The organism is Pseudomonas alcaligenes (assembly GCF_014490745.1).
Lineage (GTDB): Bacteria > Pseudomonadota > Gammaproteobacteria > Pseudomonadales > Pseudomonadaceae > Aquipseudomonas > Aquipseudomonas alcaligenes_C.
On record NZ_LZEU01000001.1, the window covers coordinates 1,016,152 to 1,072,500 of the forward strand.

General features: G+C 64.9%; 50 protein-coding genes (2 of these 50 cut by a window edge). 26 read left to right on the forward strand and 24 right to left on the reverse strand.

Going from position 1 to position 56,349, the window contains the following annotated elements; genetic code table 11:
• On the reverse strand, nt 1-174 hold the 5' portion of the coding sequence (gene ada / locus A9179_RS04520; RefSeq protein ID WP_187804657.1) for a bifunctional DNA-binding transcriptional regulator/O6-methylguanine-DNA methyltransferase Ada. 861 nt of this gene lie to the left of the window's left edge; only the first 174 of its 1,035 coding nucleotides appear in the window; it begins with the start codon at nt 172-174; its stop codon lies beyond the left edge, outside the window.
• A 118-nt stretch (nt 175-292) separates the two neighbouring features.
• Between ada and A9179_RS04525 the strand changes: the two genes are divergently transcribed.
• A complete protein-coding gene (locus A9179_RS04525; RefSeq protein ID WP_187804658.1) occupies nt 293-3,793 on the forward strand; it encodes a response regulator in 3,501 nt (1,166 codons plus the stop codon).
• 12 nt (nt 3,794-3,805) lie between these two features.
• Entirely contained in the window at nt 3,806-4,990 is a 1,185-nt protein-coding gene (locus tag A9179_RS04530) for a response regulator (protein WP_187804659.1), read from the forward strand.
• A 16-nt stretch (nt 4,991-5,006) separates the two neighbouring features.
• On the opposite strand, the gene A9179_RS04535 is transcribed toward A9179_RS04530, so the two are convergent.
• Both A9179_RS04535 and A9179_RS04540 read right to left on the reverse strand, forming a co-directional pair.
• Complete coding sequence (locus tag A9179_RS04535; RefSeq protein ID WP_187804660.1) at nt 5,007-5,300, reverse strand: DUF2218 domain-containing protein; 294 nt, start codon at nt 5,298-5,300, stop codon at nt 5,007-5,009.
• A gap of 54 nt (nt 5,301-5,354) precedes the next feature.
• On the reverse strand, nt 5,355-5,996 hold the full coding sequence (locus A9179_RS04540; protein WP_187804661.1) for an NAD(P)-dependent oxidoreductase: 642 nt from the start codon (nt 5,994-5,996) through the stop codon (nt 5,355-5,357).
• A 101-nt stretch (nt 5,997-6,097) separates the two neighbouring features.
• Between A9179_RS04540 and A9179_RS04545 the strand changes: the two genes are divergently transcribed.
• The 5 genes from A9179_RS04545 (at nt 6,098) to A9179_RS04565 (ending at nt 11,982) form a co-directional block, all read left to right on the forward strand.
• Nucleotides 6,098-6,985 carry a LysR family transcriptional regulator gene (locus A9179_RS04545; RefSeq protein WP_187804662.1) on the forward strand — a complete coding sequence of 296 codons (888 nt, stop codon included), beginning with the start codon at nt 6,098-6,100 and terminating at the stop codon, nt 6,983-6,985.
• Between the two features lie 79 nt (nt 6,986-7,064).
• Nucleotides 7,065-7,955, forward strand: coding sequence for a PA4780 family RIO1-like protein kinase (locus tag A9179_RS04550; protein WP_187804663.1), 891 nt, complete (start codon nt 7,065-7,067; stop codon nt 7,953-7,955).
• Between the two features lie 80 nt (nt 7,956-8,035).
• Nucleotides 8,036-8,923, forward strand: coding sequence for an EamA family transporter (locus A9179_RS04555; protein WP_187804664.1), 888 nt, complete (start codon nt 8,036-8,038; stop codon nt 8,921-8,923).
• 119 nt (nt 8,924-9,042) lie between these two features.
• Complete coding sequence (gene bfr, locus A9179_RS04560) at nt 9,043-9,510, forward strand: bacterioferritin (protein ID WP_187804665.1); 468 nt, start codon at nt 9,043-9,045, stop codon at nt 9,508-9,510.
• Between the two features lie 234 nt (nt 9,511-9,744).
• Complete coding sequence (locus A9179_RS04565) at nt 9,745-11,982, forward strand: TonB-dependent siderophore receptor (protein ID WP_187804666.1); 2,238 nt, start codon at nt 9,745-9,747, stop codon at nt 11,980-11,982.
• Nucleotides 11,983-12,085: 103 nt separating this feature from the next.
• Here A9179_RS04565 and cueR read toward each other — a convergent pair whose 3' ends face one another.
• The 3 genes from cueR to A9179_RS04580 form a co-directional block, all read right to left on the reverse strand.
• Nucleotides 12,086-12,535: a Cu(I)-responsive transcriptional regulator gene (cueR, locus tag A9179_RS04570; RefSeq protein ID WP_187804667.1), complete on the reverse strand. Its 450-nt coding sequence runs from the start codon at nt 12,533-12,535 to the stop codon at nt 12,086-12,088.
• On the reverse strand, nt 12,532-14,928 hold the full coding sequence (locus A9179_RS04575; RefSeq protein WP_394354700.1) for a heavy metal translocating P-type ATPase: 2,397 nt from the start codon (nt 14,926-14,928) through the stop codon (nt 12,532-12,534). Before A9179_RS04575 ends, cueR begins: the two co-directional genes overlap by 4 nt.
• An 85-nt stretch (nt 14,929-15,013) precedes the next feature.
• Complete coding sequence (locus tag A9179_RS04580; protein WP_262410525.1) at nt 15,014-15,484, reverse strand: hypothetical protein; 471 nt, start codon at nt 15,482-15,484, stop codon at nt 15,014-15,016.
• A 129-nt stretch (nt 15,485-15,613) separates the two neighbouring features.
• On the opposite strand from A9179_RS04580, the gene A9179_RS04585 reads away from it, so the two are divergent.
• A complete protein-coding gene (locus tag A9179_RS04585) occupies nt 15,614-15,811 on the forward strand; it encodes a heavy-metal-associated domain-containing protein (protein ID WP_187804669.1) in 198 nt (65 codons plus the stop codon).
• A 28-nt stretch (nt 15,812-15,839) separates the two neighbouring features.
• On the opposite strand, the gene A9179_RS04590 is transcribed toward A9179_RS04585, so the two are convergent.
• Nucleotides 15,840-16,469, reverse strand: coding sequence for a TetR family transcriptional regulator (locus A9179_RS04590; protein WP_187804670.1), 630 nt, complete (start codon nt 16,467-16,469; stop codon nt 15,840-15,842).
• Between the two features lie 153 nt (nt 16,470-16,622).
• Here A9179_RS04590 and A9179_RS04595 point away from each other — a divergent pair, with 153 nt between their 5' ends.
• From A9179_RS04595 to A9179_RS04605, 3 genes are all read left to right on the forward strand, one after another.
• Complete coding sequence (locus A9179_RS04595; RefSeq protein WP_394354701.1) at nt 16,623-17,771, forward strand: efflux RND transporter periplasmic adaptor subunit; 1,149 nt, start codon at nt 16,623-16,625, stop codon at nt 17,769-17,771.
• 12 nt (nt 17,772-17,783) lie between these two features.
• Complete coding sequence (locus A9179_RS04600) at nt 17,784-20,918, forward strand: efflux RND transporter permease subunit (protein ID WP_316851815.1); 3,135 nt, start codon at nt 17,784-17,786, stop codon at nt 20,916-20,918.
• Nucleotides 20,919-21,002: 84 nt separating this feature from the next.
• A complete protein-coding gene (locus tag A9179_RS04605) occupies nt 21,003-22,190 on the forward strand; it encodes a multidrug effflux MFS transporter (RefSeq protein WP_187804671.1) in 1,188 nt (395 codons plus the stop codon).
• Between the two features lie 3 nt (nt 22,191-22,193).
• Here A9179_RS04605 and A9179_RS04610 read toward each other — a convergent pair whose 3' ends face one another.
• The 3 genes from A9179_RS04610 to A9179_RS04620 form a co-directional block, all read right to left on the reverse strand.
• On the reverse strand, nt 22,194-22,373 hold the full coding sequence (locus tag A9179_RS04610) for a hypothetical protein (protein WP_187804672.1): 180 nt from the start codon (nt 22,371-22,373) through the stop codon (nt 22,194-22,196).
• Between the two features lie 64 nt (nt 22,374-22,437).
• Nucleotides 22,438-26,331 (reverse strand): bifunctional diguanylate cyclase/phosphodiesterase, encoded by a 3,894-nt coding sequence (locus A9179_RS04615; protein ID WP_187804673.1) that lies wholly within the window; start codon nt 26,329-26,331, stop codon nt 22,438-22,440.
• A 142-nt stretch (nt 26,332-26,473) separates the two neighbouring features.
• Nucleotides 26,474-27,487 carry a zinc-binding alcohol dehydrogenase family protein gene (locus A9179_RS04620; protein ID WP_187804674.1) on the reverse strand — a complete coding sequence of 338 codons (1,014 nt, stop codon included), beginning with the start codon at nt 27,485-27,487 and terminating at the stop codon, nt 26,474-26,476.
• A gap of 171 nt (nt 27,488-27,658) precedes the next feature.
• Between A9179_RS04620 and A9179_RS04625 the strand changes: the two genes are divergently transcribed.
• The gene (locus A9179_RS04625; RefSeq protein WP_187804675.1) at nt 27,659-28,561 is read left to right on the forward strand and encodes a LysR family transcriptional regulator; all 903 of its coding nucleotides are present in this window, start codon (nt 27,659-27,661) and stop codon (nt 28,559-28,561) included.
• 77 nt (nt 28,562-28,638) lie between these two features.
• Here A9179_RS04625 and A9179_RS04630 read toward each other — a convergent pair whose 3' ends face one another.
• Both A9179_RS04630 and A9179_RS04635 read right to left on the reverse strand, forming a co-directional pair.
• Nucleotides 28,639-29,301, reverse strand: coding sequence for a TetR/AcrR family transcriptional regulator (locus A9179_RS04630; protein ID WP_262410526.1), 663 nt, complete (start codon nt 29,299-29,301; stop codon nt 28,639-28,641).
• Nucleotides 29,302-29,549: 248 nt separating this feature from the next.
• A complete protein-coding gene (locus tag A9179_RS04635) occupies nt 29,550-30,473 on the reverse strand; it encodes a LysR family transcriptional regulator (protein ID WP_187804677.1) in 924 nt (307 codons plus the stop codon).
• 109 nt (nt 30,474-30,582) lie between these two features.
• Here A9179_RS04635 and aptA point away from each other — a divergent pair, with 109 nt between their 5' ends.
• The 5 genes from aptA to A9179_RS04660 all read left to right on the forward strand — a co-directional run bounded on the left by aptA (nt 30,583) and on the right by A9179_RS04660 (nt 36,152).
• Nucleotides 30,583-31,929 (forward strand): omega-aminotransferase AptA, encoded by a 1,347-nt coding sequence (gene aptA / locus A9179_RS04640; RefSeq protein WP_187804678.1) that lies wholly within the window; start codon nt 30,583-30,585, stop codon nt 31,927-31,929.
• The gene (locus tag A9179_RS04645; RefSeq protein WP_187804679.1) at nt 31,929-32,216 is read left to right on the forward strand and encodes a cupin domain-containing protein; all 288 of its coding nucleotides are present in this window, start codon (nt 31,929-31,931) and stop codon (nt 32,214-32,216) included. The genes aptA and A9179_RS04645 overlap by 1 nt, the downstream gene beginning before the upstream one ends.
• 57 nt (nt 32,217-32,273) lie before the next feature.
• Nucleotides 32,274-33,770 carry a CoA-acylating methylmalonate-semialdehyde dehydrogenase gene (locus tag A9179_RS04650; RefSeq protein ID WP_187804680.1) on the forward strand — a complete coding sequence of 499 codons (1,497 nt, stop codon included), beginning with the start codon at nt 32,274-32,276 and terminating at the stop codon, nt 33,768-33,770.
• A 215-nt stretch (nt 33,771-33,985) separates the two neighbouring features.
• Nucleotides 33,986-34,756, forward strand: coding sequence for a gamma-glutamyl-gamma-aminobutyrate hydrolase family protein (locus A9179_RS04655; RefSeq protein WP_187804681.1), 771 nt, complete (start codon nt 33,986-33,988; stop codon nt 34,754-34,756).
• A gap of 625 nt (nt 34,757-35,381) precedes the next feature.
• A complete protein-coding gene (locus A9179_RS04660; protein WP_187804682.1) occupies nt 35,382-36,152 on the forward strand; it encodes a gamma-glutamyl-gamma-aminobutyrate hydrolase family protein in 771 nt (256 codons plus the stop codon).
• Nucleotides 36,153-36,554: 402 nt separating this feature from the next.
• Here A9179_RS04660 and A9179_RS04665 read toward each other — a convergent pair whose 3' ends face one another.
• The gene (locus A9179_RS04665; protein ID WP_187804683.1) at nt 36,555-37,379 is read right to left on the reverse strand and encodes an NYN domain-containing protein; all 825 of its coding nucleotides are present in this window, start codon (nt 37,377-37,379) and stop codon (nt 36,555-36,557) included.
• 143 nt (nt 37,380-37,522) lie between these two features.
• On the opposite strand from A9179_RS04665, the gene A9179_RS04670 reads away from it, so the two are divergent.
• Nucleotides 37,523-37,981 carry a GNAT family N-acetyltransferase gene (locus tag A9179_RS04670; RefSeq protein ID WP_187804684.1) on the forward strand — a complete coding sequence of 153 codons (459 nt, stop codon included), beginning with the start codon at nt 37,523-37,525 and terminating at the stop codon, nt 37,979-37,981.
• Nucleotides 37,982-38,022: 41 nt separating this feature from the next.
• On the opposite strand, the gene A9179_RS04675 is transcribed toward A9179_RS04670, so the two are convergent.
• Nucleotides 38,023-38,406, reverse strand: coding sequence for a hypothetical protein (locus tag A9179_RS04675; RefSeq protein WP_223123170.1), 384 nt, complete (start codon nt 38,404-38,406; stop codon nt 38,023-38,025).
• Nucleotides 38,407-38,620: 214 nt separating this feature from the next.
• On the opposite strand from A9179_RS04675, the gene A9179_RS04680 reads away from it, so the two are divergent.
• Nucleotides 38,621-39,382 (forward strand): hypothetical protein, encoded by a 762-nt coding sequence (locus A9179_RS04680; protein WP_262410527.1) that lies wholly within the window; start codon nt 38,621-38,623, stop codon nt 39,380-39,382.
• A gap of 6 nt (nt 39,383-39,388) precedes the next feature.
• Here A9179_RS04680 and A9179_RS04685 read toward each other — a convergent pair whose 3' ends face one another.
• The 8 genes from A9179_RS04685 to A9179_RS04720 form a co-directional block, all read right to left on the reverse strand.
• The gene (locus A9179_RS04685; protein WP_187804685.1) at nt 39,389-40,147 is read right to left on the reverse strand and encodes a substrate-binding periplasmic protein; all 759 of its coding nucleotides are present in this window, start codon (nt 40,145-40,147) and stop codon (nt 39,389-39,391) included.
• A 144-nt stretch (nt 40,148-40,291) separates the two neighbouring features.
• Complete coding sequence (locus A9179_RS04690) at nt 40,292-40,633, reverse strand: zinc ribbon domain-containing protein YjdM (RefSeq protein WP_187804686.1); 342 nt, start codon at nt 40,631-40,633, stop codon at nt 40,292-40,294.
• A 266-nt stretch (nt 40,634-40,899) separates the two neighbouring features.
• Nucleotides 40,900-41,373, reverse strand: coding sequence for an LEA/WHy family protein (locus tag A9179_RS04695; RefSeq protein ID WP_187804687.1), 474 nt, complete (start codon nt 41,371-41,373; stop codon nt 40,900-40,902).
• Between the two features lie 99 nt (nt 41,374-41,472).
• A complete protein-coding gene (locus A9179_RS04700; protein ID WP_187804688.1) occupies nt 41,473-42,858 on the reverse strand; it encodes a hypothetical protein in 1,386 nt (461 codons plus the stop codon).
• A gap of 592 nt (nt 42,859-43,450) precedes the next feature.
• On the reverse strand, nt 43,451-44,251 hold the full coding sequence (locus tag A9179_RS04705) for a cyclic nucleotide-binding domain-containing protein (protein ID WP_187804689.1): 801 nt from the start codon (nt 44,249-44,251) through the stop codon (nt 43,451-43,453).
• Between the two features lie 106 nt (nt 44,252-44,357).
• Nucleotides 44,358-44,630, reverse strand: coding sequence for a TfoX/Sxy family protein (locus A9179_RS04710; RefSeq protein WP_187804690.1), 273 nt, complete (start codon nt 44,628-44,630; stop codon nt 44,358-44,360).
• 225 nt (nt 44,631-44,855) lie between these two features.
• Nucleotides 44,856-45,200, reverse strand: coding sequence for a pentapeptide repeat-containing protein (locus tag A9179_RS04715; RefSeq protein WP_187804691.1), 345 nt, complete (start codon nt 45,198-45,200; stop codon nt 44,856-44,858).
• A 64-nt stretch (nt 45,201-45,264) separates the two neighbouring features.
• On the reverse strand, nt 45,265-46,827 hold the full coding sequence (locus A9179_RS04720) for a bifunctional aminoglycoside phosphotransferase/ATP-binding protein (protein ID WP_187804692.1): 1,563 nt from the start codon (nt 46,825-46,827) through the stop codon (nt 45,265-45,267).
• Between the two features lie 116 nt (nt 46,828-46,943).
• Here A9179_RS04720 and mrcB point away from each other — a divergent pair, with 116 nt between their 5' ends.
• The 3 genes from mrcB to A9179_RS04735 are packed head-to-tail and all read left to right on the forward strand — an operon-like array spanning nt 46,944 to nt 50,337.
• A complete protein-coding gene (mrcB, locus tag A9179_RS04725) occupies nt 46,944-49,265 on the forward strand; it encodes a penicillin-binding protein 1B (protein WP_187804693.1) in 2,322 nt (773 codons plus the stop codon).
• 23 nt (nt 49,266-49,288) lie between these two features.
• A complete protein-coding gene (locus tag A9179_RS04730; protein ID WP_187804694.1) occupies nt 49,289-50,011 on the forward strand; it encodes a tetratricopeptide repeat protein in 723 nt (240 codons plus the stop codon).
• A complete protein-coding gene (locus A9179_RS04735) occupies nt 50,011-50,337 on the forward strand; it encodes a YqcC family protein (protein WP_187804695.1) in 327 nt (108 codons plus the stop codon). The genes A9179_RS04730 and A9179_RS04735 overlap by 1 nt, the downstream gene beginning before the upstream one ends.
• 22 nt (nt 50,338-50,359) lie before the next feature.
• On the opposite strand, the gene A9179_RS04740 is transcribed toward A9179_RS04735, so the two are convergent.
• Nucleotides 50,360-50,785 carry a DUF4124 domain-containing protein gene (locus A9179_RS04740; RefSeq protein WP_187808506.1) on the reverse strand — a complete coding sequence of 142 codons (426 nt, stop codon included), beginning with the start codon at nt 50,783-50,785 and terminating at the stop codon, nt 50,360-50,362.
• Nucleotides 50,786-51,191: 406 nt separating this feature from the next.
• Between A9179_RS04740 and A9179_RS04745 the strand changes: the two genes are divergently transcribed.
• Together A9179_RS04745 and ilvN are read left to right on the forward strand one after the other, a co-directional pair.
• Nucleotides 51,192-52,922 carry an acetolactate synthase 3 large subunit gene (locus A9179_RS04745; protein WP_187804696.1) on the forward strand — a complete coding sequence of 577 codons (1,731 nt, stop codon included), beginning with the start codon at nt 51,192-51,194 and terminating at the stop codon, nt 52,920-52,922.
• 2 nt (nt 52,923-52,924) lie between these two features.
• Entirely contained in the window at nt 52,925-53,416 is a 492-nt protein-coding gene (gene ilvN, locus A9179_RS04750) for an acetolactate synthase small subunit (protein WP_076428090.1), read from the forward strand.
• Between the two features lie 40 nt (nt 53,417-53,456).
• Here ilvN and ilvY read toward each other — a convergent pair whose 3' ends face one another.
• Nucleotides 53,457-54,338: an HTH-type transcriptional activator IlvY gene (gene ilvY, locus A9179_RS04755; RefSeq protein ID WP_187804697.1), complete on the reverse strand. Its 882-nt coding sequence runs from the start codon at nt 54,336-54,338 to the stop codon at nt 53,457-53,459.
• Nucleotides 54,339-54,464: 126 nt separating this feature from the next.
• On the opposite strand from ilvY, the gene ilvC reads away from it, so the two are divergent.
• Both ilvC and pssA read left to right on the forward strand, forming a co-directional pair.
• On the forward strand, nt 54,465-55,481 hold the full coding sequence (gene ilvC, locus A9179_RS04760; RefSeq protein ID WP_187804698.1) for a ketol-acid reductoisomerase: 1,017 nt from the start codon (nt 54,465-54,467) through the stop codon (nt 55,479-55,481).
• Between the two features lie 157 nt (nt 55,482-55,638).
• Nucleotides 55,639-56,349, forward strand: partial view of a CDP-diacylglycerol--serine O-phosphatidyltransferase gene (gene pssA / locus A9179_RS04765; protein ID WP_187804699.1) — the 5' portion only. It continues 105 nt past the right edge of the window; the window shows 711 of its 816 coding nt (coding positions 1-711); the start codon lies at nt 55,639-55,641; its stop codon lies off the right edge, out of view.

Here is a 56,349-nt window from a genome sequence, read left to right on the forward strand (position 1 = left end):
GGCCGCGGCGCTGGCCGCATCGCCATGGAAGCTGACGTTGGCGCGCTTCGGCCGCCGCGCCGGGCAGCTCGGCCGGCAGAAGATGCCGGTGCTGTGCACGGCGAAGACAAAGTGGCCGTCCTGCGTGGCGTCACGCGTGCAGACGGCTTGCCAGCAGCGGTCGAGGTCAAGCATGGCAGTCTCCGGATGGGCTATGGGGCGATTGTCGATCGCCGCGGCAGGCCTGCCAATGCGTATCTGACTTTCAAAGCCTGACTAAGCTGAAGCGCATCCGCCTGCCAGGAGGTCTCCCATGCTGCGTCTGTGTCTGCTGCTGTTGTGCCTGTGGCCCGTGCTGGCATCTGCCGGGTTGCCGTTGAGCGAGCAGGAGCAGGCCTGGATCGCGGCCCACCCGCGGGTGCGCGTGGGGCTCGAGCGCAGCGGCTGGCCACCGTTCGACGTGATCGACGCCCAGGGCCGCCATCGCGGTCTCAGCGGCGATTACCTGGCGCTGCTCGGTCAGCGCCTGGGCCTGCAGTTCGAGCCGGTGCTGCTGGATGACTGGGACGCGGCCATGCAGGCGTTGCGCGAGGGCAAGATCGACCTGCTGCCCTCGGTGGCCATGACTCCCGAGCGCCAGGCCTACATGGCCTTCACCCAGCCCTACCTGGTCAGCAGCAGCCTGATCTTCACCCGTTCCGACGTGGCGGTGCAGCGCCCCGGCGACCTGGCCGGCAAGCGGGTGGCCATCGAGCGTGGCTACGTGCTGCAGCAGGCGCTGCACGACAAGGTGCCGCAGGCGCAGCTGCTGGAGGTGGCGGACACCGAGGCGGCGCTGCGCGCGGTGTCGTCGGGGCGCGCCGACGCCTATGTCGGCGACATGATCGTGGCCAGCTACCTGATCCGCGAGCTGAACCTGACCAACCTGGAACTGCGCGGCGAGACCGGCCTGTCCACCAGCGAGTTCCGCTTCGCCACCACCATCGCCCAGACGCAACTGGTCGCCCTGCTGGACAAGGCCCTGGCCAGCCTGAGCGAAGAGGAACAGCAGGCGATCAAGGAGCGCTGGCTGCCGCCGCTGACCGCCTTCAACTGGCGCCGCCTGCTGCAGGTCGGCTGGCCCTACCTGCTGGGGCTGCTCGGGCTGATCGCCTTCGTGCTGTGGTGGAACCGTCGCCTGGCGGTGCAGATCGCCGAGCGCCAGCGCGCCGAGGCCGAGGCCCAGCGCCAGCGCAGCACCCTGGCGGCGCTGATCGATGCGATTCCCGATCCGATCTGGTTCAAGGATCCCGACGGCCGCTACATCGGCATCAACCAGGCCTGCGCCGAGCTGTTCGGCCAATCCCGCGAGGCGATCAAGGGGCGCCGCGACGAGGAGCTGCTGCACCCGGAGTGGGCGGCGAGCCGCACCGAGCACGACCTGACCGCGCTGAACTGGACAGGGCCCTACGAGAGCGAAGGCTGGGTGCTCTACCCGGATGGTCGGCGGGCGGTGTTCGACACCCTGCGCACCACCTTCCACGACGAGCGCGGCCAGTTGCTGGGGCTGGTCGGGGTCAGCCGCGACATCACCGTGCGCAAGCAGACCGAGGCCGAGCTGGCACGGGCCAAGGAGCTGGCCGAGGAGGCGGCGCGGCTGAAGTCGGACTTCCTGGCCAACATGAGCCACGAGATCCGCACGCCGATGAACGCCATCATCGGCATGTCGCACCTGGCCCTTAAGACCGAGCTCAACCCGCGCCAGCGCGACTACCTGGGCAAGATCCAGCAGGCCGGCCAGCACCTGCTGGGGATCATCAACGACATCCTCGACTTCTCCAAGATCGAGGCCGGCAAGCTGAGCATCGAACGCATCGACTTCGACCTGCAGCAGGTGCTGGAGAACCTCTCCAACCTGATCGGCGACAAGGTGGCGAGCAAGGGCCTGGAGCTGGTGTTCAACCTCGACCCCGAACTGCCGCTGCAGCTGGTGGGCGACCCGCTGCGCCTCGGGCAGATCCTGATCAACTACGCCAACAACGCGGTGAAGTTCACCGAGCAGGGCGAGGTCGAGGTGATCCTGCGCGCCGAGCAGCGCAGCGCCGAGCAGGTGCAGCTGTACCTGGCGGTGCGCGACACCGGCATCGGCATGAGCGCCGAGCAGATGAGCCGGATGTTCGAGTCGTTCCAGCAGGCCGACAGCTCGACCACCCGCAAGTACGGCGGTACCGGCCTCGGCCTGGCCATCTGCAAGAGCCTGGCCGAGGCCATGGGCGGCAGCGTCGGGGTGGACAGCGAACTGGGCCGCGGCAGCCTGTTCTGGTGCCGGCTGCCACTGGGCATCGCCGGCGAACAGGGCCAGCGCCTGCTGGCCCAGGCCGATCTGCGCGGGCGCCGGGTACTGGTGGCGGACGACAACGACAGCGCGCGCCAGGTGCTGCGCGAGATGCTCGGCAGCATGAGCTTTGAGGTCGAGGCGGTGGACTCCGGCAAGGCCGCCCTGCAGCAGCTGCAGGAGGCCGCGCAGCGCGGCGCCCCCTACGAGCTGCTGATCCTGGACTGGCAGATGCCCGGCATGGATGGCCTGGAAACGGCGCGGCGGGTGGCCGAGCTGGGCCTGCAGCCGGCGCCGCACCTGCTGATGGCCACTGCCTACGGGCGCGAGGAAGTGCTGGTCGGCGCGCCGCGGGTGGGCATCGAGGAGGTGCTGCTCAAGCCGCTCAACCCGTCGCTGCTGTTCGATGCGGTGATCCGCAGCCTGGGCGGCGAGGGCCAGCTGCAGCGCTACGGGCGTCTGCCGGCGGGCGATGCGCTGCCCAACTTCGGCGGCCAGCGCGTGCTGCTGGTGGAGGACAACGAGCTGAACCGCGAAGTGGCCTGCGGCCTGTTGCAGGAAAGCGGCCTGCTGATCGACCAGGCCGAGCATGGCGGCATTGCCCTCGAACTGTTGCGCAGCCAGGTCGTGGATCACTATGCCGCGGTGTTGATGGACATGCAGATGCCGGTGCTGGACGGCATCGCCGCGACCCTGGCGATCCGCGCCGAACCGCGCTTTGCCGAGCTGCCGATCATCGCCATGACTGCCAATGCCATGCCGGCCGACCGGGAGCGCTGCCTGGCGGCGGGGATGAACGATCACCTGAGCAAACCCATAGATCCGGCCGAACTGTGGCAGACCCTGGAGCGCTGGCTGGCGGCCAGCGCGCAGCCCCTGGCGCCGCTGCCGGCAGCGCAGCCGGCGCTGGCCTGGAACCTGCCGGGGGTGGATGTGGCCAGCGGCCTGCGCCGAGTGCTGGGCAAGCCGGAGCTGTACCAGCGGCTGCTCGGCAAGTTCGCCGCCAGCCAGGCCGATTTCCCCACCCAGCTGCGCGCAGCCCTGGCCGGCGGCAGCCTGGAGAGCGCCGAACGCCTGGCCCATAGCCTCAAGGGGCTGGCCGGCAACCTCGGTGCCAACGACCTGGCGACCCAGGCGGCGGCCCTGGAAAGCGCGATCAAGGACGCCCGGCATGACGAACTGGCGGCGTTGCTCGGCGAGCTGGAGGCCACTCTGGCGCGCCTGCTGGCAGCCATCGCCGCGCAGTTCCCGGCGCACGCCGAGGCGGCTGTCGGTGCGCTCGACGAGGCGCAGCTGCAGCCGCTGTGCCGGCAGCTTGCCCAGCTGTTCGAGGAGGACGATCCGCGCGCCGGAAAACTCTTCGACGAACAAGCCGAACTGCTGCGCAGCGCCTTTACTGATGACTATGCAAAGCTGGCCGCGGCAGTCCGCGGTTTCGATTTCGAGCGCGCTCTGGAACTGCTGCGGCAGGCGGCGACGCGCCGGCAACTGACATTCTGACGGGGGTAGGCAATGGACGGGATACTCGATCGGGCGGATCAGCCGCTGATCCTGGTGGTGGACGACACCCCGGAGAACCTCGAGCTGATGAGCGCGCTGCTGATGGATCACTACCGGGTCAAGGTCGCCAGCAGCGGGGTCAAGGCGCTGCGCATCGCCGCCGGCAGCCAGCCGCCGGATCTGATCCTGCTCGACATCATGATGCCGGAGATGGACGGCTACGAGGTTTGCCGCCTGCTCAAGGTCAACCCGGCCACGGCGGATATCCCGGTGGTGTTCCTTACGGCCAAGACCGAGGTGGCCGACGAGCAGCAGGGCTTCGACCTCGGCGCGGTCGACTACATCACCAAGCCGATCAGCCCGCCGATCGTCCTCGCCCGTGTGCATGCGCAACTGCAGCTCAAGGCCAGCGCGGACTTCCTGCGCGACAAGAGCGAATACCTGGAGCTGGAAGTGCGCCGTCGCACCCGCGATATCCAGCGCCTGCAGGAAGTGACCATCGAGGCCATGGCCAGCCTGGCGGCCATGCGCGACAACCCCTGCAGTCGCCACCTGGCGCGCGTCGAGCCGTACATGACCGCCCTGGCCAAGGCATTGGCCTACCAGCAGCCGGATCTCGCTGCCGAGCTGGGCGCCGAGCGCTGCGCCCAGCTCGGCAAGTCGGCGCTGCTGCACGGCATCGGCAAGCTGGTGCTGCCCGATCGCATCCTGCTCAGCCCGGTACCGCTGCAGGGGGCCGACCTGCAGCTGCTGCACCGGCATGCCGAGGCCGGGCGCGACGCGCTGCTGGCCGCCGAGGCCAAGCTGGGCAACAGCACCGACTTCCTGCGCGATGCCCGCGACATCGTCTACAGCCAGCACGAGCACTGGGATGGCAGCGGCTATCCCGAGGGCCTGCGCGGTGAGCAGATTCCCCTGGCGGCACGGCTGATGGCCCTGGTCGGCTGCTACGAGGAGCTGACCAGCCGCCATCCCTACCGCCAGCCGGTGAACCACCCCGAGGCGCTGGCGCAGATCAGCGCGGCCAGTGGCACGCGCTTCGATCCGTCGGTGGTGCTGGCCTTCATCGAGGTCGAGCAGGACTTTGCCGGCATCGCCATGCGCCTGGCCGACGATGCCGCCTCGATCAACTGCGAGCTGCAGCGCCTGGACGACTCGCTGGGCGAGAGCATCGAGCTGACCCTGCCGCCCAGTTGAGCAACGTGCCTGGCGCTCAGGCGCCAGGTTGCCAGTCCAGCGTCAGCGCTTCCTGCCAGGCGACGCGCTCGAAGTGGCTGGCCACCACACCCTGCAATCTTTCCAGGTCTTCGCGGGCGGCGCTTTCCACACGCAGGGTCAGGCCCTGGGCGTCGGCCTGCAGCAGGGCAACGCCGGCGGAGAACTCGATGCGGCCCTGCTGCTCGTCGAAGCTTACCGGCAGCTTGTGGGCGAAGTGTTTGCACAGGCGGCTGATGTAGCGCGCCGGGGTGTCGGTATTGACGTGGGCTGACGTGGTGAAGGTGGTCATGGAGGCTCCAGAAGTGGGGCGCCGCTGCCCGCCATGGGCACGCGGCGCTGGGGTTCAGTAGGCGGCGGTGAAGCGCTGGCGGATGTGTTGCGGCTGCTCGGTTTCGTCGAGCAGGGCGACGGCCAGGTCGGCCACCGAAATGTGCGCCGGGGCGGCGCCATCCATCAGCAGCTGCTCGCCGCCGAGGCGGAACTGGCCGGTGCGCGGGCCAGGCTGCAGCAGGGCGGCGGGGGAGAGGAAGGTCCACTCCAGCTCCTGCTCGTCACGCAGCTGGTTGAGCGCCTGGCGCGCGCCTTCGGCGCCTTCCTTGTAGGCGGCCGGGAAGTCCGGCGTGTCGATCAGCTGCAGGCCGGGGGCGACGAACAGGCTGCCGGCACCGCCGACCACCAGCAGGCGCTTGATCCCGGCGGCCTTGGTGGCGGCGACTATGGCCTGGCTGCCGGCGATGAACTGGGCGCGGATGTCGGCCTGATCCCAGCCGGGGTTGAAGGCGCTGAGCACGGCATCGTGGCCGCGCAGCTGGACGGCGAGGGCGGCTTCGTCGCGCACGTCGGCGGCGACGGCCGTGAGCCGCTCATGTTGCGGCAGTTTCTGCGGCTGGCGCACCAGGGCGGTGACCTGGTGGCCGCGGTTGAGGGCTTCTTCGAGCAGGGCGGCACCGACGTAACCGGTGGCGCCGATCAGGGCGATTTTCATGGGGCTGATCCTGGGTGAGTGAAAGTGGGTAAATAATCACCGCTGGATAAACCCGGGAAAAAGAGGCTTAAATGCCTTGAACAATTAAGCAAGGCTTAATAATGGAGCAGCTCAAGCGCATGGCGCTGTTCGCCACCGTGGTCGACAAGGGCAGCATGGTCGGCGCGGCCGAGGCCCTCGGCATGAGCCCTTCGGCGGTCAGCCAGCAGATCGGCAAGCTGGAGCAGGTCACCCAGGTCAGCCTGCTGCACCGCACCACTCGCAAGCTGACCCTGACCGAGGCCGGCGCCAGCTTCTACCAGAGCTGCAAGCAGATCGTCGAACTGGCCGAGCAGGCCGAACAGCGTCTGGCCGAGCTGCGCGATGCGCCGGTGGGTGAGCTGCGCATCGCCGCACCGGTGGGCTTCTCCGGGCCATTGCTCACCGATGCCCTGGCACCCTTGCTGCGCGCCCATCCGGGCCTCAGCCTGCGCCTGTTCTTCCACGACGAGCCGATCGACCTGATCGAGCAGCGCATCGACCTGGCCATTCGCGTTGGTGCGCAGGAAGATTCCAGCCTGGTGGCCCGACCGCTTGGCGACTGGCCGATGCTGCTGTGCGTGGCGCCGGCCTACCTGGCGCGCTGTGGCACGGTGCAGGGGCCGGCGCAGCTGAGCAGCCTGGACTGGCTGAGCCTCAGCCACGACCGCGCCCAGCAGCTCACCCTGCTCGGCCCGGGCGGCGTTCAGCAACGCCTGCGCATCGAGAGCCGGGTGGCCTGCAACAGCATTCTCTCGGTGCGACAGTTCACCCTGGCCGGCATGGGCGTATCGGTGCAGCCGGAGCCGGAGATCCGCGCCGAGCTGGCCAGCGGTGCCCTGCTGGTGCTGCTGCCGGAGTGGCAGCTGGCGCCGGTCGGCATCCATATCGTCACCCCGCGCCGCGATGCGCAACCGGCCAAGGTGCGCTACGCCATCGCCGCGCTACGGCGCAGCCTGCTTGCCGGATAGCGGAGGAGGCTGGCAGCGCGGCGGATTTGCCGTATAACGGCAACTTGTATCAGCTCAGACAGGAACCCTAGTCAGCGCAATGAAAACCCCGAAACGCCTGGAACCCTTGCTCGAAGACGGTCTGATCGACGAGGTGGTTCGTCCGCTGATGAGCGGCAAGGAAGCTGCGGTCTATGTGGTGCGCTGTGGCAGTGAGCTGCGCTGCGCCAAGGTCTACAAGGAGGCCAACAAGCGTGGCTTCCGCCAGGCCGCCGAGTATCAGGAAGGGCGCAAGACGCGTAACAGCCGCGATGCGCGGGCCATGGCCAAAGGCAGCAAATACGGGCGCAAGGAGCAGGAGGATGCCTGGCAGAACGCCGAAGTGGCGGCACTGTTCCGCCTCGCTGCGGCCGGTGTGCGAGTGCCCAAGCCCTACGACTTCCTCGATGGCGTGCTGCTCATGGAAATGGTCGACGACGGCAGTGGCGATGCCGCTCCGCGCCTCAACGATGTCGACCTGTTGCCCGAAGATGCCCGCGAATTCCACAGTTTCATGATCGGTGAGATCGTCAAGATGCTGTGTGCCGGCCTGGTGCATGGCGACCTGTCGGAGTTCAACGTACTGCTCGACCCCAACGGCCCGGTGATCATCGACCTGCCGCAGGCGGTGGATGCGGCGGCCAACAACCATGCCTTCAGCATGCTCGAGCGCGACGTGCGCAACATGGCCGAGTACTTCGGCCAGTTCGCCCCGGAGCTGCTCTACACCAAGTACGCCAAGGAAATGTGGGCGCTCTACGAGGAAGGCAAGCTGACCCCGGACAGCGTGCTCACTGGCCAGTTCGCCGAGCCGGAGGAGAGCGCCGACGTCGATGCGGTGATGCGCGAGATTCGCGCCGCCCTGGCCGAGCAGGCGCGCCTGGAAGCGCTGCGCGGGGCCGAGGATGCACCGCGCGACGAGCCACCGCCGCCGCCCTGGATGCAGCACTGAGCAACTGTTAGGCGGCAACTGTAACGGGCGCAACGCCCGGCCTGCTGCTAGTGTGCGGGGATTCGTTCCGGAGCCCCGCCATGTCCCTGCCGCATATCTTCCTGGCCCTGCTGGTGACCCTGATCTGGGGCATCAATTTCGTGGTGATCAAGGTCGGCCTGGAAGATTTCCCGCCGCTGTTGTTCTGCGCCCTGCGCTTCGCCCTGGCGGCGCTGCCGCTGTTGTTCCTGCGCGGGCCGCTACCAGCGCCCGGCTGGCGCATCGTGCAGATTGGCGTGCTGCTCGGGGTGATCAAGTTCGGCCTGTTGTTCGTCGGCATGCACCTGGGCATGCCGGCCGGGCTGTCGTCGCTGGTGCTGCAGAGCCAGGTGTTCTTCACCGTGCTGATCGCCGCCCTGGTGCTCGGCGAGCGGCCCGGCGCACGAGCCCTGGCCGGGCTGGCGCTGGCGGCTAGCGGGCTGCTGCTGATCGGCGTGCAGCGGCCGCTGGGCGACAGTCTGCTGGGTTTTGCCCTGGTGGTGCTGGCAGCCCTGGCCTGGGCCTGCTCGAACATCGCCACCAAGCGTTCCGGGGCCAGCGACATGCTGCGCCTGATCTGCTGGGTCAGCCTGGTGCCAGTGCTGCCGCTGCTGGGGCTGTCGTGGCTGTTCGAGGGGCCGCAGGCGATTGGTGCGGCTCTGGTGCACCTGAGCTGGCGTGGTGTCGGCGCGCTGCTGTACATCGCCTTCCTCGCCACCACGCTGGGCTTCGCCATCTGGAGTTTCCTGCTGCGTCGTTACCCGGCCAGCCAGGTCACGCCGTTCGCCCTGGCGGTGCCGGTATCCGGTCTGCTGGCCGGTTGGCTGCTGCTCGGCGAGGCGCTGGCGCCCCTGGGTTGGCTGGCCTGTGTGCTGGTGTTCGGTGGCTTGGCGATCACCGTCGTGCCGTGGCGTTTTACGCGGCTGCTGAAAGACCCTGCAGCCCAGTAAATACGAGGCTTCGCGCTAATAGGAATCGCTCCGCGAGCGGCTGTATTTTCCTGCTTGACCATTGTCCGAACACGGCCGAAGCTTGCCCTCTGATCTGCCGTTTCGTGAAGGAAATTCCCATGCAAGGCTCGACCGAAGTCGTCGAATATCTCAAGGATCTGCTGCGTGGCGAGCTGGCTGCCCGCGACCAGTATTTCCTCCATTCGCGGATGTACCAGGACTGGGGTTTCGAGAAGCTCTACGTACGCCTCAACCACGAGATGGAAGAGGAAACCGAGCACGCCGATGCCCTGCTCAAGCGCATCCTGTTCCTCGAAGCCACGCCGAACATGACGCCGAAGAAGATCCATCCCGGTGCCAACGTGCCGGACATGCTGCGCGCCGACCTCAAGCTCGAATACGAAGTGCGCGAGGCCCTGGCCAAGGGCATCGCCCTGTGCGAGAAGCACGGCGACTTCATCAGCCGGGAAATCCTCGAAGTGCAGCTGCACGACACCGAGGAAGATCACGCCTACTGGCTGGAGCAGCAGCTCGGCCTGATCGACCGCATCGGCCTGCAGAACTACCTGCAATCGCAAGCCTCCTGAGCCTGCGGCAGGCATGAAAAAAGGGAGCTTCGGCTCCCTTTTTCGTTTCTGCTCCCACCCTTCCTGCGTCTGCTTCGGCACCGCCTGCTGTGCGCGTTCCCATTTCGCCCGGCAGGGCCTCGGCGCATCTCGCGATTAGCAGAGACAGATCTTTTTGTTAATAATTCCGGAATGAGATTTTATAGTTTATGATAATGATTCTCGCCAACATTATAATTAATGGTAGTAGTCGTAATGTCCGATCTCGTAACCCTGCGCCAGCACGGCGCCGCTCTCCCGCGCTCGTCCATGGCCCTGCGTCCGCTGGCCCTGACCGTGCACATGCTGGCTGTCGGCATGGCTTTCGCCGCGCCGCTCGCACAGGCACAACAGGCTGCAGCCGAAGAAGCGGTGACCCTGGATGCGCTGTCCATCACCGGCGAGGCCGAGCGAGATGATCGCGCTGTCACCGAGGACTCCCAGTCCTACACCAGCGGTGCCGCCCGCACGGCCACGCCGCTGAGCATGTCCCTGCGCGAAACCCCGCAGTCGGTCACCGTGGTCACCCAGCAGCGCATCGAAGATCAGGATCTGCAGACCATCACCGACGTGGTCAACAACACCACCGGTATCTCGCTGAACCGTTACGAGACCAACCGCGGCCAGATCAACGCCCGTGGTTTCGAGCTCAACTCGCTGATGATCGACGGTGTGCCGACCATCTATGAGCAACCGTGGAGCTCCGGCGAAATCTTCGGCAGCCTGGCCATGTACGACCGCGTCGAAGTGGTGCGCGGTGCCAACGGCCTGATGACCGGTGCCGGCGACCCCTCTGCGTCCCTCAACATGGTGCGCAAGCGTGCCAGCAGCAAAGAGCTGAAGGGTTCGGTCGAAGTCAGTGCCGGCACCTGGGACACCTATGGCTCCCTGGGCGATCTGTCCTTCGCGCTGAACGAAGAGGGCACTATCCGGGCTCGTCTGGTTGGCGAGTACAACGAAGGCGACAGCTGGATGGACAAGAACTCCAACCAGCGCGAAACCTTCTACGGCACCATGGATGTCGACCTGACTCCCGACACCACCCTGTGGTTCGGTGTCAGCAACCAGGACAACAAGACCGACTCGCCAATGTGGGGCGGTCTGCCGGTGTGGTACACCGACGGTAGCCGCACCCACTGGAGCCGCTCCAAGACCACCTCGGCGGAGTGGAGCAAGTGGAACACCACCTACGAAACCTACTTCGTCAACCTGGATCACCACTTTGCCAATGACTGGCAGCTGAACCTCAGCTACAACCGTGGCGAGCGCAACTCCGACTCCTACCTGTTGTACGTGTACACCTATGCGGACAAGACGGGCACCGTACCCATGGCTACCTACCCGGCCATGTACCGCACCAAGACCGTACAGGACGACTACAGCGTGCGTGCCAGCGGCCCGTTCTCCCTGTTCGGCCGCGAGCATGAAGTCGCCTTCGGCTATATCCAGAGCGAGCAGGACTTCGATGCCGATACACGCATGGCGCTCACCGGCTGGAGCGGCATCCCCAGCCTCGACGATTACAACGGCAACTTCCCGGAGCCGATCTGGGGTGGCATGACCACCTACGGCTATGGCGACGTGACGCAGAAGGGCGCCTACGCGGCTACCCGCCTGAATCTGACCGACGATCTCAAAGTGATCATCGGTGCGCGTGACAGCAACTATGAAAAGGTCAGCGACGACGTCTACTCCGATCCGTCGCGTATCGATGTCGATCACGAGCTGACCCCTTATGCCGGCGTGGTCTACGACCTGACGGAGACCCTGTCTGCCTATGCCAGCTACACCGAGATCTTCCTGCCGCAGTCCGAGCGGGATATCAGCGGCAAGCAGCTCGAGTCCATCGTCGGCGAAAGCTACGAGACCGGTCTGAAGGCCGAGTTCCTCGACGGTCGCCTGAATGCGTCGGCCGCGATCTTCCAGATCAAGCAGGATAACCTGGCTGAAGCCACTGGCGAGTTCATTCCGGGTACCGTCGAGCAGGCCTACGAGGCGGGCAACGGTGCAACCAGCAAGGGCTTCGAGCTGGAAGTGTCGGGCGAGCTGGCGACCGGCTGGAACCTGACGGCGGGCTACACCCAGTTCGATCTGGAAAACGCCGACGGCGACGACGTGAATACCCTGTACCCGACCAAGCTGATCCGTACCTTCACCACCTACCGTCTGCCCGGCATCTTCAACGACAAGCTGACCGTCGGCGGTGGCGTGAACTGGCAGGACAGCATCTACACCTACGCGGCGAACCCGGCGGGGAATGCCGAGAAGATCGAGCAGGACGCCTACGCCCTGGTCAACCTGATGGCGCGTTACGACATCAGCGAAAACCTCTCGGCTCAGCTGAACGCCAACAACGTGACCGACGAGAAGTACTTCGACATCTTCGACGCCTACGGCGCCATGACCTACGGTGCACCGCGCAGCCTGACCGCTTCCGCGAAGTACCGCTTCTAAGCTGCCGGCCTGGCTGGCGACTGCCCGTCGCCAGCCAGATCCGAGCTGCTGCAAGGCACAACGCCGGCCTCGGGCCGGCGTTGTGCTTTCTGCCGTTTGCCGTTCAGGCTTGCTTGCCGGCGCAATGCGGCCGACCGGGCTCACCGCAGGCCGGGCCGGCGCCGTTGCCCGACTCCAGATCGCGCAGGATCGGGCAGTCCGGCCTGTGGTCGCCCTGGCAGTGCTGCACCAGCTCATCGAGGGTGTCGCGCAGGGCCGTCAGCTCGCCGATCTTGCGGTTCAGTTCGGTGATATGGGCCTGGGCCAGGGCCTTGACATCGGCGCTGGCGCGTTCGCGATCCTGCCACAGGGCCAGCAGCTTGCCGACTTCGTCCAGGGCGAAGCCGAGATCCCGCGCGCGCTTGATAAAGGCCAGCACGTGCAGATCCTGGCTGCCGTACAGGCGATAGCCGCTGTCGCTGCGCCCGGCCGGCTGCAGCAGGCCGATGGCTTCGTAGTAGCGGATCATCTTGGCGCTGAGTCCACTGCGTTTGGCGGCCTGACCGATGTTCATGCGGCGTGCTCCTGGTCGATCTCGGGTTGCCAGCGGTTGAGCAGCAGCGCGTTGCTGACCACGCTGACGCTCGACAGAGCCATGGCGGCGCCGGCCACCATCGGGTTGAGCAGGCCGGCGGCGGCCAGCGGAATGCCGACCGCGTTGTAGACGAAGGCCCAGAACAGGTTCTGCTGGATCTTGCGCCAGGTGCGCCGGCTGATGTCGAGGGCGGCCGGCACCAGGCGCGGGTCGCCGCGCATCAGGCTGATGCCGGCGGCGTGCATGGCCACGTCGGTGCCACCGCCCATGGCGATGCCGACATCGGCAGCGGCCAGGGCCGGCGCATCGTTGATGCCGTCGCCGACCATGGCCACTGTCGCCCCGGCGGCTTTCAGGGCGGCGACATGGGCCGCCTTGTCCGCCGGCAGCACCTGCGCATGCACTTCGTCGATGCCCAGGGCGCGGCCCACGGCCTGGGCGCTGCCTGCGTTGTCGCCGCTGATCAGGTGGCTCTCGAGGCCACGCTCGCGCAGCGCGGCAATGGCCGCGGCGGCACCGTCCTTGAGGCTGTCGCCGAAGGCCAGCAGGCCCAGCACGCGCGGTTGCGGCGCCAGCTCCAGCAGCCAGGACAGGGTGCGCCCCTCGGCTTCCCATTCCGTGGCCAGGTCGCTCAGCTCGGTTGCCTGCAGTTGCTGCTCGGCGCGCAGGCGCTCGCTGCCCAGGGCCAACTGGCGGCCTTCGACATCGCCCTGAATGCCGCGCCCGGGCAGGGCCTGGCTGCCACTCAGCGGCGCCAGAGACAGGTTCTGCTCGCGGCAAGCCAGCAATACGGCCTGGGCCAGCGGGTGTTCGCTGCCCTGTTGCAGGGTGCCGGCCAGGCGCAGCAGCTCCGGCTCGGCGATGCCCGCCGCGGCCAGATGGACGATCCGTGGCTGGCCGGAGGTGAGGGTGCCGGTCTTGTCGAAGGCCACCACGCCGACCTTGTGCGCCAGCTCCAGGGCCTGGGCGTCCTTGATCAGGATGCCGTGGCGCGCCGCCACCCCGGTGCCGGCCATGATCGCTGCCGGTGTGGCCAGGCCGAGGGCGCAGGGGCAGGCGATCACCAGCACTGCCACGGCGTTGATCAGGGCGGCTTCGATGCCGGCGCCGAGCAGCAGCCAGGTGGCCAGGGTGAGCAGGGCGATCAGCAGGACAACCGGCACGAACACCGCGCTGACCCGATCCACCAGTTTCTGGATCGGCGCCTTGGCTGCCTGGGCGTCTTCCACCAGGCGGATGATCCGTGCCAGCACACTTTCGCCGCCGAGGGCGGTGGTGCGCACCAGCAGGCACCCGGCACCGTTGATGGCGCCGCCGGTGACGCGATCACCCGGCGCCTTGCTGACCGGCAGGCTCTCGCCGCTGATCAGTGCCTCGTCGGCCTGGCTGTGCCCCTCCAGCACTTCACCATCGGCCGGAAAGCGCTCGCCGGGACGCACCAGCAGCACGTCGCCCAGCTGCAGAGCGGCGATGGCCACTTCTTCCTCGCGGCCATCCTGCAGGCGCGTGGCGCGCTCCGGGCGCAGTGCCTCGAGGGCGCGGATGGCGGCGCTGGTCTGGCGCTTGGCGCGGCTCTCCAGGTACTTGCCCAGCAGCACCAGGGCGATGACCACGGTCGAGGCTTCGAAATACAGGTGTGGCATGCCGTGGTGGCTGGCCGTTGCCCACAGGTACAGGCTCAGGCCGTAGCCGGCGCTGGTGCCCAGGGCGACCAGCAGATCCATGTTGCCGGTGCCGGCGCGCAGGGCTTTCCAGGCGGCCACGTAGAACCGCGCACCGAGGAGGAATTGCGCCGGGGTGGCCAGGGCGAACTGGGCCCAGGCCGGCAGCATCCAGTGCAGGCCGAGCCATTCGGCGAACATCGGCAGCACCAGCGGTGCGGCCAGCAGCAGGCCGAGCAGCACATGCAGGCGCTCGCGCCGCAGCTCGGCCTGCGGGTCGCGCTCGCTGGCGGCATGGCGCAGGCGCGCGTGGTAGCCGGCAGCGGCGACGGCGGCGAGCAGCTCGCTGCTGTCGAGCTCGGCAAGGCATTCCACCTGGGCCCGCTCGCTGGCCAGGTTGACGCTGGCCCGGCGCACGCCGGGCAGCTTGCCCAGGGCCCGTTCGATGCGCCCGGCGCAGCTGGCGCAGGTCATGCCGTCGATTTCCAGCTCGACCTGCTGCAGCGGCACGCTGTAGCCGGCCCGCTCGACGGCCGCCAGCAATTGCTCGAGGCTCTCGCCGGGCGCCAACACGCGGGCCTGCTCGCTGGCCAGGTTGACGCTGCTCTGTTGCACGCCGGGCACCTGGCGCAGGGCGCGCTCGACCCTGCCGGCACAGCCGGCGCAGGTCATGCCGTGGATGGGAAGGTCAAAGGTCTGCAGGCTGGACATGGGCAAGGCTCCTCAGGAACACCCCTAGGATCAACCTTGCCACCTGGGTAAGGTCAAGCGGCAGCTTGTCGCAGCCGCGCCGTGGCTAGTAGTTCTGTGGTGCTGGCAGCAGATACAGGCCGGTGGGGCTCATGGCGATGCGGTATTTGGTGACCTCGCCGGCAGTGATCTGCAGGGTCTGGCTGCGCAACTGCTCGAAGTGCGGCTGGCAGTGGCCGCCGCCGAGGACGCCGAGGCGCACCAGCACCTCGCCCGGTGGCAGGTTGAGGGTGACCGACTGGCCCTGGTACAGGCGGGTGGTCAGGTTGCCCTGCAGGTACAGGCCGATGTCGCAGGCGGTGGAGACTTCCAGGCGCTCGCGGGAGATCACCAGGATGCCGTAGTCGATGGGCGTCGGCAGCGTCATCGGCGCCGCCGGTACGGCCATGGGGGTTGGCTGCGGTGGCGCCGGGGCCAGCTCGACCGGGGCTTCACTGGGTGGCGGCTCGCCCAGCGGCGTCTCGTCGGCCAGAACCGACAGGCTGAGCAGGGCAAGCAGGTACAGGAGTGGGCGCATGGCATCACCTGGGCTGGGACTGCCTTGAGCTTGGTTCAGCACAGGGATGACGACAAGTCGCAGGCCTTGACCTTGTCACGGTGGCAAGCTGGAAGCTGCAGTTATCCATCACCCCATGAGGCTATTCCCATGCAGATCCTCAAAGTCTCCGGCATGTCCTGCGGTCACTGCGTACGTGCCATTACCCAGGCCATCCAGGCCGGCGATCCAGCAGCCGAGGTGCAGGTCGACCTGGCGGCCGGCGAAGTGCGGGTGGCCAGTCGGCTGAGCCTGGAGCAACTGCTGGCGGCGATCCGCGAAGAAGGTTATGTGGCCGAGCCGGCCTAGAGTCCGGGATGAATTGAGCCGCGCGGGTTCAGGCCGGCGGCTGCCAGTCACGCAGCAGGCCGCGCAGCAGCGCATCGATCAGCGCAGCGGTGTCGCGCAGCGGGTCGAACAGCGTGGGCGCGCGCGTCCAGTCGGTAAACAGGCCGATGATCTGCGCATGCAGGGCGCGTGACGCCAGGCGCGGCGTCATTCCCGGTTGCAGGCGGGCCAGGCAGGCGGGCTGGGCGAACAGCTTTTCGACCAGCTCGATGAAGTGCTCGATAAAGGCATTGTGGCGCTGCTCGGCCTCGCGCAGTTCATCGGTGAACTCGCAGCGGTGCAGGAGGATGGTGAAGATGCGCCGCTTCTGCTCGTCGCGGGCCAGGTTCTCGATGGCCTCGATGCACAGCTCGCGCAGTGACAGCAGCGGGTCGATGCCATCGCAGCCGGACAGGCGCAGGGTCATCTGCTCCATCGGCAGGCGGATCTGGTTGAGCATCTCGTGAAACAGATGGGCCTTGTTCTCGAAGTGCCAGTACAGCGCGCCGCGGGTCACCCCGGCGGCGCGCGAGATCTGTTCGAGCGTGCTGTGGGCCACGCCCTTTTCCAGGAATAACTGCTCGGCCGCCGCCAGGATGGCGACGCGAGTCTGTTCGGCTTGTTCTTTGGTTCGGCGCATGGCGGGTGGGCGGAATCCGTCTAGGCTCTTGTTCTGGGGAACTCAGTGTAATGATTTTTGTGCCGGCGTCTGGTTTGTCGGTACCGGTGGGCGCCATTGCGCAGCACCTTTTCTGGCTCCTTTTGCCTATCCAAGATGTCATGGAGACAACCAATGCTTTCTCGACCACTACCTTTCGCGCTCAACGTGCTGGCTCTGGGCATGCTGTTCAGTCCGTTTCTGCAGGCCGCCGATCCCGCCCAGCAGATGCCGCCGCCTGAGGTGGTGGTAGAGGCCGCCAAGGTCGAGTCGTTACCGCTGCAGTTCGAGTACCCGGCGCGCACCGCCGGTTTCCGCGAGGTACAGGTACGTGCCCAGGTCAGCGGCATCCTGCAGGAGCGCACTTACCAGGAAGGCAGCCAGGTCAAGCGCGGCGAGGTGCTGTTCCGCATCGACCCGCGTCCTTATCAGGCCGCGCTGGCCCGGGCCAAGGGCACCCTGGCGCAGGAACAGGCGCGCTACCGGCAGACCGACCGCGACCTCAAGCGCATCCGCGAGCTGCAGAAGAAGGGCTTCGCCAGCGAGAGCGAGCTGGACAACGCAGTGTCCAACTTCGAGCAGAGCAAGGCCAATATCGAGGCGGCCAAGGCCGAGGTGCAGGCCAAGCAGATCGACCTCGACTACACCACGGTGGAGGCGCCGATTTCCGGTATCACCAGCAAGGAGACGGTGTCCGAAGGCAGCCTGATGGTGGCCGGCGACCCGAATGCCAGCCTGCTGACCCAGATCACCCAGCTCGATCCCATCTACGTCAACTTCGCCGCCCCGGATCGCGAGGTCTCCAGTGTGCGTCAGGGCCTGCAGGACGGCAGCCTGGTGCGCGAGGGCGGCCAGCGCATGAGTGTGGAAATCAAGTTCAGCGACGGCTCCAGTTACCCGGTCGAGGGCAAGGTCGACTTCACCGACAGCCTGATCGATCGCAGCACCGGTACCGTCAGTGCCCGTGCCGTGGTGCCCAACCCGGATCAGGCGCTGATGCCGGGGCAGTTCGTGCGGGTGGTGGTCAAGGGCATCAACAAGCCTAATGCGATCACCGTGCCGGAGCGTGCACTGTCCCAGGGGCCGAATGGCACCTTCGTCTATGTGGTGGACGAGCAGGGCCTGGCGCGTATCCGTCCGGTCGGCACGGCACATACCGCCGGCGGCCGCTGGGTGGTGGAAAGCGGTATCGAGGCCGGTGACAAGGTGATAGTCGAGGGCCTGCCCAAGGTTCGCCCCAATGCGCCGGTCAAGGTGGTCGAAGCCGCCGCTGCCAAGCAGTAAGGAGCAAGGCCCGTGATCTCCAAGTTCTTTATCGATCGACCGATCTTCGCCGCGGTGATTTCCATCGTCATCATCCTGGCCGGCCTCGCCGCCATGCGTGCGCTGCCCATTGCCCAGTACCCCGAGATCCTGCCGCCGCAGGTGTCGGTGACGGCGGCCTATCCCGGGGCCAGCTCGCAGGTCATCGCGGAAACCGTGGCCGCGCCGCTGGAGCAGGAAATCAACGGCGTCGAGGGCATGATCTACCAGTTGTCCAACTCCGACAGCAACGGCGCCATGAGCCTGACCGTGTACTTCGAGGTCGGTACCGACCCCGATCAGGCCACCATCAACGTCAACAACAAGGTGCAGGCGGCGCTGGCCAAGTTGCCCGAGGAAGTGCGCCGCCAGGGGGTGAAGGTGGAGAAGAAGTCCTCCGACATCCTGCAGGTGGTGACCCTGTTCTCGCCCGATGGCTCGCGTGACCCGATCTTCATCAGCAACTACGCGCTGATCAACGTCATCGACGAGCTCAAGCGCATTCACGGGGTGGGCGACGCCAGCCAGTTCGGCTCCAAGGACTACTCCATGCGCATCTGGCTACGGCCGGACAAGCTGGCGCAGTACGACCTGACGCCCAGCGACGTGGTCAGCGCGATCCAGGAGCAGAACTCGCAGTTCGCCGCCGGTAACTTTGGCAAGGAGCCGCTCGCGTCGCCGCAGGACTTCACCTACACGGTGAGCACCAAGGGCCGCTTCACCACCCCGGCGGAGTTCGAGCAGGTCATCCTGCGTACCGACGCAACCGGTGCCAGCCTGCTGCTCAAGGATGTCGCGCGGATCGAGCTGGGCGCCCAGGACTACTCCCTGGTGACCAGCCTCAACGGCAAGCAGAACGCCGCCTTCGGCATCTACCTGCAGCCCGGCGCCAACGCCCTGGACACTGCCGATGCGGTACAGGCAACCATGGAGCGGCTGGCCAAGCGCTTCCCCGAGGGCATCGCTTACAAGATTCCCTACGACACCACCAAGTTCGTCAAGGTCTCCATCGAGGAGGTGATCCACACCTTCGTCGAGGCCCTGGTGCTGGTGATGCTGGTGGTGTTCATCTTCCTGCAGAACTGGCGCGCCACGCTGATCCCCGTGCTGGCCATTCCGGTGTCGCTGATCGGCACCTTCGCCGGCATGTATATGCTCGGCTTCTCGATCAACCTGCTGACCCTGTTCGGCATGGTGCTGGCCATCGGCATCGTGGTGGACGACGCCATCGTGGTGCTGGAGAACGTCGAACGGGTGATGCGCACCGAGAAGCTCAGCCCGCGCGAGGCGGCGATCAAGGCCATGGAGGAGGTGACCGGGCCGATCGTCGCCATCGTCCTGGTACTGTGCGCCGTGTTCATCCCGGTCGGCTTCCTCGGCGGCCTGGCCGGGCAGATGTACAAGCAGTTCGCGATCACCATCGCGGTGTCGGTGGTGATCTCCGGCATTGTCGCGCTGACCCTGTCGCCGGCGCTCTGTGCACTGATCCTCAAGCCCGAGCACAAGGAGCCGGCGGCGCCGTTCCGCTGGTTCAACAATGCCTTCGAACGCTTTACCAGTGGCTACACCGCCGGCGTGCAGTTCTTCCTCAAGCGCTCGCTGGTCGGCCTGGCGCTGTTCGGCGGGATGATCGCCATCATGGTGCTGCTGTTCGGCCGGGTGCCCGGCTCGCTGGTGCCGGACGAGGATCAGGGCTATGTGATCAATGCCTACTTCCTGCCGCCCGCTGCCTCGCTGGGGCGTACCGAGCAGGTCACCAGCGCGGTGACCGAGGAGCTGATGCAGCACCCGGCGGTGCAGGACGTGGTGACCTTCGCCGGCTTCGACGTGCTGACCTTCGGCACCCGCAGCAACGCCGGGGTGTCCTTCGTGCCGCTGAAGGACTGGAAGGAGCGCACCACGCCCGAGCTGGATGCACGCAACCTGCCGCGGCAGTTCATGGGCATGGGCGCCAAGCAGAAGGACGCCCTGGTGATGACCTTCAACCCGCCGCCGATCAGCGGCATGAGTACCACCGGTGGCTTCGAGGCCTATATCCAGGATCGCAGCGGCGGCTCCATCGAGGAGCTCAGCGCGGTAGTGCAGAAGTTCATCGCCGCCGCGGCCAAGCGTCCGGAGCTGGCGGGGGTCAACAGCACCTTCCACGCCGACGTGCCGCAGTACTTCGTCGACCTCGACCGCACCAAGGCGCGCGCCCTGGGCGTGGCGATCAACGACGTGTTCACCGCCATGCAGGCGACCTTCGGCAGCTACTACGTCAACGACTTCAACCTGTATGGCCGCACCTGGCAGGTCAGCCTGCAGTCGGAGTCGAACTTCCGTCGCAATCCGGAAGACCTCAACCAGGTCTATGTGCGCTCCAGCGGTGGCGACCTGATTCCGCTGACTTCCCTGGTGCGCGTGCAGCGCATCCTCGGCCCGGACTCCTACGCGCGTTTCAACGTCTATCCGGCAGCCAAGCTGCTCGGCGGGCCGGCGCCGGGCTACAGCTCCGGGCAGGCGCTGGAGGCCATGCAGGAAGTGGCCGATGAGGTGCTTGGCGAGCAGTACAACCTGGCCTGGATCGGTTCGGCCTACCAGGAACTGGCGACCCAGGGCTCGGGCAGCACCGCGTTCATCTTCGGCCTGATCCTGGTGTTCCTGATCCTCGCCGCTCAGTACGAGCGCTGGACCCTGCCGATGGCGGTGGTCACCGCCGTGCCCTTCGCGGTGTTCGGTGCGATCGTGGCGATCTGGTTACGCGGCCTGGCCAACGACGTGTACTTCCAGGTCGGCCTGGTGACCCTGATCGGCCTGGCGGCGAAGAACGCCATCCTGATCATCGAGTTCGCCGTACTGTGCCGCGAGGAGCAGAAGATGGGCATCTTCGAGGCGGCGATGGAGGCGGCCAAGCTGCGTTTCCGGCCGATCGTAATGACCTCGCTGGCCTTCATCCTCGGTTGTGTGCCGCTGGCCATCAGCAGTGGCGCCGGTTCGGCCAGCCGTCATTCGATCGGTACCGGGGTGATCGGCGGCATGCTCGCCGCCACCCTGCTGGCGACCTTCCTGATCCCCATGTTCTACCTGCTGGTGGAGTCCCTGGCCGCCAAGCTCGACCGAAAGAAAACTGCAGTCCCGCACGCCGAGTGAGGTAACGTAACGGCAGCGCCCGCCACCCGGCGGGCGTTACCATTTTCACGCCGGAGCCTGCCCGGCTGCAGTACTGGGTACCCGATGAAATTACGCATCCTGCTGATCCTTGGCTGGCTCAGCGCCTTTGGCCCGATGGCCATCGACTTCTATCTGCCGACCTTCCCGAGCCTGGCGACCTTCTTCGCCACCGACGTCGAACACATCCAGCTGTCGCTGGCTTCCTACTTCGCCGGCATCGCCATCGGCCAACTGGCCTACGGGCCGATGGCCGACCGCTTCGGCCGGCGCGTGCCGCTGCTGGTCGGGGTGGTGTTGTTCACCCTGGCCTCGCTGGCCTGTGCTCTGGCGCAGAGCCTGGAATGGCTGATCGTCGCGCGCTTCGTCCAGGCCCTCGGTGGCTGCGCTGGCATGGTCATCTCGCGGGCGGTGGTGCGCGACCTGTGCGACCCGCTGCAGTCGGCCAAGGTGTTTTCCAAGCTGATGCTGGTGATGGGCGTGGCGCCGATCCTGGCGCCGATGGGCGGCGGCATCCTGTTGCAGCTGTTCGGCTGGCAGGCGGTGTTCCATGGCCTGATGCTGTTCAGCGCCCTGTGTCTGCTGGCTGTGCTGCTGTGGTTGCCGGAAACCCTTTCCGCACAGGGGCCGCGGCCACCCTTGAGTGGAGCGCTGAAGCGCTACCTGCAGTTGCTGCGCGACCCGCTGCTGATTGGCTACGGCCTGACCGGCGGCGTGGCCATGGCCGGGATGTTCGCCTACATCGCCGGCTCACCCTTTGTCTTCATCGAGCTGTATGGGGTGTCGCCGCAGCACTACGGCTGGTTGTTCGGGGCCAATGCGGCGGGCTTCATCCTCACTGCCCAGCTCAACGGCTGGCTGCTGCGCCGGCATGGCCCGGCCTACTGGCTGCCGCGTACCGTGTGGGTCTACCTGCTGGCGGCGCTGGTGTTCCTGCTGGTGTGCCTGACCCAGCCACAAAGCCTGTGGCCGCTGCTGCCGCCGCTGTTCATCAGCATTGCCAGCCTGTCCTGCATCCTGCCCAATGCCACGGCCTGTGCCATGGCCGGGCAGGGAGCGCAGGCCGGCAGCGCCTCGGCGCTGATCGGCTCGCTGCAGTTCTGCGTGGCGGCAGGAGCTACGGCGCTGGTCGGTGCCCTGCACGATGGCACGGCACGACCGGTGGCGCTGGTGATCTTCGGCTGCGCGACGCTGACCGTGCTGCTGGCGCTGCTGACTACCCGCAAGGCACGGCAGGGTGCCCTGGAGTTCTAGCCCTCAGACTGCGGCACGCAGACTGGTTTCGGGCAGGCGGTGCGGCGCCTGCAGGCGGCTTTCGAGGGTGGCGACGAAATCGCGGGCTTCGCGTTCCGTATGAAAGCTCACGCTATGTCGATCCAGGCATACCTGCCAGCGCTCGCCTTGCGGCGTATTGATCGGGCGGACGAGAATTTTCATGGCGCGGCCTCCTGGGAAGGAGGTTGCAGTTTAGTCCTCGTCTGTTGCAGCTAGCTGATCTGGATCAACCAACCGACTGATGGTCGCTGCGTAGCCAGTTGACCAGCTGGATGGCGCTCAGCGGCTTGCTGAACAGGTAGCCCTGGCAGTAGTCGCAGCCCAGCTGGCGCATGGCCTGCAGCTGGGCCTGGGTCTCCACGCCCTCGGCCAGCACGCGCAGCTTGAGGTTGCGCGCCAGGCCGACGATGGTGGCGGTGATTTCCAGGTTGGCCTGATCCTCCGGCACGCCCTGCATGAAGCTCTGGTCGATCTTCAGCTTGTCCAGCGGGAAGCGACGCAGATAGGCCAGCGACGAGTAGCCGGTGCCGAAGTCGTCGATGGCCAGCTTCAGCCCCAGGCTCTTGAGGGCCACCAGGGTATCGCGGGCCTGTTCGACGTTATCCATCAGGGCGCCTTCGGTGATCTCCAGTTCCAGGCACTCGGCCGGCAGGCCGCTGTCGTGCAGGGCCTCGCGCACCTGCTGCAGCAGGTCGGCCTGGCGGAACTGGCGGGGCGACAGGTTGACCGCCAGGGTCTGCAGCGGCAGGCCCTGGCGGCGCCAGAACTGCATCTGCCGGCAGGCCTCGCGCAGCACCCAGGTGCCGATCGGCACGATCAGTCCGGTATCTTCGGCCAGGGGGATGAACTGCGCCGGGGAGATCATGCCCTGCTCGCTGTTCCAGCGCAGCAGCGCTTCCACACCGATGGCACGGCCGCTGTGACTGTCCACCAGCGGCTGGTAGTGGAGGGTCAACTCGTTGCGCTTGAGTGCCTGGCGCAACTGGACTTCCAGGGTCAGGCGGGTGTGCGCCTGGTGGGTCAGGCCCTGGGTGTAGAAGCGGAACGTGTTGCGCCCTTCCTGCTTGGCCTGGTGCAAGGCGGCGTCGGCGTTGCGCAGCAGCTCCTCGACGGACAGGCCGTCGTCCGGGTACAGGCTGATGCCGATGCTGGCGCTCAGGTAAGCCTCGCGGCCGTTGTCCAGCGATAACGGGCGCTCCAGCAGTTCGAGCAGGGTGCGGGCGATGTTGGCCGCTTCTTCCGGGCGTTGCAGGTTCTCCAGTACCACGAGGAATTCGTCACTGCTCAGGCGCGCCAGGGTGTCCTCGTTGCGCAGGCGTTGCTGCAGGCGCCGGGCCACGGCGATCAGCAGCTCGTCGCCGACCTTGTGGCCTAGGCCTTCATTGATGGTCTTGAAGTGGTCGAGGTCGAAACACAGCACGGCCACCCGTTCCTGGTGACGCTGGGCATGCTCCAGGGCGTGGCTGAGGCGCTCACTGGCGTACAGGCGGTTGGGCAGGTCGGTGAGCGGATCGAAGTGCACCAGGTGGGCCAGGCGCTCCTGGCTGTCGCGGTACTGGCTGAGGTCGGTGAAGGTCAGCACGTACTGCGGCTGCAGCGGGTCGCAGTCGCGCACCCGGCTGACGGTGAGCCAGAAGGGGAAGGTCGAGCCATCGCGCCGGCGACTGTTCAGCTCGCCCTGCCAATGCCCGTCTGCGCGCACTTTGCGCCACAGCGAGCGGTAGCGCACCCGTTCCAGGCTGTTGCCGGACAGCAGCGGCAGGCGGTGGCCGATGGCCTGCTGCTGGCTCAGTCCGGTGATTTCGCTGAAGGCCGGGTTGCTGGTGAGGATGCGCCGGTTGGCGTCGATGATGACGATGGCCTCCTGGGTGTTGTCGAACACTGTCGAGGCCTGGCGCAGGGCCTGCTCCTGCTGCTTGCGCAGGGCGATGTCCTCGACCACCGAGATGAAGTAATTGGGCTCGCCGTTGGCATGGCGTACCAGGGTGACACTGAGGTTGGCCCAGAACAGACTGCCGTCGCGGCGCCGATAGCGTTTCTCCATGCTGTAGCTGCGAATCTCGCCCTGCAGCAGGCGTTCCACCTGGATCAGGTCGGCGGCCAGATCGTCGGCGTAGGTGAGATCCTGAAAGGTCATGCCGAGCAGTTCGTCCAGGCTGTAGCCATACATCTGGCAGAGCTTCTGGTTGACCCGCAGCCAGCGCCCGTCCGGGGCCAGGTGGGCGATGCCGACGGCGGCCTGCTCGAAGGTGGCGCGAAAGCGCAGCTCGCTTTGCAGGCGTTCGGCGTCGCGCTGCGACTGACGCACGGCGAGCCCGGCCAGGCGGGTGAACTCGGTGACCAGGGCCACGTCATCGGGAGCCGGGCGGGTCGGGTAGCGGTAGTAGATGCCGAAGGTACCGAGCACCTGGTTCTGGTCATTCTTGAACGGCAGCGACCAGCAGGCGCGCAGGCCGCAGTCCAGGGCCAGGTCGCGGTAGTCGAGCCAGTTGGGGTGGCGCTGCAGGTCTTCGGCGATGGTCAGCTCGCCGGTGGCGGCGGCATGCCCGCAGCTGCCCAGCTGGGCCTGCGCCGGTATGCCGTCCACCGCGCGGTTATAGCGCTCAGGCAGGCTGGGGGCGGCCAGCACATGCAGGTTGCCCTTCTCCAGCAGCATGATGGAGATGAGCATCTCCGGGTTGATCTGCTCCAGGCGCCGGGCCATGTCATCGCAGGTACGCGCCAGCGGCTGCTGCGCCAGCAGGCTGTCCAGCACGGCATTGCGCGCCTCCTGCAGAGCTTGGGTCTGGCGTCGCTCGTGGATGTCGCTGAGGCTGCCGCGCAGGCCCTGGCCGCGCTGGGCGCCGCTGGCCAGGCGCAGAGATATCCAGCGGTGCTGGCCGCCGGCCTCGCGCAGGCGGCTGTCGCCCTGCCAGCCGCTGCTTTGCTGGGCGAGGATGCGTGAAACCTGCTCGCCGATGAACGGCTGCTGGCTGTCCTCGATGAACTCCAGCAGCGGGCGCCCCAGGCTTTCCTGGATGCTGTGGCCGGTCAGGGTCTGCCAGGACGGGTTGAGGAAGCTCAGGCGGCCGGCGCTGTCGGTGAGGAAGATCACCTCGTGCAGCTGTTCCACCAGTTCACGGTAGCGCGACTCGCTGGACTCCAGTTCGCGGTGAGCGCGCTTCTGCTGGCCCAGGTCGATGTCCACGCAGTACAGCTCCAGTTGGTTGCGCGCATTACGCAGGATCAGGTGGCTGGAGTAGACGTGCACGTCGCTACCGTCGCGGTGCTGCAGTGTCAGTTCGGCGGCGGGAATCGCCGGGCCGCCGATCATCCAGACATTGATCGCACTGATCACCTCTTCGCGCATGGGCACCGGGATGATCAGCTCTTCCAGGCGCCGGCCCATGGCCTCGGCCACGCTGTAGCCGTACAGCTGGGTGCTGGCCTGGTTCCAGAAGATCACCCGGCGCTCGCGGTCGTAGCCTTGCACGGCGATGCGCGGGGTCTGCTCGAACAACTGGCGGAAGCGCTGCTCGCTCTCGCGCAGGGCCTGTTCATCGCGCTTCTGCGTGCTGATGTTCTGCAGGGTGCCGCGCAGGTTGCCAGGGCCGTTGGGTTCGCCGCGCAGCATCAGCCACAGGGTGGCCTCGCTGGTCGGACGGTTCAGGCGGGCATTCACCAGCAGCGGCGCGGCGTCGTCGAGCGATGCCTGCAGGGCTCGCTGCACGGCGCTGCGGTCAGCGGGGTAGAACCAGCCGAGCAGTTCGTCGAGGCTGCCCTGGGGCACTTGTGCCGGGTGATCCAGCAGGCGCAGGGCCTCAGCGGACCAGTGGAACTGGCCGTCGTAATGCCAGTTGCCCAGGCCGGCTTCGCGCTGGGTCTGCTGCAGCTGCAGGATCTGCTGCTGCAGGTTGCCCTGCAACTGCTGCTGGGTGCGCAGGGTCTGGTGGGTGAGGTAGAGGAACAGCAGACCGCTGGCCAGCACGAAGATCAGCCCCTTGAGGCTTTGCAGCAGCGCATGGCTGCTGGCGTCGAGGGGCAGGCTGAGCAGCAGGCGGTCGCTGAGCAGAATCCAGGCGGCGGCGCAGAGGATATAAATACCGGTCAGGCGCAATGGCCGAGAAAGGCTGGGTCGCATCCTTAACCCCTGGCGGTTGCGGGTAGGGATACCCGTGCCACTGCAGGAGAAACGGGTTCGTTGTCAGTCTAGCCGCTATACCCGGAGCTGCCGGTTGTTCGTCTGGATGCCGGGGAGCCGCCCCGGGCGGGGCGGCGTGGTTTCAGAAACCTTCGAGGACGATCTTGCCGCGGGCCTGGCCGCTTTCCAGCAGACTGTGGGCGCGGCGCAGGTTGGCCGCGTCGATGCGGCCGAAGTGCTCGCCCAGGGTGGTTTTCAGCACGCCGTCGTCGATCAGCTGGCTGACCCGGTTGAGCAGGCGGTGCTGCTCGATCATATCGGCGGTCTGGTACAGCGAGCGGGTGTACATGAACTCCCAGTGCAGCGACAGGCTCTTGCGCTTGAGCTTGACCACGTCCAGCTCGGCCGGGTCGTCGATCAGCGCCAGCTTGCCCTGCGGGGCGAGAGCCTCGACCAATTGATCGAGGTGCTGGTCGGTATGGGTCAGGCTGGCCACATGGCTGACGCTGTTGATACCCAGCGCCTGCAGTTGTGGCAGCAGCGGCTGGCTGTGGTCGATCACGTGGTGGGCGCCGAGGCCCTGCACCCAGTCGCGGGTTTCCGCGCGCGAGGCGGTGCCGATCACCGTCAGGCCGGTGAGCTGGCGGGCCAGCTGCACCAGGATCGAACCGACACCGCCCGCTGCGCCGACGACCAGTAGGCTCTGCTGCTGGTCGCCCTGGCCCTCCCTGATCTGCAGGCGCTCGAACAGCAGCTCCCAGGCGGTGATAGCGGTCAGCGGCAGGGCGGCGGCGCGGGCGAAGTCCAGCGAGCCGGGCATGCGCCCGACCAGGCGCTCGTCGACCACGTGCAGCTCGCTGTTGGCGCCCGGGCGGTCGAGGGCGCCGGCATAGAACACCCGGTCGCCAGCACGGAACTGCTTGACCGCCTCGCCCACCGCCAGCACCACGCCGGCCACATCCCAGCCCAGCACCTTGGCGTCGCCGGCGGCGGGGGAGACGTTGCGGCGGATCTTGGTATCCACCGGGTTGACCGAGATCGCCTTGACCTCCACCAGCAGGTCGTGGGGCCCTGGCTGCGGCGCCGGTAGCTCGATGTCGAGCAGGGCCTCGGCATGTTCGATGGGCAGGGACTGGTAGTAGGCGATGGCTTTCATGCGGCGGACTCCACGGCAGGTCGCAAGGGGGCAAAGTCGAATGTTCCAGCTTAGTTGGCCATTGGCGGCTCGTCGGCTGGAGATGCTGCGCATGTTGATCTGTCGCTGTGGCGAGAAAAAGAGCCTGGGAATAGAGTCTCTTTCAATATTATGTTGAAAGTGATTTGGCCCATGCTGCGTCTCGACGACCTCAACCTGTTCGCCCGTACCGCCGAGCTCGGCAGCCTGTCCGCCGCCGCCCGCGAGCTGGACATCTCGCCGGCGGTGGCCAGCGCCGCGCTCAAGCGCCTGGAACAGCAGCTGCAGGTGCGCCTGATCCTGCGCTCGACCCGCAGCCTGCGCCTGACCCCCGAGGGCGAGCAGTACCTGGCCCATGCGCGCAGCGCCCTGCACAGCCTGGAGAGTGGCCGCCTGGCCCTGGCCAGCGGGCGCGAGAGCATCGGCGGGGTGCTGCAGCTGGCCGCGCCCTCGGACTTCGGGCGCAACGTGCTGCTGCCCTGGCTCGATCAGTTCCAGCAGGAACATCCACAGCTCAGCCTGCGCCTGTTGCTCAGCGACCGGGTGGCCGACCTGTTCCGCCAGCCGGTGGATATCGCCCTGCGCTATGGCGAGCCGGAAGATTCCAGCCTGGTGGCGCTGCCCATCGCCCCCGGCAACCGCCGCGTGCTGTGCGCCGCGCCGGACTACTTCGCCCGCCATGGCGTGCCGCAGCAGCCGGCGGCGCTGCGCCGGCACAACTGCCTGCTGTACATGCTCGGTGGCCGCGTGCACGAGCGCTGGAGCTTCTCTGGCGAGGCGCTGACGGTAAGCGGCAACCGGGTCAGCGACGATGCCGATGTGGTGCGGCGCTGGGCCGTGGCGGGGCAGGGCGTGGTGTACAAGTCGTGGCTGGATGTGGCGGCCGACGTGCAGGCTGGGCGCCTGCAGGTGGCCCTGGGCGACTACCTGGGCGAGCCGACGCCGCTCAACCTGATCTGCGCCCATCGCGACCAGTTGAGCCGGCCGGTGCGCCTGCTGCACGAGTTTCTCCAGCAGCGCTGCGCCGAGCTGCTGGCGCAGGTGCCCTGGGCATAAACAAGTAGGGCGGGTGCAACCCGCGTCGCGTATCGCGCGGGTTGCAGCCGCCCTACACAGGCGAGGCGAGAGCTGTTCTAGCCGCGCTTCGGCGGTGTCAGCCCGCAGCCTCTGAGGATGATGCGTTCCAAGTTGTCGGCGGCTTCATCGAAGTCGGCGCGCTTGAGGCTGCTCTTGCCGGTCAGGCGGCAGATCTGGCTGGCGAAGTCGGCGTAGTGCTGGGTGCTGCCCCACAGCAGGAAGATCAGGTGCACCGGGTCGATCGGCTCCATCTTGCCGGCGTCGATCCAGGCCTGGAACACCGCGGCGCGGCCGCGGAACCAGTCGCGGTAGTCCTGGGTGAAGTGGCTGGTCAGGCACTCGCCGCCGCTGATCACTTCCATGGCGAAGATGCGCGAGGCCAGCGGCTGGGTGCGCGAGAACTCGACCTTGGAGCGGATATAGCGGCTCAGCGCCTCGGCCGGGTCGTCGTTCACGTTCAGCGAGCTGAAGGTGTCGTCCCACTGGTCGAGGATGTTGTTCAGTACCGCAACGTACAGCCCCTGCTTGTTGTTGAAGTAGTAGTGCAGGTTGGCCTTGGGCAGCCCCACCGCCTGGGCGATGCTGTTCATGCTGGTGCCCTTGTAGCCGTGGCGGGCGAATTCGATTTCGGCGGCGGCGATGATCGCCTTCTCATTTTTCTGACGGATGCGCCCGGCGGGTTTGCCGACGCTGGAAACGGGGGGAGTTGCTGCGGGCATCGAAGGTTTCCGTACTGAATAAACGGTGTTCACGCGCACAGATACCCCACTGCGGGTCATGAAACAACCCTTAGGCGTCAAAAACGTGTTTCGTTCGGAAGAAGAGGGCATCTTGGCTATGAAAATGGCCGATTAAGCGTCAGAAAAACGTCTTTTCCGTCGAATCTGTACTGCTCAAGAAATCACCGTTTTCATCTGCAGGCCTTGTGGTACGGGAGTTCCAGCTTGTTGTTGAAACTGTTACAGGGTCAGTTGCCGGTAGCCGCCAGCGCTTCGAGGAAACTCTCCAGCACCAGCTGCGCCCGCCGCCCCTTGCGCGTCACCGAGGCCAGGGTCAGGTCGTAGAAGCGGCTGGCTGGCTTGAGCACCCGCAGGCGGCCCTGCTGCACCCACTGCTGGGCGTAGTGGTCGGGCAGGTAGCCGATGTAGCGCCCGGTGAGAATCAGGAAGGCCATGCCCTCGCGATCCGAGGCGCTGGCCGTGCAGTTGAGCACCTGGTACTGGGCCTGGATCTCCGGCGGCAGGCGGAAGGTCGGGGCAATCGCCTCCTGGGCATTCAGGCGGGTGTCGGACAGCTGCGCGTCGTCCACGTAGAACAGCGGGTGGCCCACCGCGCAATACAGCTGCGAGCGCTCGCCATACAGCGGCTGGTACTCCAGGCCGGACAGCGGATGGCCCTGGGGCACCACGCCGACATGCAGGCTGCCGTCGAGTACGCCCTGTTCCACCTCCGAGGGCGGGGTCATGCGGATCTGGATGCGCACATCCGGGCCGCGCTCCTTGAGCCGTGCTAGCGCATGAGTAATGCGCATATGCGGCACGGTCACCAGGTTGTCGGTAAGGCCGATATGCAGCTCGCCGCGCAGCTGGCGGTGCAGGCCGTTGACCCCGTTGCGGAAGCTCTCCAGCGCGCCGAACAGCTGCAGCGCCGACTGGTACACCTCGCGACCTTCTTCGGTCAGGGCGAAGCCGGCGCGGCCGCGCTGGCACAGGCGCAGGCCCAGGCGCTGCTCCAGGTCGCTCATCTGCTGGCTGATCGCCGAGCGGCCGATGCCCAGCACGCTTTCCGCGGCGGAGAAGCCACCGCACTCGACCACGCTGCGGAACAGGCGCAGCAGGCGGATTTCAAAGTCGCTGACCTGGGCCAGGGGATCGGAGCGGCGCGTACTCATTGTTTAGTATTCGCTTAACTAAGGATAAGAAGAGTTGTGTTTTAGTGACTTTATGCCCGTGGCACCTTTCGCTGCAACAACAAACAGGTCCCGCTTCGGGAGAGACTCGATGAACATGCCGCAGACCACCACCCCGTCCCTGGCCAGCCAGCTCAAGCTGGATGCGCACTGGATGCCGTTCTCCGCCAACCGCAGCTTCAAGCGCGACCCGCGCCTGATCGTCGGCGCCGAAGGCAACTACTTCATCGACGACAAGGGCCGTCGCGTGTTCGACAGCCTGTCCGGCCTGTGGACCTGTGGCGCCGGGCACAACCGCAAGGAAATCCAGGACGCCGTGGCCAAGCAGCTGGGCACCCTGGATTACGCCCCGGGCTTCCAGTACGGCCACCCGCTGTCCTACCTGCTGGCCGAGAAGATCGCCGAGCTGACCCCGGCCGGCCTCGACCACGTGTTCTACACCGGCTCCGGCTCCGAATGCGCCGACACCTCGGTGAAGATGGCCAAGGCCTACTGGCGCCTGAAGGGCCAGCCGAGCAAGACCAAGTTCATCGGCCGCGCCCGTGGCTACCATGGCGTCAACATCGCCGGCACCTCGCTGGGCGGCATCGGCGGCAACCGCAAGATGTTCGGCCAGATGATGGACGCCGACCACCTGCCGCACACCCTGCAGCCGCACCTGGCCTACACCAAGGGCATGGCCGAGACCGGCGGCGTGGAGCTGGCCAACGAGCTGCTGAAGCTGATCGAACTGCATGACGCCTCCAACATCGCCGCCGTGATCGTCGAGCCGATGTCCGGTTCCGCTGGCGTGATCGTGCCGCCGCAGGGCTACCTGCAGCGCCTGCGCGAGATCTGCACCCAGCACAACATCCTGCTGATCTTCGACGAAGTGATCACCGCCTTCGGCCGCATGGGCAAGTGGACGGGGGCCGAATACTTCGGCGTCACCCCGGACATCATGAACACCGCCAAACAGGTCACCAACGGTGCCATCCCGCTGGGCGCGGTGATCGCCTCCAGCGAGATCTACAACACCTTCATGCAGCAGGCGATTCCGGAGCACATGGTCGAGTTCGGCCACGGCTACACCTACTCCGGCCACCCGGTTGCCTGTGCCGCCGGCCTGGCCACCCTGGAGCTGCTGCAGCGCGACAACCTGATCGAGCAGTCCGCCGCCCTGGCGCCGGTGTTCGAAGAGAAGCTGCACAGCCTCAAAGGTAGCAAGCACATCATCGACATCCGCAACTGCGGCCTGGCCGGTGCCCTGCAGCTGGCCCCGCGTGACGGCGACGGCGTGATCCGCCCATACGAGGCTGGCATCAAGCTGTGGCAAGCCGGTTTCTACGTACGCTTCGGCGGCGACACCCTGCAGTTCGGGCCGACCTTCAACACCAAGCCCGAGCAGCTGGACACCCTGTTCAACGCCGTCGGCGAAATCCTCGCCAAGGTCGACTGATGAGCCAGCGGCCGCAGGCAGTGCCCACCGTGCAGGTGGACAACGAGCGGGTGATCGTCACCGAGTGGCGCTTCGCCCCCGGCGCGGAAACCGGTCGCCACTGCCACGGCTACGACTACGTGGTGGTGCCGATGACCAACGGCACCCTGCTGCTGGAAACCCCCGAGGGCGACAAGCATGCGCCCCTGGTGGCCGGCCAGGCGTACTTCCGCAAGGCCGGGGTCGAGCACAACGTGATCAACGCCAGCGACCACGAAGTGGTCTTTGTCGAAACCGAAATCAAATGATTCGCGGCGGCTGCCAGTGAGGCAGTCGCCCTCCAGAACACCAACGAGGGAACACCCATGAGTACCGTCGCCCACTTCATCAATGGCGAAATCGTGCTGCGCAGCGGCCGCACCGCCCAGGTCTTCAACCCGTCCATCGGCGAGCCGGTGCGTCAGGTCGAACTGGCCGACCGCGCCACCATCCAGGCCGCCATCGACGCCGCCAAGGCTGCCTTCCCGGCCTGGCGCAACACCCCGCCGGCCAAGCGCGCCCAGGTCATGTTCCGCTTCAAGGTTCTGCTTGAGGCCAACAAGGACAAGATCGCTGCGATGATCAGCGAAGAGCACGGCAAGACCCTGGAAGACGCCGTCGGCGAACTGCAGCGCGGCATCGAGAACGTCGAGTACGCCTGTGGCGCCCCCGAGCTGCTGAAAGGCGAATACAACCGCAACGCCGGCCCGAACATCGACAGCTGGTCCGACCACCAGCCGCTGGGCGTGGTTGCCGGTATCACCCCGTTCAACTTCCCGGCCATGGTGCCGCTGTGGATGTACCCGCTGGCCATCGTCTGCGGCAACTGCTTCATCCTCAAGCCGTCCGAGCGCGACCCGAGCTCCACCCTGTTCATCGCCCAGCTGCTGCACGAAGCCGGCCTGCCCAAGGGCGTGATCGGCGTGATCAACGGCGACAAGGAAGCGGTGGACGCGCTGATCGAAGCGCCGGAAGTCAAAGCCATCAGCTTCGTCGGCTCGACCCCGATCGCCGAATACATCTACACCGAGGCCAACCGTCGCGGTAAGCGCGTGCAGGCCCTGGGCGGCGCCAAGAACCACGCCGTGGTACTGCCGGACGCCGACATCGACAACACCGTCAACGCCCTGATGGGCGCCGCCTACGGCTCCTGCGGCGAGCGCTGCATGGCCATCTCCGTGGTGGTTGCCGTGGGTGACCAGGTTGCCGACACCCTGATCGCCAAGCTGACCCCGAAAATCCAGGCGCTGAAAATCGGTGCCGGCACCTCCTGCGGCCTCGACATGGGCCCGCTGGTTACCGGCGCGGCGCGTGACAAGGTCAAGGGCTACATCGACGCCGGCGTGGCCCAGGGCGCGACCCTGGTGGTCGACGGCCGCGGCCTGTCGGTACCGGGCAACGAAGCTGGCTTCTTCGTCGGCGGCACCCTGTTCGACAACGTCACCCGTGACATGAGCATCTACCAGGAAGAGATCTTCGGCCCGGTACTCTGCGTGGTACGCGTCGGCAGCCTGGAAGACGCCATGCAGCTGATCAACGACCACGAATACGGCAACGGCACCTGCATCTTCACCCGCGATGGTGAAGCGGCGCGCCTGTTCTGCGACGAGATCGAAGTCGGCATGGTCGGCGTCAACGTACCGCTGCCGGTACCGGTGGCCTACCACAGCTTCGGCGGCTGGAAGCGCTCGCTGTTCGGCGACCTGCACGCCTACGGCCCGGACGGTGTGCGCTTCTACACCAAGCGCAAGACCATCACCCAGCGCTGGCCGCAGCGCGCCAGCCACGAGGCGGCGCAGTTCGCCTTCCCGAGCAACGGCTGATGTAACCGAAGGGCTGGTCGCAAGACCGGCCCTTTTTTCGATTGGTTTTTCGCAACACAACCTGCCGCGCGGGCGCGGCATTGGTGCAGTGACCCTCACGGGAAACGGCACCCCTTGGGTGAGCGGACTCACGGCCACGTGACCTGCAAGCCCGCTCTCCCAAGGGCAGCCCACTTCCATCACAAGAAGAGGACACCCTTGCAATGAGCAAACCCATGATTGGCCTTCCCCTGTGCCGCTGGCAGCTGACCGACCGCGATATCGGCTGGTTCCATCTGGTGGGCGAGAAGTACATCCAGTCCGTCACCGGCTTCGGCGCCTTCCCGCTGATGATCCCGGCCTTCGGCGATGACCTGGACATGGAAACCGTGCTCGACAGCGTCTCCGGCATCATGTTCGGCGGCTCGCTGTCCAACGTGCACCCCAGCTGCTACGGCGACGACCACCCCGGCCTGGGCCTGGCCGACAAACCCCGCGACGCCACCGTGCTGCGCCTGATGCGCGCCTGCATCGACCGCGGCATTCCCTTCCTCGGCATCTGCCGTGGCGTGCAGGAACTCAACGTGCTGTACGGCGGCACCCTGCACCGCGAAGTGCACAACGTGCCGGGTCGCCTCGACCACCGCGAAGTGAAGGATGTGCCGGACAACGTGGCCTACGGCCCGATCCACAAGGTCGCCCTGACCGAAGGTGGCGTGCTGCACCAACTGCTCGGCGAGCGCGAGATCAGCGTTAACTCGCTGCATGGGCAGGGCATCGATCGCCTCGGTGAGGGGCTACAGGTCGAGGCCGTGTGTGAGGATGGGCAGATCGAGGCGGTCAGTGTGATCGGCGCCAAGGCGTTTGCCGTTGGCGTGCAGTGGCACCCGGAGTATCGCTATTGGGAGAAGGCCGATTACAACGCACTGATTGGGGCGTTTCATGAGGCGGCGCGGGAGTATCAGGCGAAGAAGTCTGAGCGGAAGAGGGCGGCGGTAGTGGTCTGAGTGGGGACGTTGCACTGAGTGGTTGATTGAAAAGAAAAGGCCAGTCGAGAGACTGGCCTTTTTATTTGCTAAACGATAGACAGTGTTGTGCTCAAGCCATCCTGCTGACTTTCAGTGATAGCTGTGGCGATGCATTAGCGGGTGTCGAATAAGCAGTTGGTTAAGCAACCTCTTTGGCTGCTTGGTTATTTGCGTAATTCATTCCGCTAAGGTCTAACAGCGCACAGTAGTAGTGATAGTCCAGCGCACCTTCGAGTAGTGGGGCGCGCTCATGCAGGCGCGTTCTAGTGGGCGATTATCGCTCATGTAAGTCGAGACCTTTTAAAGCTTTGAATGTGAGGAAAAAAGCTTTTGCCTGAAGCGGGCTAGGTCATGTGTCGATAGCTTTATATGCTGCATGCAGAGTCTGCGCGGTAGGGAGGCCCCAAGATAAAAGGCTTGGGGCTGAGCTCGTCTTTTCGTTGGCTGGCGGCAAGTGGCCTTTGGCTTAAGCCCGCCTGCACGACAAAATCCGTAGTTGGCCTGATTTAAATAAAACTTTCCTAATGCACTTGGCTTTGCTCTTTTGGCTAAAGCTGAGTGCAGTGGGTGACTATCTGTATTAAAAGAATAAAAAGGTATTTTAATGCGTAGGCCGTTGATTGCTCTCTCGCTTTGTCGCTGGCAGTTGAAAGATCGCGACGAGGGCTGGTATCACCTTGTGGGCGAGAAGTACGTTCGGGTTATTACCAACTATGGGGCATTCCCCTTCACTGTCCCGGCGTTAGCCAGTGATCTGGATATTGATACGGTGCTGGAAAATGTATCGGGCTTGATCTTCGGCGGTTCGATTTCGAATATCCATCCAAGTTTCTACGGCGATGACAGCGAAGGCGTGGGCCTGGAGGACCGCGACCGCGATGCCACGGTTTTTCCGTTGATGGCTGCAGCTATTGAGCGTGGCATTCCGGTATTGGGGATTTGTCGCGGTATTCAGGAAATGAACGTGCTGTTCGGCGGCACCCTACACCGCCATGTGCATGAAGTTGAAGGGCGCCTGGATCATCGTGAAATCGATGCCGAAGACGAGGTCTGCTATGCCCCGATTCATGACGTCACGCTGACTGAGGGTGGCGTGCTGCATGCACTGCATGGCGTTACCCAGTTGCGGGTCAACTCCTTGCACGGCCAGGGTATTGCGCGTCTGGGGGAGGGCTTGCAGGTAGAGGCTGTGGCCGAAGACGGCCAGATCGAAGCGATCAGCGTCAAGGGCGCCAAGTCGTTCGCGCTAGCCGTGCAATGGCACCCGGAGTATCACTCGAGAGAAAACCCGGACTACGACTTGTTCATTACCGCCTTCCACGATGCGGTTAAGGACTATCAACTCAGTCGTTCTAACTCGATGGCTTGCGCATAAGCCATTGGCTACGCGGGAAACAGTAGTAGGGCGGGTGCAACCCGCGTAACCGGCGGCGCGGGTTGCACCCACCCGACGGCGAGGCATACCGACAACGCCGAGCGGCCTGAAGCGCAAAGCGCGAAGCCTGCAGGCGCACAAACTCCTCGTCAGCAGGCCGAGCGCAGGGGGTGTGTACCGCATAGATGCGCCGGCCCCGGAGCGGCCCCGGATGCCGGGGTGTGTTTCTTTGCTTACTCTTCTTTGCACAAGCCAAGAGAGACGAAGCGAAGCGGAGTAGCAGCCGCAGGCTGGCCCGAATGGTGAGCGTAGCGAGTCAAGTGACTCGCCCAGCAGGGCGAAACCGTGCAGTCGGGCAGCCTCAGCAATAAGCTCGCGCACGAAAGCTTTCATCCCCAATGCTCACTTCACAGGCTTGCGATTGCGTGCATAAAGCGACTTACCACCAGTGGCTGTAGTGCCTCGCTCCTGCAATTCAAAACGGCCGTTTTGCGCCTTAATCAGGTCACTCAGCTTCTTGTGCCCATATAGGCGTGAGTCGAAGTCCGAGCGCAGCTTGCTGATATTCATCCCCAGTGCGCCCAGGTGACACCAGCCATCCTCATCCGAGTTGTCGTCGATCACCTTGGCGATAAAGTCCACCGGCACTTTCTGTGGCTTCACTTTGACCGGTGCAGGCGGCGCTGCAGGTTTGGCGTCCGGCGCCACGGCGGCCTGCGGTGCTACCGCCGGAGCACTGGCGGCAGCCTCTACTTCGGCCGGCTCGGCATCGCTGCGCAGCAGCTCTGTGTAGATGAACTTGTCGCACGCTGACACGAACGGCTTAGGTGTCTTCTGCTCGCCAAAGCCGATTACCTCCAGCCCTTCCTCGCGCAGGCGTGCAGCCAGGCGTGTGAAGTCGCTATCGCTGGACACCAGGCAGAAACCATCGAAGCGCCGGGTGTAGAGCAGATCCATGGCATCGATGATCAGCGAACTGTCGGTGGCGTTCTTGCCGGTGGTGTAGGCAAACTGCTGCATCGGTTGAATCGAATGTTCCAGCAGCACCTTCTTCCAACCGCCCAGCTGCGGGCCAGTCCAGTCGCCATAAATACGTTTGACGCTGGCTATACCGAACTTGGCGATTTCTTCGAACAACCCTTCGACAATTGCGGCGGAGGCATTGTCGGCATCGATCAGCACTGCAAGGTGCTTCTGCTGGCGGGGTGGGGTGGGCTTGCTGGCCATGGATCATCCTTGATTGCGCGATGTCCAGACCATACTGCGAACGGTTGGCCCAGCGCCATAGTTGATAACCCGGTCAGCTCGCCGGGCCACACTGCACGGCAAACCGTGCATCATGCCCAGTCAGCTAACGGCCAAGGACTCCCATGCTCACCTTCGACTGGCTCCGCCACCACCCCCAGCACTGCGCCCAATTGGCCGAGTGGCTGTACCGGCAATTCCCCTACGAATTCAGCGAACAGTCGCTGGCCGACTGGCAGGCCGAGTTCGCCGCTGGCCAGCACAATGGTGACTGGGCGATGCGCATCGCCCTGCAGGACTGCCAGCCGCTCGGCTGCGCCGGCCTGGCCCGTGACGACCTGGCCTTGCGCCCGGAACTCGGCCCCTGGCTGGCCTGCGTCTATGTGCTGCCACAGGCGCGGGGCCAGGGGCTGGCCGAGCGACTGATCGAAGATGTCTGCACGGCTGCCCGCGAGCAGGGCCACGAGCGCCTGTACCTGCATACGCAGGATCGCGCCGACTACTACGCCCGGCGTGGCTGGACTCTGCTGGAGCATTTTCAGGCCTGGGGCGCTACCCAGCACCTGCTGACGCGCGAGTTGTAGCGGCAGAAATAACAAGCCCCGCACGGGGCGGGGCTTGTCGGTTACCAGCGGTAGTAGCCGCCGCCATGGCCGCGACCGTGGCCGTGGCGATGGTGGTGACGGTCATCGTAGTAGCGGTATCCCGGTACCACCACCGTATAGGGGCGGTAGTACACCGGTCGTGGAGCGTAATAGACCGGGCGGGGTTCGTAGTACACCGGTGGTGGTGGGTAGTAGGCCACCGGAGGCGGAGGGTAGTAGGCGACGGGCGGTGGCGGAGGTGCCACGTACACCGGCCGGGCCTGACTGGCGATTACGCCGCCGACCACGGCACCGATCGCCACACCTGCGGCCACATCGCCGCTATCCGCCGCAACGGCGGGTTGCTGGCCAACCAGTGCCAGGCTGACCACCAGGCCACTGACAAGGGAAAGACGCGACAGCATGTTCGTGCACTCCTCTGAGACCGGAATTGCCCGGTTAACAGTTCGACCGCGCGGTTGCCCATTGTGCTCCCGAGGCAACGTAAAGCCTGTGTAAAAGTGGATACAAAGCGGTGCGATCGGACGTGTGGCACGAGTTGTCGGCTGCTGCGCATTGGTGGGGGCGTTTTATTGCTAGTTTTAAGTTATCAGCCCGTCGCGGATGACTGCCCACGCCATGGAGCTTCTGAGCCGGTTCACCCCTGTTGCCTGGCTGCGCCATGAGGCCATACGGTCTGCTGCATGCCTGACGCTGCTGGGGCTGCTGGCAGGCTGTGCCAGCCGCCAGGATCACGCCGGCATCGTGGCGAACCGCAGCCCGGCTGCGCCTGCCGAGTTCTTCCAGACCCACACCGACCGCATCGCCACCATCGGCATGCGCAACAACCTCAACGCGCTTTACCGACTGATGGACAAGCTCTACCTGCGCAACCCGCGCGAATGGCGCAAGAGCGGCCAGCCCGACCGCCAGGCGGCCGAGCGCCAGGTGCAGATGGCCATCGAGCAGAGCCTGCCGCTGGGTACGCTGGGCGCCCGCACCGATGTGGCGGCACTGAGCTATGCCCTGAGCGCCGACTACCAGGGCGACCGGGTCGGTGCCTTCATCTATGCCCTGGGCAGCATGCTGGTCACCGCCCATGGCGGGCGCACCGAGTTCTACATGACCGACGAGCTGGATCCGCAGTTTATCCACAACGCCGCGCGCAATGTGGAAAGGGCCGCCTGGCTGCTGGCCAGCCGTAACGACCTGCAGGGCAACCCCTGGCTGTTGTCCAACGAGATTTCCGGCGATGGGCGCAACCTCAGCTTCGCCGTGGAGTTCGGCAAGATAGTCGCGCGCCTCGATCTGCTCACCGATGTGCTCGACGAGCGTTACCGGCGCCTGGGCGTCAACTATGCCCAGAGCCTGCTGTTCATGAACTTCCTGCCGGTGCAGTAGGGCGTTTCAGGGCTGCCAGTCTTTCAGGCCGTAGCGGGCCAATATCCGCTGCAAAACCCCGTTCGCGCGTATCTCGCGCATCCCCTCGCTGAACAGCCGGGCGTACTCCTGTGCCTGCGGGTGCCCCGGGCCGATGGCCATGTAGGCCAGCGTGCCGCCGATGCAGCCGGCCTTGCGGATGCCTTCCTGCGGCTGCTGGTGCTGGGTGTAGGCCACCAGGTTTTCCTCCTCGACGAAGGTATCGAAGCGCTTGAGCAGCAGTTGCTTGAGCAGGCGCTCGGTCAGATCGTTGCCGGCGTGCAGCTGGAAGACCTGGCCGTGCTGGCGGATATAGGCATCCAGCTCGGCGCCGTAGGAGTAGCCCTGGATGATTCCGGTGTTGCGCGTGGCCAGGCTCTGCACACCGTGGTAGCGCCAGTCGTCGCTGGCCCGGGTGTAGAAGCAGAAGCGGTTGGAGGACACCGCTTCCTCGGGGTAGACGAAGTCCGGTGCTTCATCGCGCAGGGTCGAGGGCGAGGCGGTGTAGCGGCCGCTGCGCACATCGTTGAGGGCGCGGCTGTAGTTCTCGTTGACCAGGCGCACCGGGATGCCGTGGCGGGCGAAGATGGTGCGGATGATCTCGACGGTGAAGCCTTCCCGTACGCTGCCGGCCGTACAGCTGAACGGACACCAGTAGGCCGGCGAAGCCAGGACGATTTCCTCCCCGGCCCTCGCCAGGCAGGCCGGCAGCAGGGCCAGCGCCAGCGCGAATCGCCACCTCACCATGTTGCCGCCGCTCCCGGAGCTGCATCAGTACCTTGAGCCTAGCAGTGCTGCACCGGCGTTTTGTCGGGGCTGATCCGATTGAACTGCACCCTGCAAAAAGCCCGGCAGGAGCCGGGCTTTTCGTGGCGCGGGGGGGGGGCAGGTTCAGACCTTGCGAACGAACTCCGACTTGAGCTTCATTGCGCCGATGCCGTCGATCTTGCAGTCGATGTCGTGGTCGCCGTCGACCAGGCGGATACCTTTGACCTTGGTGCCGACCTTGACCACCAGGGACGAGCCCTTGACCTTGAGATCCTTGATCACGGTGACGCTGTCGCCGTCCTGCAGCACGTTGCCCACCGAGTCCTTGATCACTTTCTCGCCATCGCCGGCTTCCGCCACGGCGCTGGCCGACCATTCATGGGCGCATTCCGGGCAGACCAGCAGCGCGCCGTCTTCGTAGGTGTATTCGGACTGGCATTGGGGGCAGGGCGGCAGGGTGCTCACGGCGGTTCCTCGGTGGCGGTGCGTGGATAAAGGCGCGCATTGTATAGGGTTTTTGCGTCTTTGCTGGTATTGCCGCTGTCCGGGCGTCGTCTGTGGGTCGAACTCTGGCGGGCCGGAGGCCGTCCCAACCTGTAGCGAAGGGGGGATGGCTCATGTTCTTTGCGGATTTGCGCGACGTGTCCTGGCGGACGACCAGCACGTGCATGGTGACCGAGCTCGTCGACGACGAGCTGCCGACCTATGCCTCGGCGCTGTCTTTTCGCTGTTCAGGGTGTGCTGGCGGGCGTCGGCCAGTTCAGCGTGCCGCTGGCGTTGAAGCGCACGGTGCCGAACAGGCCGTTGGCCAGCTTGCCGTGGAGCCGGTAGGGCAGGTTCTGGCCCTGGCGATAGCCGGACGCAGCCCAGGCCTGGCGTACCAGGGAGAAGGTCGAGACGCTCATGGGAATGCGCACCAGGGCTTCGCCGAAGCGCGGCACCTGCCCGGCCTCGGCGCTGACGCCGCTGGCCAGGGGTTGGCCGTTAATGGCCAGATCAAGTGCCACGCCGTTGTAGTCGAGGTTGTCGTCGTTGGGATTCTGCACCCGTAGCACCACGGCAAAGCGCATTTCCAGGTCCTGTCCGGGCAGCGGCTCGAGGCCGACCAGGTCGATGTGCAGCGGGTCGCGCGGGAACAGGCTGCTGCAGGCTGTGAGGACGAGCAGCAGGCTGGCGAGGAGCAGAAAGCGGAGTAGCTGGGACATCGGGCTGGCCTCTCGGGATTGCCTGCAGAGTAGAGCAGCGGCGGCAGCCGGTCATTGCCTACCTCTGCTTGATCAATCAGCAGTATTGCCAAGTCTGGTTCAGTAACTGAGCGTCAGTTTGCTGTTACTGCTCAGTCCCTGAACATTGAGTTCACCGGTGGTGGCATTCCATGTGAATGGGGCAGCCGTATAGGGATTGTTCAGCTCGGACTGCTGGGCGGAGGAGGCAACATCCTGTCGGGAAACGTTTTCGCTGCGCAGGATAGCCAGCAGCAGGGTGGCGCGGCGGATACCCTCCAGGTCGTAGACCCGCATCAGGTAGTTGGCAAAGCCGTCGTCACCCAGCTCGGCAGCCAGCAGGTTGCCGGTTAGGTTGTAGAGATAGTTGTGCCGTCGCTTGGACTGGAACGTCGGGACGTCTTCGAGGGCTTTGGGCAACTGTTCATAGGGTACGGAGAAGGTTTTCTCGGTGGCGAGCAGGAAGTCCGCATTTTGATTGTTTGACGCTTGCGGCTGTAGGAAAGGCAAGCCCCAGGAATACAACAGGCGCTGCTGTAGTGGTGGGCCACCGTCGCTATGGAATCCGCTGAATTCGCCGTTTTTCATCTGCACGATGAGGCGCGAGCTGAAGCTCTGCTCACCGCTCAGGGTACGGCGCATCGAGCGTTCCTCAGTACTCAGGGGCTCCTGCCAGCAAGCAGGAATGGCGGCTTGCAGTTGTTTGGGCGGTAGCTGTCTGAGCGTCAGGTTGCCCCAGATGAAGTGTCGTTTGATCGCTTGGACGGCAATCATCTTGGGTAGCAGGATATCGGCCTTGGCGAGGGCCATGCGCCAGAAACGCAGATCCGCTTCAAGCAGATGACGGGCCTGCTCTGCATGGCCCAGGCGGCTAGCTAGCCAGGCGCGGGTAAGCAGCAGGCGCTGGCCGCTGAATACGGTTGGGTAGTCGGGAGTCCCCGAGAATATGTCGTAGGGTAATGGGTCGTAGATGTCTGTTCGGGTGAGCAGACCTTGGTAGCGCTCCAGCAGGAAATGTTCGTGTTGCAACCATTCATCAATAACCGGCTCATTGGCTATCAGCAGGGCTCCGCATTCGGAGGAACTGCTTTCGCAGGCATCGAGCAGGTTGCTGAAAGAGGTGGTTCTTGCAGTGAAGGGCGTAGGGCGCTGTTGCTCCAGCTCTAGTAGTTCAGCGCGATTGGGCTGCTGCAGGGCCCAGCGCATCCAGGCAATACGGTTTTGCCCCAGTTTTATGGGCGACTGTCCGGGTGGTGCCGAGAAACCTAGTAGATAGAGCTGGGCATTGTTCTGATCGGCGGGGATCGGGCGCGCATTGTAGGAATCGATGAGCGTCTGAGCCTGAGTGGACACTGGCTCGTCGTGCCAGTTGATGGCTAGCAGGGCGCAATAACTGAGCAGCAATAGGGTGGCGGTGAGTAGGCTGATTCCCAGTAGGGCTCTAGCGAGTTTGCGTCTGTTCGTCATATGTCGTCCTTGGCATGGCTGCAGGATCATATCCATTGCCAGGGGGCTCGCAAGGTTTAGCTGAGCGATCCTGCTGTCGAACTCAATACTGTGGTTGTTCGTATGGTCTGCTCAAGGTCTTGGCATGGCGCAAGCGGTTCAGGGTCAGGGGTAGGCGGCCACCGTGCGGCCTTCGGCTGCAGGCGCTTGATCAGCTCGCGGCGGTAGGCCACCACGTCGGCCACCTCGACGCTACACAGGCGCGTGACTTCCCCGCTGGTGAAGGGGGGAAGGCCATGGGCTGCCTCGCGTGGGTGGCGGTCTGCTCATGCTGGCACGCCCGTGGCGCGCTGCAAGGAGAAATCGCAGGCAAAAAAAGACCCGGCAAAGTGCCGGGTCAATAACCGTGATTAGCCTGATGAGGAGATAATCTGAAGAGTCCGACTGCGTGGCCCCTTGAGCTTATCGGCTGATCTCGCGACCAGTTGCGGTAATAATAACAATTCTCATTTTGTCGTCAATGCCTAGATGAGAATTATTTTCGACTGATTGGCAAAAGCCGGGAAAAACAAACCCCGGCACTGGGCCGGGGTTGTGGGTGAGGCTGGATCGATCAGGCTGGTTCGCGCTGCAGGCGCAGCTGGGTGACTTCCTTGTTGAGCAGGTCGATGCGTCGCGCCATGCTCTCGATCAGGCTGTGGGCGATGCGTGGGTTGCTCTGCATCAGGCTGAGGAATTGATCCTTGGGGATGACCATGACGGTGCAGGGCTCGCTGGCGATCACCGTGGCGCTGCGCTTCTCGCGGGTGAACACGGCCATGGCGCCGAAGATCTCGTCCTTCTGCACGTCGCCGACCTTCTGCCCGTCGACATGCGCCTCGGCGTGGCCTTCGATGATGACGAACACGTGGTCGGCGTCATCGCCCTGGTGGATCAGTTCTTCGCCGGCGGCAAAATGCTGGAAGCCGGTGGCCGGACGGATTTCCGGCTGCTTGAGGCGGGCCAGGGCGTCGGACAGCAGGGCGGTATGGCCGATCAGGTACTGGATGAACAGTTCCTGGCGCTGCTCGCTGCCGTAGATGTGCTTGAACACGTCGCTGCGATTGAAGGGGTTCAGGGTCAGCGGCTCTTCGCTGCTGTAGCGGCAGCTCGGCAGATCGATGCCCTGACGCAGGCCGACCAGGTCGCCTTCCTGCAGATAGAACAGCGGGCGCTCGTCGACCAGGGCGTGCAGCAGGCCGCTCTCGATGATGTACAACTGGTTGCCCGGCAGGATCTTCGCCAGATCCTCGACCTGTTCCAGGCGCAGCGGCGGGCCGCTTGGCTGCAGGCCGTCGAGCAGCTGCGCGGGCAGGCTCTGCAGGCGCTGGATCAGTTGGTCGGCGTAGGCCGGTTGCTCCCCGAGTAGGTACATGTCAGTAATTCCTTGAGCTGGCTGGGCGGACGATAAGCCACGCGCGACCCTGCAACAATAAGGGGCGCCGAAATACAGGTAAATCCCGGCGCTTGGAGGTTGTGAGCTAGCTCTTGTTGCTCAGCCCCAGGGCGTCGACCTGACCGTTCAGTTCTGCCTTGTGCGCCGGCGGCAGCTGGTTCCAGTGGACATCGAGCAGGGCGCCCTCGATGGCATAGAGCAGCACCTTGGACGCGCGGAACCCGCGGGCACGCACGGCGCGGTAGGCGTCCACCGCGCCCAGGCGGCGCAGGTCGGTGGCGTTGTGGATACCCACCGCATGCAGCCACTGCGCGGAGGTTTTACCCAGGTTTTTCAGGTGCTGTAGTTCATCGTTCATTGCGCCTCCATGCATTGCTGCGCAGCTACTGATGAGGCTGTAGGGGAATGCCTGCGAGAAAGTGTAGCGGCCGGCGTACAAAACGCCGCAGCTGCCGGTCGCCTCGGGGCGGCTCCAGAGCGGGCAAGCCAGCCAGGCAGTGCCATCGAGTAGTGCGGGCGGACGCTGGCGCAGGCACCGGTGTGGTGGTCGAGCAGGCGGGTGATGTCACTCATGCGGGCAGGGTCAGCGGGTGCGGTAGCGCAGGCGGGTGCCGAAATTGACCGACATGAGGATTTCATCGGCACTCAGCTCGACCGGGAAGTAGGCTCCGGAGATCTGCGCGTGGGCAATGCTGGCGCCTTCCAGGCTGGCGTTGCGCAGATCCAGGCCACGCAGGTCGGCGCCGCGGAAGTAGGCGTCGGTGAAGTCGATGTCCTGGGCATCCAGCAAGCGCAGGTCGAGGCCGCGGAAGTCACCGCCGCGCAGGTCGACGCTGGCGCCCTTGGGTTTCTGGGCGTTGAAGTCCTTGACCTTCTCGTTGTGCAGCAGGCGATACAGGGGGGTGTCGAGCTGGCGGGGCTGGCTCATGGGGGGCCTCCATTCAGAACCTGCCAGCAGTATAGATGGCAGGTTCCGAATGGGGCGTTGCGGCTCAGAGCCCCGGCAGGCGCTGGCGGATACGCTCGATCAGGCTGTCCAGGCTGGCAGCCAGGTGAGTGTCGACGCGCTTGCTGTGGGCCAGTTCGTCGTCGCTGAGGGCTTCACGCTTGGCCTGCTGGGCCTCGATCACTTCGAGGGTGGCATCGGACGGGTCGTTGCCTTCGGCCTGGCGCTGTTGCAGCCAGCCGGCGATCACTTCCTGCGGCGCCTGGCAGTCGAGGATCAGGAATGGCGCGCCGTTCTGTTCGGCGACTTGCCAGGCCTCGGCACGCTGCGCCTGCTTCAGGTAGGCGGCGTCCAGCACCACTGGGAAGCCGGCGTGCAGGGCGCCTTCGGCCAACTGGTGCAGACGCTGGTAGGTTTCCTGGGTAGCCTGCGGGCTGTAGATACCACCGTACAGGGCGCCCTTGGCGCTATCGGCCTGCTCGCCGAACAGGCGCTTGCGCTCCACGTCCGAGCGCAGGCGGATGGCGCCGAGGGACTCGACCAGGCGCAGGGCCACGTGGCTCTTGCCAACGGCCGAGACGCCGGTGGTGATGGCCAGGAACGGCGAGGGAATAGCGCTGTAGCTTTCTGCCAGGTTGGCGTAGTTGCGGTACTGGCGCAGGGTGGCTGCGCGTTGCTGTTCATCGGTCTGGTGGCCCAGGCTGAACAGGGCGACCTTGGCGCGTACCAGGGCGCGGTGGGACTTGTAGAGATTGAGCAGCTCCAGCGCCGCATAGTCGCCGCTGCGTTCCAGCCAGGCACTGACGAAGCGCTGTGACAGCGCCTTGAGGCCGCGGTCTTCCAAGTCCATGGCGAGGAAGGCGGCATCCAGTGCGATGTCGATCAGGCGGAACTCTTCGTTGAATTCGATGCAGTCGAACAGCACCACGGCGCCGTCAAGCAGGGTGGCGTTGCCCAGGTGGATGTCGCCGTGGCACTCGCGGATGGCGCCGGCTGCCGCGCGCTGGGCCAGCAGCGGCTCCAGGCGGCTAATACTGGCCTCCACCCAGGCTTCCAGGGCTTCCAGCTGGCGCAGGTCGGCGGCGTCGGACAGCAGCGGGCGGATCTGCACGAAGTTCTGCCGCATCGGCGCGACGATGGCGCTCGGTGCGCACAGCGGGTGGCTGGCGTCCACGGCCGGGGTGCGGCTGTGGAAGTCGGCGATCTGTTCGGCCAGGGCGTCGATGTGCGCCTCTGTCAGTTCGCCGCGGGCCTGCACGGCGCTGAGCAGCTGGCTCTGGGGGAACTGGCGCATCTTCAGTACGTATTCGATGGCCGGGCCGTCGCCGCCCAGTTGCGGGGCGTTCTCGTTGCCAGTGACTGGCAGCACGTCGAGGTACAGGCCATCGGTGAGGCGCTGGTTGAGGCGCAGCTCCTCGCCGCAGAAGTGCTGGCGCTTGGCGAGATCGGTGAAGTCGAGGAAGCCGAAGTTCACCGGCTTCTTGATCTTGTAGGCAAAGGGGCCGGTGAGCAGCACCCAGGAGATATGCGTTTCGATGACCTGGAAAGCCTCCACCGGATGCGGATAGAGGGCCGGGTTCTGCAGCGCGGCGATCAGGGCTTGGCTCACGGTCTTTCCTTGCTTGGCTCGTCGATAAGAGGCGGCATTATGGCCGCTGTGAGGCGCTCTGCAAACCGCCGGAGTGCGCCTGTTGGGCCTAGGCAAAGTGCGTATAATGCGCCGCCATGACTCGTTCCCGTACCCCGCGCAAAAGCGCCAAGCGCCGTTCCGGCAAGTCCCGCCCCTGGTTGGGTTGGGTTCTCAAACTCTCTCTGGTTGGCCTGGTTATCCTGGCCGGCTTCGCCGTGTACCTGGATGCCGTGGTGCAGGAGAAATTCTCCGGCAAGCGCTGGACGGTGCCGGCCAAGGTCTACGCGCGGCCGCTGGAGCTGTTCGAAGGCCAGAAGCTGAGTAAGCAGGACTTCCTTACCGAACTGGACGCCCTCGGCTATCGCCGTGAAGGCGCCGCCAATGGCCCGGGCGCGGCGGCGGTGAACGGCAACCAGATCGATCTGTTCACCCGCGGCTTCCAGTTCTATGAGGGCAACGAGCCATCGCAGCGCGTGCGCGTACGTTTCTCTGGTGATTACGTGGCCGGCCTGATGCAGGCCAATGGCAGCAAACTGGCGGTCGCCCGCCTGGAGCCGCTGCTGGTCGGTGGCCTGTACCCGGCGCACCACGAAGACCGCATCCTGATCAAACTGGAACAGGTGCCGCCGTACCTGGTGGAGACTCTGGTGGCGGTGGAGGATCGCGAGTTCTTCCATCACTTCGGCGTCTCGCCCAAGGGCATTGCCCGCGCCGTGTGGATCAACGCCACGGCCGGCCAGCTGCGCCAGGGCGGCAGTACCCTGACTCAGCAGTTGGTGAAGAACTTCTACCTGACCAACGAGCGCAGTCTCACCCGCAAGGCCACCGAGGCCATGATGGCGGTGCTGCTGGAGCTACATTACGACAAGAAGGAAATCCTCGAGGCCTACCTCAACGAGGTATTCCTCGGCCAGGACGGCCAGCGCGCCGTGCACGGCTTCGGTCTGGCCAGCCAGTACTTCTTCAGCCAGCCGCTGAGCGAGCTCAAGCTCGACCAGGTGGCGCTGCTGGTCGGCATGGTCAAGGGGCCGACCTTCTACAACCCGCGGCGCTTCCCCGAGCGCGCCCTGGAGCGGCGCAACCTGGTACTCGACCTGCTGGTACAGCAGGGCGTGGTGCCCGCTGCCGACGCCGAAGCGGCCAAGAGCAAGCCGCTGGGCGTGACCAAGCGCGGCAGCCTGGCAGACAGCTCCTTCCCGGCCTTCCTCGACCTGGTCAAGCGCCAGCTGCGCGACGACTACCGCGAGGAAGACCTGACCGAAGAAGGCCTGCGCATCTTCACTAGCTTCGACCCGATCCTGCAGCTCAAGGCCGAGGCGTCCCTGGCGGATACCCTCAAGCGCCTGGGTGGGCGCAAGGGCGTCGATGAAGTGGAAGCGGCGATGGTGGTGACCAACCCGGAAACCGGTGAGGTGCAGGCCATGCTCGGCAGTCGCCAGCCGCGCTTCGCCGGTTTCAACCGGGTGCTGGATGCCAGCCGGCCGATCGGCTCGCTGATCAAGCCGGCGGTCTACCTGACGGCGCTGGAGCGCCCCAGTCAGTACACCCTGACCAGTTGGCTGGCCGACGAGCCGTTCTCGGTAAAAGGCCAGGACGGCCAGGTCTGGCGTCCGCAGAACTATGACCACAAGGCTCACGGCACCATTTACCTGTACCAGGGCCTGGCCAACTCCTACAACCTGTCGACTGCCAAGCTCGGTCTGGAACTGGGCGTGCCCAATGTACTCAAAACTCTTGAGCGCCTGGGCGTCAATCGCGAGTGGCCGGCTTATCCATCGATGCTGCTGGGGGCCGGTTCGCTGAGTCCGATGGAAGTGGCGACCATGTACCAGACCCTGGCCAATGGCGGTTTCAACACCCCGCTGCGCGGTATCCGCAGTGTGCTGACCGCCGAGGGCGAGCCGCTCAAGCGTTATCCGTTCCAGATCCAGCAGCGCTTCGACCCGGGCGCCATCTACCTGGTGCAGAACGCCATGCAGCGGGTGATGCGTGAAGGCACCGGGCGCTCGGTCTACAGCCAGTTGCCGTCGTCGCTGACCCTGGCCGGCAAGACCGGTACCAGTAACGACTCGCGCGACAGCTGGTTCGCCGGTTTCAGCCAGGATCTGCTGGCAGTGGTGTGGTTGGGCCGCGACGACAACGGCAAGACGCCGCTGACCGGTGCCACCGGTGCACTGCAGGTGTGGACGAGTTTCATGGTCAAGGCCGATCCGCTGCCGCTGGACATGCCGCTGCCGGATAACGTGGTGCAGGCCTGGGTCGATGCCAGCAACGGCCAGGGCTCGGCGGCGGGTTGTCCGAATGCCGTGCAGATGCCGTATATTCGCGGCAGTGAGCCGGCCCAGGGGCAGCCTTGCGGTGGTGTTGGGACTCCGGCGGGTGAAGTGATGGACTGGGTGCGTGGCTGGCTTAATTGAATTCGCGTCGAGTGAGGAAGTACATGGCTAAGTGGTGGATTGGCGCGGTAGTGGCAGCGTCCGTGTTGAGTGGTTGCGCCAGTGTGCCGCGCGGTTCGATTCCGGTGCAGGACTCCAGCGGCCAACTGATGACCGATGAGCAGGCGGCGGCCGATGGCTATGGTCGCGGCACTGCTCGTGCGCCTGTTCAGTCGCAGGCGCAAAGCATTCCTGCCGATTCCGGCGTGGTGGTGATGGTGCCGGGTGGAGTTTCCTCCGCGCCGATCCAGACCTACCCGGATGGCAGCAGCTCGATGCCGTCTTCGATCAGCTCCGCCCCGCTGAGCACCGGGCCGATTTCCAGCGCCGGCAGCTATTCGCCCAGCATGCCGAGCATGCCCAGCGGGATTCCTTCCGGCGGCAGCCTGGCTGCGGATGAGCAGCTGGATGGCCCAGTGCTGTCGCTGCTGACCACGGCCCAGCAACAGCAGAGCAGTGGCGACCTGAACGGCGCCTCTTCCAGCCTGGAGCGTGCCCAGCGCATTGCTCCGCGCGAGCCGCAAGTGCTCTACCGCCTGGCCGAAGTGCGCCTGGCTCAGGGCGATGCGGCTCAGGCCGAGCAACTGGCGCGCCGTGGCCTGACCTATGCCAGCGGCCGTCCGGCGCTGCAGGCCGGGTTGTGGAATCTGATCGGCCAGGCCCGTGAGCGCCAGGGCGATCCGTCCGGCGCTGCACAGGCGCGCGAACGGGCGCGGGTCAACCTCTGATGAGTCCGCGTATCGCGGCGCTGGCCGATCAGTTGCTGCTGATCGAGCGTGAGCTGCGTTTGCTGGGGCTGTGGTCGCCGCAGGCGCCGGCGGCCGAGGCGCTGGCCAGTCGGGAACCTTTCTGCGTCGACACCCTGCCGTTCGAGGCCTGGTTGCAGTGGCTACTGCTGCCGCGGATGAAAAGCCTGCTGGAGAGTGGTGGGTCACTGCCTACAGCTTCGGGACTGCTGCCGATGGCGGAGGAGGTCTACAAGGGGCGGCTAGGAGAGGTGCGGGCCTTGCTGGCGGCCCTGGGGGAATTCGATCGGTTGATCGGGAGCGCCTGAGGCGCTCCGGCTTGCCAGGAAGTTACTGGCAGTTTTCCTTGATGGCAGCTTCGCTCTTGCTCATGCGTTCCTGGCGCTCTTCTTCCGTCAGGCGGCGGGTTTCGTCGCCATCCTTGACGCGTACGCGCGGGTTCGCCTTCATCTGCGCAAGATCCTTGCGTACGCGCTCGCAGTAGCTATCCATTTCTTTCTGGCGCTTGGCTGCGTCCTGCCTGGCTTCCTGGTCAAGCGCTTCCTGTTTGGCGTCCGTCTCCGGAATATCCAGCTTGGGGGCGGCGATCTTGGGCTGGGTGATGTTGGGGTTCACCTCGGCGGCCTGTTGTCCTTCCGGCGGCTGCGCCCCGAAATGTGTGTTGCCTTCAGCATCCACCCATTTGTAGATCTGGCCGGCCATGGCGCTGGCGCTCAGGGCGAGCAGCAGGCTGCCCGTGAGAATCATGCGATGCATGCTGTTTCCTTTTTTATGGCTGTGGAACCTGGTGGTTACTATAACCAAAACCGACGAAACGTCATCCTGCGCCATGTCACAGCTGCTGGTGGAAGATTCCTGAGTCTGTGGCTTGACTTGCCGTACATTAATCAGAACAATCCAACGTCCGCTGTAGTGGGGTCCGCCGCAAGTGTCCCCCAGCTCAGTGGAAAAAGGCGCTACCCGTGCCGACCCCCGTTACACCCGCAACGCGTTACCTCGCGCTGGGAAGGAAAGGCTCCGCAAGATTGGGCCGTTCCGCTACTCGTCAGGCAGACCCCTGCATTACCCGTGACCACAGTCGCGCTTGTCTGCTGACCGGTAAGACCTACTCAAAGGACCACTCGTTGACGGGTGGTAATCTGGCGTTCTAGAGGTGAACAACGTGGAGCTTTTATCCGGCGCTGAAATGGTCGTCCGCTCGCTGCGTGACGAAGGCGTGAAGTACATTTATGGGTACCCGGGCGGTGCCCTCCTGCACATCTATGATGCTCTGTTCAAAGAGCCGGAAGTGACCCACATCCTGGTGCGTCACGAGCAGGCCGCTACCCACATGGCTGACGGCTATGCCCGAGCCACCGGCAAGGCCGGCGTGGTACTGGTGACTTCCGGTCCGGGGGCGACCAACGCCGTTACCGGTATCGCTACCGCTTACATGGACTCGATCCCGATGGTCGTCATTTCCGGTCAGGTGCCCAGCACCGTGGTCGGTACCGACGCCTTCCAGGAAACCGACATGGTCGGTATCTCGCGCCCGATCGTGAAGCACAGCTTCATCATCAAGCATCCTTCGGAAATCCCCGAAGTGATCAAGAAAGCCTTCTATCTCGCCCAGTCCGGCCGTCCCGGCCCGGTGGTTGTGGATATTCCGAAGGACATGGGCGATCCGTCGCAGAAGTTCGAATACAGCTACCCGAAGAAGGTCAAGCTGCGCTCCTACAGCCCGGCTACCCGTGGTCATTCCGGGCAGATCCGCAAGGCCGCCGAGATGCTCCTGGCCGCCAAGCGCCCGATGCTGTACTCCGGTGGCGGCGTGGTCATGGGGGGCGCTTCCGAGCCGCTCACCGAGCTGGCCAAGATGCTCAATATTCCGGTGACCAATACCCTGATGGGCCTCGGCGCCTATCCGGGTAACGATCGCCAGTTCGTCGGCATGCTCGGCATGCATGGCAGCTACACCGCCAACCTGGCTATGCACCACGCTGACGTGATCCTGGCCGTCGGTGCGCGTTTCGATGATCGGGTGATCAACGGTGAAACCGCAGCCAAGTTCTGCCCGAACGCCAAGATCATCCACATCGACATCGACCCGGCTTCGATCTCCAAGACCGTCAAGGCCGACATCCCGATCGTTGGTCCAGTGGACAGCGTGCTGACCGAGATGGTCGCCATCCTCAAGGAAATTGGCGAGACCCCGAACAAGGAAACCGTCGCCAGTTGGTGGAAACAGATCGATGAGTGGCGTGGTGGTGGTCGCCTGTTCCCCTACAACGAGGGTGACGGCAGCATCATCAAGCCGCAGACCGTGATCGAAACCCTCAGCGAAGTGACCAAGGGCGATGCCTTCGTCAGCTCCGACGTGGGTCAGCACCAGATGTTCGCGGCGCAGTACTACCGCTTCAACAAGCCGAACCGTTGGATCAATTCCGGTGGCCTGGGCACCATGGGCTTCGGTCTGCCGGCAGCGATGGGCGTCAAGCTGAACTTCCCGGAGGCCGACGTGGCCTGCGTCACCGGCGAAGGCAGTATCCAGATGAACATCCAGGAGCTGTCGACCTGCCTGCAGTACGACCTGCCGGTGAAGATCATCAACCTGAACAACGGTGCCCTCGGCATGGTTCGCCAGTGGCAGGACATGCAGTACAACAGCCGTTACTCGCACTCCTACATGGAATCGCTGCCTGACTTCGTCAAGCTGGCCGAGGCCTATGGTCATGTGGGCATGCGCATCACCGACCTGAAAGACCTCAAGCCGATGATGGAAGAGGCTTTCGCCATGAAGAACCGCCTGGTGTTCCTCGACATTGCCGTGGATACCAGCGAGCACGTGTACCCGATGCAGATTCGCGGCGGTGCCATGCGTGACATGTGGCTGAGCAAGACGGAGCGGACCTGAACATGCGCCATATCATCTCCCTGTTGCTGGAAAACGAACCGGGCGCCCTGTCGCGTGTGGTTGGCCTGTTCTCCCAGCGCAACTACAACATCGAAAGCCTGACCGTGGCGCCGACCGAAGACCCCACCCTGTCGCGTCTGACGCTGACCACCGTAGGGCATGACGATGTGATCGAGCAGATCACCAAGAACCTCAACAAGCTGATCGAAGTGGTCAAGCTGGTGAACCTGTCGGAAAGCGCCCACATCGAGCGCGAACTGATGCTGGTGAAAGTGAAGGCCACCGGCGCCCAGCGCGCCGAGGTCAAGCGCACCACCGACATCTTCCGCGGGCAGATCGTCGACGTCACCAGCAGTGTCTACACCATTCAGCTGGCTGGTACGAGCGACAAGCTGGACAGCTTCATCCAGGCCATCGGCACCGCGTCGATCCTGGAGACCGTGCGCAGTGGTGTCACCGGTATTGCGCGTGGCGACAAGGTCTTGAGCATCTGATCGTCATGGTTGAAGAAAGCCCCGCCTAGTGCGGGGCTTTTTATTTCTGGCGATTCCAGAAGGCGGCGATCAGCGGATCCTTGAGGCGTTTCTGCAGGGCAAACAGGCCGATGTCGTAAGCGGTCAGTGGCGGCTGGATGTCATAGATGCGGATGCGCGCGGTCAGCGGGCTGTTGTCCAGCACGATCTGTGGCACCACGCCGATACCGAACCCCAGGCTCACCATGCTGACGATGGCTTCGTTGCCGCTCACCTGGGCATAGATGCGCGGTTTGATGTTATGGCTCTTCAGCCAGCGGTCGGTGCGCGTCCGTGCCAGCCCCTCTTCTGAAAGGATCATCGGTACGTCCCGCCAGTTCTCTGCGCTGGGGTGCTTCAACTGTTCGTCGCTGAGCAGCTGCGATGACTGCGGGCCGATGAAGCGTAGCTCGGAGCGGGCAATGGGTTGAAACTCGATGTCGGCAGGCAGGTTGTCCGGGCGCGCGCCGATGGCCAGGTCTTCCAGTTCCTGTTGTACGCGTTCGACGGCCTTGGCTGGGTCGCCGGTGTGCAGCTTCATTTCGATGCGCGGGTAGTTCTGCCGGAAGCTGCTGAGGATGTCATACAGAAAGCTGTAGCTGGCCGTGACTGAGCAATATAGGGAGAGCTCGCCGTGCAGGATCAACTGATCTTGCTTGAAGGTCTGGCGAATGGCCTGCCAGCCATTCATGACCTCCTGGGCATACTCGCGAAACTGCTGGCCCTCGCGGGTCAGCCGAACCGAGCGGTTGTCGCGCAGGAATAGAGAGGCGCCGAGCTCATCCTCGAGCTGCTTGATGCTACGGCTGAGTGCCGAGGGGCTGACATGCTGTTCGCGGCTGGTTTTGCCGAAGTGCAGGTTGTCTGCCAAAGAAAGAAAAAGCCTGAGCGCGTGGCTATCCATAATCGTTTCATATATCGGCACGTTGTATTGCAAATATATCATTTTACGCAATAGAGTGAATCGCTTAAGGTGCCTCCGTAGCGGTGCTGTGCACCCCACCCCATTCGATCCAGAAGAGCCAAGAACATGAAAGTTTATTACGACAAAGACTGCGATCTCTCCATCATCCAGGGCAAGAAAGTCGCCGTTATCGGTTACGGTTCCCAGGGCCACGCTCAGGCGTGCAACCTGAAGGACTCCGGTGTTGACGTCACCATCGGTCTGCGCAAGGGTTCCGCTACCGTTGCCAAGGCTGAAGCCCATGGCCTGAAAGTGACCGACGTGGCCACCGCTGTTGCCAACGCTGACCTGGTCATGATCCTGACCCCGGACGAATTCCAAGGCCGTCTGTACAAGGACGAGATCGAGCCGAACATCAAGAAAGGCGCCACCCTGGCCTTCTCCCACGGCTTCTCGATCCACTACAACCAGGTCGTACCGCGTGCTGACCTCGACGTGATCATGATCGCGCCTAAGGCTCCGGGCCACACCGTGCGCTCCGAGTTCGTCAAAGGCGGCGGCATCCCTGACCTGATCGCCATCTACCAGGACGCTTCCGGCAACGCCAAGAACGTCGCCCTGTCCTACGCCGCTGGCGTCGGTGGCGGCCGTACCGGCATCATCGAAACCACCTTCAAGGACGAGACCGAGACCGACCTGTTCGGCGAGCAGGCTGTTCTCTGCGGCGGTTGCGTCGAGCTGGTCAAAGCCGGTTTCGATACCCTGGTTGAAGCCGGCTACGCGCCGGAAATGGCCTACTTCGAGTGCCTGCACGAGCTGAAGCTGATCGTCGACCTGATGTTCGAAGGCGGCATCGCCAACATGAACTACTCGATCTCCAACAACGCCGAGTACGGCGAGTACGTGACCGGCCCGGAAGTCATCAACGCCGAATCCCGTCAGGCCATGCGCAACGCTCTGAAGCGCATCCAGGACGGCGAATACGCCAAGATGTTCATCTCCGAAGGCGCGGCCAACTACCCGTCGATGACCGCCTACCGCCGCAACAATGCCGCTCACGGCATCGAAGTGGTCGGTGAGAAGCTGCGTGCGATGATGCCGTGGATTTCCGCCAACAAGATCGTCGACAAGACCAAGAACTAAGGTCTTCCGATGTTCAAAAAGACGCGGCTTCGGCCGCGTTTTTTTATGCTCGGCGCGGGCTTCTGGTATAAAGCCATTCGTTTGCATGGAGCTGCTGGCGAACCTCTTCCGGCGGCTTCGGTCGAAATCCATTCCAAATCGCTGCAAGGTGTTGTTCATGAACGAACGTCCCGAGGAATCCGGCTCCGCTCCCGAAGAGGAGAGCCTTCTGCCCATCGATGAGCATGTGGAGGAGGGGCACGATGCGGAAGGGCGCAAGGTGCGCCATCGTGGCATCTATCTGCTGCCCAACCTGTTCACCACGGCAGCGCTGTTCTCCGGCTTCTATGCCATCGTCAACGGCATGAACGGCCAGTTCGACCATGCGGCCATCGCCATCTTTGTGGCCATGGTGCTCGACGGCCTTGATGGCCGTGTCGCTCGCCTGACCAATACCCAGAGTGCCTTCGGTGCCGAGTACGACTCGCTGTCGGATATGGTCGCCTTCGGTGTGGCGCCGGCGCTGGTGGCCTTCGAGTGGGCCCTGGGCAGCCTGGGCAAGGTCGGCTGGATGGTCGCCTTCATCTATGTGGCTGGCGCGGCTCTGCGTCTGGCGCGTTTCAACACCATGGTCGGCAAGGCCGACAAACGCTACTTCATCGGTCTGGCCAGCCCGGCGGCGGCAGCTCTGGTGGCGGGTACCGTGTGGGCATTCAGCGACTTCGGCATCAAGGGCTCGAACATGGCCTTTGTCGTGGCCCTGCTGGTGGCGGCGGCCGGTACCCTGATGGTCAGCAACATCAAATACAACAGCTTCAAGGATCTGGATCTGAAAGGTCGCGTGCCTTTTGTGGCGATCCTTGTCGTGGTGCTGGTGTTCGCCGTGGTG

Bases quoted from the DNA above. Each gene is read 5' to 3' on its own strand.
- A9179_RS04730 (WP_187804694.1), top strand. From the start codon at position 49,289: ATGGCTAAGTGGTGGATTGGCGCGGTAGTGGCAGCGTCCGTGTTGAGT.
- A9179_RS04635 (WP_187804677.1), bottom strand. From the start codon at position 30,473: ATGAGTACGCGCCGCTCCGATCCCCTGGCCCAGGTCAGCGACTTTGAA.
- A9179_RS04735 (WP_187804695.1), top strand. From the start codon at position 50,011: ATGAGTCCGCGTATCGCGGCGCTGGCCGATCAGTTGCTGCTGATCGAG.
- A9179_RS04575 (WP_394354700.1), bottom strand. From the start codon at position 14,928: ATGTCCAGCCTGCAGACCTTTGACCTTCCCATCCACGGCATGACCTGC.
- A9179_RS04565 (WP_187804666.1), top strand. From the start codon at position 9,745: ATGTCCGATCTCGTAACCCTGCGCCAGCACGGCGCCGCTCTCCCGCGC.
- A9179_RS04550 (WP_187804663.1), top strand. From the start codon at position 7,065: ATGAAAACCCCGAAACGCCTGGAACCCTTGCTCGAAGACGGTCTGATC.
- A9179_RS04610 (WP_187804672.1), bottom strand. From the start codon at position 22,373: ATGAAAATTCTCGTCCGCCCGATCAATACGCCGCAAGGCGAGCGCTGG.
- mrcB (WP_187804693.1), top strand. From the start codon at position 46,944: ATGACTCGTTCCCGTACCCCGCGCAAAAGCGCCAAGCGCCGTTCCGGC.
- ilvY (WP_187804697.1), bottom strand. From the start codon at position 54,338: ATGGATAGCCACGCGCTCAGGCTTTTTCTTTCTTTGGCAGACAACCTG.
- A9179_RS04710 (WP_187804690.1), bottom strand. From the start codon at position 44,630: ATGAACGATGAACTACAGCACCTGAAAAACCTGGGTAAAACCTCCGCG.
- A9179_RS04675 (WP_223123170.1), bottom strand. From the start codon at position 38,406: ATGCTGTCGCGTCTTTCCCTTGTCAGTGGCCTGGTGGTCAGCCTGGCA.
- A9179_RS04530 (WP_187804659.1), top strand. From the start codon at position 3,806: ATGGACGGGATACTCGATCGGGCGGATCAGCCGCTGATCCTGGTGGTG.
- A9179_RS04545 (WP_187804662.1), top strand. From the start codon at position 6,098: ATGGAGCAGCTCAAGCGCATGGCGCTGTTCGCCACCGTGGTCGACAAG.
- cueR (WP_187804667.1), bottom strand. From the start codon at position 12,535: ATGAACATCGGTCAGGCCGCCAAACGCAGTGGACTCAGCGCCAAGATG.
- A9179_RS04535 (WP_187804660.1), bottom strand. From the start codon at position 5,300: ATGACCACCTTCACCACGTCAGCCCACGTCAATACCGACACCCCGGCG.
- A9179_RS04555 (WP_187804664.1), top strand. From the start codon at position 8,036: ATGTCCCTGCCGCATATCTTCCTGGCCCTGCTGGTGACCCTGATCTGG.
- A9179_RS04585 (WP_187804669.1), top strand. From the start codon at position 15,614: ATGCAGATCCTCAAAGTCTCCGGCATGTCCTGCGGTCACTGCGTACGT.
- A9179_RS04680 (WP_262410527.1), top strand. From the start codon at position 38,621: ATGGAGCTTCTGAGCCGGTTCACCCCTGTTGCCTGGCTGCGCCATGAG.
- A9179_RS04695 (WP_187804687.1), bottom strand. From the start codon at position 41,373: ATGTCCCAGCTACTCCGCTTTCTGCTCCTCGCCAGCCTGCTGCTCGTC.
- A9179_RS04540 (WP_187804661.1), bottom strand. From the start codon at position 5,996: ATGAAAATCGCCCTGATCGGCGCCACCGGTTACGTCGGTGCCGCCCTG.
- A9179_RS04590 (WP_187804670.1), bottom strand. From the start codon at position 16,469: ATGCGCCGAACCAAAGAACAAGCCGAACAGACTCGCGTCGCCATCCTG.
- A9179_RS04655 (WP_187804681.1), top strand. From the start codon at position 33,986: ATGATTGGCCTTCCCCTGTGCCGCTGGCAGCTGACCGACCGCGATATC.
- A9179_RS04595 (WP_394354701.1), top strand. From the start codon at position 16,623: ATGCTTTCTCGACCACTACCTTTCGCGCTCAACGTGCTGGCTCTGGGC.
- A9179_RS04665 (WP_187804683.1), bottom strand. From the start codon at position 37,379: ATGGCCAGCAAGCCCACCCCACCCCGCCAGCAGAAGCACCTTGCAGTG.
- A9179_RS04645 (WP_187804679.1), top strand. From the start codon at position 31,929: ATGAGCCAGCGGCCGCAGGCAGTGCCCACCGTGCAGGTGGACAACGAG.
- A9179_RS04650 (WP_187804680.1), top strand. From the start codon at position 32,274: ATGAGTACCGTCGCCCACTTCATCAATGGCGAAATCGTGCTGCGCAGC.
- bfr (WP_187804665.1), top strand. From the start codon at position 9,043: ATGCAAGGCTCGACCGAAGTCGTCGAATATCTCAAGGATCTGCTGCGT.
- A9179_RS04660 (WP_187804682.1), top strand. From the start codon at position 35,382: ATGCGTAGGCCGTTGATTGCTCTCTCGCTTTGTCGCTGGCAGTTGAAA.
- A9179_RS04700 (WP_187804688.1), bottom strand. From the start codon at position 42,858: ATGACGAACAGACGCAAACTCGCTAGAGCCCTACTGGGAATCAGCCTA.
- A9179_RS04625 (WP_187804675.1), top strand. From the start codon at position 27,659: ATGCTGCGTCTCGACGACCTCAACCTGTTCGCCCGTACCGCCGAGCTC.
- A9179_RS04630 (WP_262410526.1), bottom strand. From the start codon at position 29,301: ATGCCCGCAGCAACTCCCCCCGTTTCCAGCGTCGGCAAACCCGCCGGG.
- A9179_RS04670 (WP_187804684.1), top strand. From the start codon at position 37,523: ATGCTCACCTTCGACTGGCTCCGCCACCACCCCCAGCACTGCGCCCAA.
- A9179_RS04620 (WP_187804674.1), bottom strand. From the start codon at position 27,487: ATGAAAGCCATCGCCTACTACCAGTCCCTGCCCATCGAACATGCCGAG.
- A9179_RS04525 (WP_187804658.1), top strand. From the start codon at position 293: ATGCTGCGTCTGTGTCTGCTGCTGTTGTGCCTGTGGCCCGTGCTGGCA.
- ilvN (WP_076428090.1), top strand. From the start codon at position 52,925: ATGCGCCATATCATCTCCCTGTTGCTGGAAAACGAACCGGGCGCCCTG.
- A9179_RS04705 (WP_187804689.1), bottom strand. From the start codon at position 44,251: ATGTACCTACTCGGGGAGCAACCGGCCTACGCCGACCAACTGATCCAG.
- A9179_RS04740 (WP_187808506.1), bottom strand. From the start codon at position 50,785: ATGCATCGCATGATTCTCACGGGCAGCCTGCTGCTCGCCCTGAGCGCC.
- A9179_RS04580 (WP_262410525.1), bottom strand. From the start codon at position 15,484: ATGCGCCCACTCCTGTACCTGCTTGCCCTGCTCAGCCTGTCGGTTCTG.
- A9179_RS04685 (WP_187804685.1), bottom strand. From the start codon at position 40,147: ATGGTGAGGTGGCGATTCGCGCTGGCGCTGGCCCTGCTGCCGGCCTGC.
- ilvC (WP_187804698.1), top strand. From the start codon at position 54,465: ATGAAAGTTTATTACGACAAAGACTGCGATCTCTCCATCATCCAGGGC.
- A9179_RS04615 (WP_187804673.1), bottom strand. From the start codon at position 26,331: ATGCGACCCAGCCTTTCTCGGCCATTGCGCCTGACCGGTATTTATATC.
- A9179_RS04715 (WP_187804691.1), bottom strand. From the start codon at position 45,200: ATGAGCCAGCCCCGCCAGCTCGACACCCCCCTGTATCGCCTGCTGCAC.
- aptA (WP_187804678.1), top strand. From the start codon at position 30,583: ATGAACATGCCGCAGACCACCACCCCGTCCCTGGCCAGCCAGCTCAAG.
- A9179_RS04605 (WP_187804671.1), top strand. From the start codon at position 21,003: ATGAAATTACGCATCCTGCTGATCCTTGGCTGGCTCAGCGCCTTTGGC.